We start from the raw sequence: 57,671 nt of genomic DNA on the forward strand, positions 1-57,671 counted from the left end.
TTACTTGATATGTTGTTAAAGAGCAGTGCATCTTTCGATGCTGCCGTTAGACGCTTGGTCTCGGCTTAGGGCTGCGTATTCTACGCATTCCGTTGGTTGCGTCAAGCAGTTTTTGAAAACTTTTTGACGCTGCACTTTTCAGTGCTAATCCGCGTGTTTCATCATGAAGATTTAACCTTGGATTACTGACTCAGTTGTCGCTCTCAGTGAGCCGCGCTTTGCCGTGTCAGTGGATGCGCATTATAGGGAGATCTGATTTCGGCGCAAGTAGTTTTCATCGAAAATTGGCACTTTTTGCGATCTTTGTAGATAGCCACACACTACACACCATTTACCCCCAAACTTATCCACAAGATTAACGACTTAGGTTAAAATTCGACCTTATTCCTGCAGCTGTCATCCAAAAATATAAGCAACTCTACTTTGCGATTGGCTATTGGCTATTGGCTATTGAGTAAGGGAAGATCGAAAAAGCCATTCCGAGGAATGGCTTTTTTATTATGGTGACAAGCGGTAATTAACTTATCTTGCCGTGGCACTGTTTATATTTACGGCCTGAACCACAAGGGCAAGGATCGTTTCGACCCACTTTTTCGCCCTCACGTACGATAGGCTGTGTCGATGCCAGCGCTTGTGCTTCTTCAGCGCCCACTATGGCTTCAGCCTGTGCGTGTTGATAGTCACGGCGGATCTTCGCCTCTTCCTGACGGCGACGCTCTTCCATCTGCTCAACATCTGACTGTGCCTGCACCTGAACTTTGGACAATACGCTGATCACATCGTGCTTTAATGTCTCCAGCATCTGCTGGAACAGCTCAAAGGACTCGCGCTTATATTCCTGCTTTGGATTCTTCTGTGCATAGCCGCGCAGGTGGATGCCCTGACGCAGATGATCCATAGCTGCCAAGTGCTCTTTCCACAGACCATCTAAGGTTTGCAGCATGACCGCCTTTTCGAACTGGCGCAGTACTTGCGGACCAACCATATCTTCTTTGGCTTGATACGCTTTTACCCAGATATCAACGATACGTTCACGCAGCGTCTCTTCGTGGAGATCATCTTCTTTGTCGAGCCACTCCTGAACTGGCATTTTAAGACCATATTCCTGCTCAAGTCGCACTTCTAGACCCGCTACGTCCCACAACTCTTCGACTGATTGCGGCGGAATATATTGATCGATTAGGCCATTGACCACATCTTCCTGAATATTGACGATAGTGTCTTGAATGCTTTCGGCATCCATCAGCTCGTTACGCTGAGCGTAAACCACTTGACGCTGGTCGTTAGCCACATCATCAAACTCGAGCAGCTGCTTACGAATGTCGAAGTTACGCGCTTCCACTTTACGTTGGGCGTTTTCGATAGCGCGCGACACCCAAGGATGTTCGATAGCTTCGCCGCGCTCCATTCCCAATTTCTTCATCATGGAAGAGACACGCTCTGAGGCGAAGATACGCATCAGGCTGTCTTCCATCGACAGGTAGAAGCGAGACGAACCCGCATCCCCTTGACGACCTGAACGACCACGCAGCTGGTTATCGATACGACGAGACTCGTGACGTTCTGTGCCGAGAATGTGCAGACCACCTGCAGCAACCACTTCATCGTGACGTACCTGCCAATCGGCTTTGATCTTGGCTTTCTGCTCGGCAGTTGGCGTATCTAAAGCTTCGATCTCCATGTTCCAGTTACCGCCCAAGACGATATCTGTACCACGACCAGCCATGTTGGTTGCGATAGTTACCGCCCCCGTACGACCAGCCTGAGCAACGATATCCGCTTCACGTTCGTGGAACTTGGCGTTCAGTACTTCGTGTGGGATCTTGGCTTTCTTTAATAGGCCATGCAGCAACTCAGATTGCTCGATAGACACAGTACCGACCAGCACTGGCTGGCCACGGTCACGGCAATCGACGATATCTTTGATAATGGCTTCGTATTTTTCTTCGGCGGTTAAGTAAACCAGATCGGCATTATCTTTACGCACCATAGGACGGTTTGTCGGAATCACCACAGTATCCAAGCCATAGATATGCTGGAATTCGAAGGCTTCGGTATCCGCCGTACCTGTCATACCCGCCAGTTTTTCATATTGACGGAAGAAGTTCTGGAAGGTGATAGAGGCCAACGTCTGGTTTTCATTCTGGATATGCACCCCTTCCTTGGCTTCAACAGCCTGATGCAAACCTTCGGACCAGCGACGACCCGGCATAGTACGTCCCGTATGTTCATCGACAATGATCACTTCGTTGTCTTGAACGATATAATCGACATCTTTCTCGAACAGGGTATGAGCCCGCAGCGCCGCGTTCACATGGTGCAGCAAGGAGATATTAGCGGCTGAGTAAAGTGAGTCGCCTTCGGCTAACATGCCGCGATCGGTCAATAGCTGCTCCACCTTCTCCTGGCCACGCTCTGTCATGTGAACTTGCTTAGCTTTCTCATCGACTGAGTAATCACCCTCACCGATCTCCTCCTCTGTATCCTCTTTCTCCTGACGGATAAGATGAGGGATAAGAGTGTTGATCTTGATATAGAGCTCTGAGCTATCTTCGGCGGCGCCCGAGATGATAAGCGGTGTACGCGCCTCATCGATTAGAATCGAGTCGACCTCATCGATCAGCGCATAATGCAGGGGACGCTGCACGCGATCGGCAGGTGAGAACGCCATGTTGTCACGCAGATAGTCGAAACCAAACTCGTTGTTGGTGCCGTAGGTAATATCTGAGTTGTAAGCCATTTTCTTCTCGGCTTGCCCCATACCGGCAACGTTGATGCCGACTGTCATGCCAAGAAATTCAAATAGGGGACGGTTATTTTCCGCATCGCGGCGAGCAAGGTAATCGTTCACTGTGATAACGTGAACCCCTTTGCCCGTTAAAGCGTTCAGGTAGGCGGGTAAGGTTGCGGTTAAGGTTTTACCCTCACCGGTACGCATCTCAGCGATGCGGTTGCTGTCGAGCACCATACCACCGAGCAGCTGTACATCGAAATGACGCATCTCGAACACACGCTTCGATGCTTCGCGTACTACCGCGAAAGCTTCGGGCAATACATCATCTAATGATTGCCCTGACTCGAGACGCTGCTTAAAGTCGGCGGTTTTCGCCTTTAGCTCGTCATCGGAGAACTTTTCATAATCTGCTTCAAGAGCATTAATCTTAGTGACAATCTTACCAAGTGTTTTAAGGGTGCGATCGTTACGGCTACCAAATATTTTTGTCAGTAATTTACCAAACATCCGAATCACTTATTATGTTATTGGCCCATATTCAAACGAGTTGAAAGCCTATTTTATTGTTAATCTGCCTTGCGATAGACATATTTTTGAGGATCGATTTGTTGTCCATCACGCAACACTTCATAATGCACATGAGGCCCGGTCGAACGACCTGTACTCCCCATTTTGGCAATACTCTGGCCTTTAGCGACCACATCACCTACAGCTACTGACAAAGACTTATTGTGACCATAACGAGTTCGTAGACCATTACCATGATCGATTTCAACGAGCTCGCCATAACCAAACATACTGCCTGACCAAGTCACCACACCACCTGCAGTGGCGACAACATCGGCCCCCTCTTTCCCAGCAAAGTCGATACCTTTGTGCATCGCTCGTCGGCCATTAAAGGGGTCATTACGTAAACCATAGGGGGAGGATAACCATCCTTTCTGGATGGGGCGTCCCGATATATAACGTTCTCCATCTATATGGAGATTAGATGTTACTGTTTCAAGTAGTGACAGTTGAACATTATTATTATCTATTCTGGACACTAGCCTATCCATATCCTGAATAAGCTGATCGAGCTCGATACTGCTGCCTAATTCACTTATGCCGCCAATACCAACCTCAGAGGAGAAATCGAATTGATCTTCGAGCTTATAATCTTTTGCCACCTGCTGACCAAGCGCCTCGATGCGGGCGAGTTTAGCCTGCATGCGAGCGACATGGGTCACTAACATGGCCAATTGGGACTCGGTCGCCCCTTTAAGCTCAATAAGTTGATGCTTTTGCTGTTCACGGGCAATACGCTCGTTATCTACACTCGCCTGCTGTTGCTGAAACTGCTTTGCATTGTGTTGATATAAACCTGTGCCCGCTGCGATCAATAAAACCGGCAGAAGCAGCCAACGCTTTCCAGGTTGCCAGCGCGTGACGCCATTTCGACCTTGGATAAAAACTGTTACACTCATAGCCTCATCAAGCCACTATTATTCAATTATGAAAAAGTCCCCACAGGATCTCAGTCAACTACTGCATCAGCAGGGACAACTGCCCTCTATCGCTGAAAAAGCCGAACTGCTACTTCACTTAGATCACTATGTGAAACAAGTGATTTCGGGTCCTGTCACGGAACAATTTAAAGTTGCCAATTTTCGTCAAGGCGTTCTCGTTATCGAAACGACGACTGCTGCCTGGGCTGCAAGAATTAACTTCCAAAAACCCAAAATACTACAACAGTTGCAGATCGAAATGCTCCCCATGCTGTCTGCTATCGAGGTTAAAGTCAACCCGGGCTTGAATCTACTGGATGCAAAACCCAAGCAAGCTCACAACCAGATCAGCGAAACAGCGGCGGCGCACATTCAGGCGCTGGCAGAACATACAGAAGGTTCGCTAGGCCAAAAACTAAAACGGCTGGCTGCTTTAGCCAGCCGTTCAAGGCAGTCTTAACTCTATAGTTTAGGCGAAGCTGGCACCCACGGGTACCGAGAAGCTTACTGGTGCCTCTTCTTCGTTCTCGAAACTCACCAGTTCCCAAGCCTCTTGCTGGGCTAACAGGGCCCGCACTAACTGATTGTTCAGTGCGTGACCTGTCTTAAAGGCACGAAACTCACCGATAATTGCATGGCCGGCAACATAAAGATCACCGAATGCATCGAGTATTTTGTGCTTAACAAACTCGTCCTCATAACGCAGACCATCGGGGTTGAGGACGCGGTATTCATCAAGCACAACGGCGTTTTCCATGCTGCCACCCAGCGCCAGGTTATTGGCTCGTAGGTATTCGATATCACGCATAAAACCGAAGGTTCTTGCACGGCTGATATCACGAATAAAGGCCGACGATGAAAAATCCATCACCATATGCTGCTGACTTCTGGCGATCTCAGGATGATTAAAATCGATAGCAAAATCGACTTTAAATCCTTTGTAGGGACGTAACTCCGCCCATTTATCCCCATCTTCAACGCGCACAGGTTGCTTGATTCTTAGATATTTTTTCGGGGCCGTTTGCTCTTGCACGCCAACTGACTGCAACAGGAATACCCAAGGACTGGCACTGCCATCCATAATAGGGATCTCAGGGGCGTCGACTGAAATTTCAGCATTGTCGATCCCTAAACCTGCTAAGGCCGCAAACAGATGTTCAATCGTTGAAATACGAACACCATCTTCATTGACAAGTGCCGTACACATGGTCGTCTCATTGACTTGATCTGCCTTAGCCGCGATTGCAACATTAGGCGTTAAGTCCGTACGAACCAATACGATCCCTGTATTAACTGGTGCGGGCTTGATCGTCAAAGTCACCTTATTGCCGGAATGCAATCCGACACCTGTGGTCTTAACCATTTCTTTAACAGTTCTTTGAAAAATCATTTGTTTAACCCGTTCTATCTCAACAAAAGCCGTTCATTTTGGCATAGCAAATCGCCACATAAATGCGCGGCAGGTCGGACATCTTAGCATACCTTTAGTCATTCGCAAAAATTTACTGCGCTGATGCACCGTAAACTCCTGCTGTAACCCTGGCCGCCACAGTCAAAACCACTCAAAAAGCGACTCGGTTAATCCGCCTGCTTACGCAAAAATGCGGGAATATCTAAGTAATCAAGGTCACTCTTTGGCGCCGGAGCGGCTGCAGGTTGAGCCGCAGAAACCACATTACCAGCCCCCATAGCATGCTGCATTTTATCTTCGATCGGCAATTCGATCTTCACCTCTTGTGGTGCTGGAGTGACTACTGGCGCTGGCTTAGCCACCAACTGGATATCTGGACGCTTTTCGGCGCCAATCCCGGTTGCCACAACAGTCACTCTGAGCTCATCGCTCATTTCAGGATCGATCACCGCGCCCACAACCACAGTGGCGTTGTCTGAAGCATAGGCTTTAACATGGTTACCCACAGTCTCAAACTCTTCGATACTCATATCCATACCGGCTGTTATGTTGACCAACACGCCACGGGCACCGGCGAGATCGATATCTTCCAGTAATGGGCTGGCAACCGCCGCTTCAGCCGCTTCTTCGGCTCTGTCTTCACCGCTAGCAACGCCGGTTCCCATCATGGCATTACCCATCTCTGACATTACCGTCTTCACGTCCGCGAAGTCGACGTTGATCAGACCCGGACGGGTGATCAGCTCAGCAATCCCTTGAACTGCGCCGAGTAATACGTTGTTGGCCGCGGCAAAGGCGTCCAGTAACGAAGTACCACGACCTAGCACTTTAAGCAGTTTTTCGTTAGGGATAGTGATCAAAGAATCCACATGCTTAGCCAGCATTTCGATCCCCTGATCGGCGTAAGCCATACGCTTCTTGCCTTCAAATGGGAAAGGCTTAGTCACCACGGCAACGGTCAAAATTCCCTCTTCACGGGCAACCTCGGCCACCACAGGCGCTGCACCCGTACCTGTACCACCACCCATACCGGCGGCGATAAAGATCATGTCTGAGCCTTTAATCGCGTTACGGATATTCTCTCTGTCTTCTTCAGCCGCAAGACGACCTATCTCAGGGTTGGCACCTGCGCCAAGCCCTTTAGTCACGTCGCGACCCAATTGAATTGTTGTGCCAGCCGCCGATTTACGCAGCGCCTGAGCGTCTGTATTTGTGGCCACAAACTCAACACCTTCGATGTTGTGTTTCACCATATGTTCGACGGCATTACCACCGCCACCACCGACACCGATGACCTTGATCACCGCCTCGTCTGAATGACTATCCATGATCTCAAACATGGCCTTTTCTCCGTTTAGTCTGCGTTATTAATTAAAACTCACCTTTAAACCAGCTCTGGACCCGATTCCAAAAGCTGACTACCCCTTGGCGTTCAGGGCGCTCGAACTGACGCTCGATGACCCTTCTTGCCCCGTAATGCAACAACCCGACTCCGGTGGAGTAAACAGGTTGATTGACATATTCAAACAATCCTTTCACTGGCAGCGGCTCGGCAACCCGTACCGGCATACCAAATGTGGCTTCGGCCACATCGACAGCCCCTTCGATGGAAGCTGTACCGCCGGTCAATACGATACCGGCGGCGACCTGATCTTCCAGGCCACAATCTTTTAGCTCTTTACGCACCAGCTCGAACAGCTCCTGATAGCGTGGCTCCACCACTTCGGCCAATGTATGGCGCGACATGGTCCGTGAGGGACGCCCGCCCACCGAGGGCACTTCTATGCTGTCTTCACGGCTCACCATTGAGCTTCTGGCGCTGGCGTACTGCACTTTAATCTGCTCGGCATGAGACAGAGGCGTACGGAAAATCTTGGCGATATCACTGGTCACCTGGTTGCCCGCAACCGGCACCACGGCGCAGTGACGCAGCGCCCCATTGGTGTAAATGGCAATATCTGTGGTACCACCGCCCATATCCACCAGACACACACCTAAATCTTTTTCATCATCGGTCAGCACTGAGTCTGCAGAGGCGATGGCCGAGAACACTAAGTCGTCCACCTTCAGGCCGCAACGCTCGACACTCTTAGTGATGTTCTTCGCCATATCATTGGCACAGGTGACTATATGCACCTTGGCTTCCATCCGCATGCCCGACATGCCGATAGGGCTTCTTATCCCTTCTTGCACGTCGATGGCGAACTCCTGAGGTAGCACATGTAAGATTCGACGTTCGGTTGGGATTTTTACCGACCGCGCCGTATGGATAACATTATCCACATCTTCCTGAGTCACCTCTTCGTCGTTGATCGACACCATGCCATTTTCGTTCTGGCACTGAATATGTTTGCCCGAGATCCCTAAGTAGACAGAGGCAACCTGACAATCGGCCATCAGCTCGGCCTGATCCAGCGCCCTTTGTACACTGCGTACGATAGAATCGAGATCGTTAACTCCACCTTTATCCATACCGCGGGAAGGATGATTCCCTAGGCCGACCACACTGATCTCACCATCTGGCAGCACTTCACCAATGATCACAGCAACTTTCGATGTCCCTATGTCTAATCCAACGATCAGATTTCTATCTTGATTCTTGGTCATTAATTAATGCTTCTCATTTTGTGCTTCCCCCCAACCTACGGCCAATCCGGTATCGTATCGTAAGTCTACTTTTGCCACAGGTTTGCCTTGCTTTATCAAGATGGGATACACATCGATAAAGCGTTGTACCCGCGCCATTTTATCTTCCCGTCCCAGATTCAATTCGATGCCGCTGTCTAAAAACGCTAGCCAGGCATGTCTGGGACTCAACTGCAAATCGGTTAACTTGAACCCATTAATAGTTAACAACTCATTGATCTGGCGATAATTAGTCAATACTACTTGCGCCTGATCATCTGGCCCCTCCAGATAGGGAAGTGGCGCTATCCCCTCGATGGCAGGTGCCTGAAATACCTCTCCCTGCTGATTGAGCCACTGGGTCTCATTCCAGTGCGCTACCGCCTGCTGCTCCACCAGGTAAATCTTCAATTTTGCCGGCCACTCGCGCCGGACCGAAGCGTGATAGACCCAAGGGAGCGCCTCTAAGGCCTGCTGAACCTGGTTCACATCCGCCGAAAAAAAACTCCGCTTCATCAAGTCCTGCAGGGCAAGTTGGATCTCACTATCACTGGTGAAACGTCGCTGACCTTTAATCGCCACCGCTTCGATAGGCAAGGCATCAGCATCATTTAACACCCTATGCAGCTTCCATCCCCCCATGGTTAAACCACAGAGCACCAGGAAGAGAAAAATCAAACCAAAACACAGATACCAATCTACCTGTTTCAGTCTGCCTGCCCAACGACTTCCCACTTGACTCCAGGACATTTTTATCGTCCTAAACCACTATTTTTAGTGCAAAAAACAAACAATTTGTTTTTCATCTTCTGTAAGTAACCGGCCATTATAGCGAGCTTAACTTTAGGGTCAAAAACTTCATTAAACAGCATGCTGTCACTCAAGAATCTGCCCTTTTTCACAGCAATTTAGCATCGACTAACTGACGGCTTATCGCCCCTATATTGCCCGCGCCCTGAGTCAGTAACAGATCGCCATCCTGTAATACACCCGACAATATATCCGTTAGCTGATCGGCGGACGCCACAAAAATGGGATCCAACTGACCACGCTGACGAATAGAGCGGCACAATGCACGGCTGTCCGCCCCGGGAATTGGCGCTTCACCAGCCGAATAGACATCCAGTAACAGCAGGCAATCGACCTGGGACAAGACTTCGACAAAATCTTCATAGAGATCCCGGGTACGGCTGTATCTGTGCGGCTGATAGATCATCACCAAACGCTTCTCCGGCCAGCCGGAACGCGCCGCCTTAATGGTTGCCGCCACCTCACTGGGATGGTGACCATAATCGTCCACCAGCATGGCGCTGCCCGCCTCAACAGCCAGTTCTCCCAATTGCTGGAATCGGCGACCTATGCCCTGGAACTCGGCCAGGGCTTTGATAATGGCGCTGTCTTCAATTTCATCTTCTGTGGCAACTGCAATAGCGGCCAGGGCATTAAGCACATTGTGCTGACCCGGCAAGTTAACCGTCAGCTCCAGATCCTCAATGCCGTGACGACGCACGGTAAAACGGCAGCTGTAACCCTGCTGGACAAAGTTCAGAGCCCGCACATCGGCATCTTCGCTGAAACCATAGGTCACCACCTTACGTGCCACTTGTGGGATCAGTTCCCTCACCACAGGATCATCGATACAGGCCACAGCAACACCGTAAAACGGCAGGTTATGGAGAAACTCGATAAAGGTAGATTTGAGTTTCTCAAAATCCCCTTCATAGGTATCCATGTGGTCGGCTTCGATATTGGTGACTACGCTGACCATAGGCTGCAGATGCAGGAAGCTGGCATCGCTCTCATCAGCCTCAGCAATAAGATAACGGCTCTTACCCAGGCGAGCATTGGTGCCGGCGCTGTTAAGCAGGCCGCCAATCACAAAGGTCGGATCCCGCTCCGCCTGGCCATAAACACTGGCAATCAAACTTGTGGTCGTGGTTTTACCATGGGTACCGGCAACGGCAACCCCATGACGATAACGCATCAATTCGGCCAGCATTTCGGCGCGGCGCACGATAGGAATACGCAGCTCTTTAGCCGCGACTATCTCAGGATTCGTGCGATCTATGGCGGTCGAGACTACCACCACATCGGCGCCCTGGATCTGCTCAGCTTTGTGGCCGATATAGATCTTGGCACCCAGGTTTCTTAAACGTGTCGTGACCGCATTCTCGGCAATATCTGAGCCGCTTAACTTATAACCTTCATTCACCAATACCTCGGCAATACCGCCCATACCGGCGCCGCCGATCCCGATAAAATAGATCTGCTTGACCCGACGCATCTCAGGAATGATGGTTCTTAACTGGGCGTATTTCTCGGCGTTACTCATTTGAATCCTTATTAGCCAGCGCGATACACACTTGTGCGACCCGCTCGGTTGCATCTAACACTGCGACATTCTTAGCCTGGACGCCCATCTCAATCAGAGCCTGGCGATTGGAGGCCAGCATCTCCAGCTTGCTGATTAATTTGTCGCTATCTAACACGGCCTGGGGCAATAAAAAGGCGCCGCCAGCCTGCACTAATACTTTGGCATTCTTAGTCTGATGATCGTCCACCGCATAGGGATAAGGCACCAGCAGACTGGGTAAACCCACGGCCGCCACCTCAGATACTGTCAATGCGCCGGCGCGACATAACACCAGGTCGGCCCAGCGATAGGCCGCTTCCATATCATCGATAAACTCGGCCACTTTGACATTGCCAGAATGCCCAAGCTGCTGATACTCATTCTCTACCGCCGCCAGATTGCCACGGCCCACCTGATGCCACACGGTAATCGAATGATGTTTACTCACAGCAGCCGTTGCTACCGGCATCAAGTCATTAAACACTTTCGCCCCTAGGCTGCCCCCCACGACAAGCACCCGCAGGGCATCGTCTTCAGCCTTAGGCGCATTTTGCTGCCCCAGCGCAATAAGCTCGCTGCGAATGGGATTACCCACCACTTCGGCGCCCTGGGCAAAGGTGTTTTCAAAGGCACACAACACCCTAGTTGCGATACGCGACAGCAATTTGTTGGTCATCCCGGGAATCGCATTTTGCTCATGCAGCACAAGCGGAATACCACTTAAACGTGCCGCCACTCCGCCAGGGCCGCTGGCAAAGCCGCCCATGCCCAGCACCACATGGGGCTGAAACTCGTTAATCACTTGGCGCGCCTGCATGATAGAGCGCAGTATCTTAAAGGGCGCCGCCAACTTACGTATCAGGCCATTGCCGCGAACCCCTTTGATATCGAGAAAATCGATATCGAAACCATGCTGGGGCACCAGGCGAGCCTCCATGCGCTCGGCGGTACCCAGCCAACGCACCTTCCAGCCCTGCTTGGCTAAAAATTTGGCCACGGCCAATGCCGGGAACACATGTCCTCCCGTGCCACCTGCCATGATCAAAATGCGTTTCTCTAAAGCCATTATCTCACCTTACCTTGAACCGCCTGGATCAAACTCAGGCGGCGTTCATGGTCAATTCTTATCAATAACATGGCTGCAGCCGTCATCACCCACAGACTACTGCCGCCGTAACTGATGAAGGGCAGAGTCAAACCTTTGGTGGGCAACATGCCGATACTCGCCCCCACGTTCACTACAGTCTGGAAACAGATCCAGATGCCGATGGCATAAGCCAGATAACCTTCAAATGCCCTGTCCATCGCCAGACATTGATTCCCCAGGCGAATCGCCCGCAGTGCCACAAACAGCAGCACACTGAGTACGGCTATGATACCGATAAAGCCAAGCTCCTCACCTATCACGGCGAAGATAAAATCCGTGTGGGCCTCGGGTAGGTATTCCAACTTCTGAATACTGTTGCCGAGGCCCTGACCCAGCCAGTCACCGCGGCCATAGGCCATCAGCGACTGAGTCAACTGATAACCGCTGCCGAAGGGATCCTGCCAGGGGTCGAGAAACGAAGTCACCCGGCGCATCCGGTAGGGTTCGATCAACACCAGACCCACAAATGCCCCGGCTCCGGTCAGGATCAAGGCAAAAAAGTCAAACAAACGGGCACCGGCCAAAAACAGTAAGCCAACTGTGCCGACAAACAAGACCACCACAGTCCCCAAGTCAGGTTGCAGCAGGATAAGCACGGCATAGACGGCAAATACCGCTATCGGTTTATAAAAACCCTTAGCATTTTCACGCACCTCCTGGTGACGCCTTACCAGATAACCCGCCATGTAAACCGCAAAGGCAAACTTGGCCAACTCTGCCACCTGAATACGTATCGGCCCCACAGACAACCAACGGGTCGCGCCATTCACAGTCGTTCCCACAAAGGGCACAAATAACAGCATGATACCGACAATAAGCAGCAATAACGGGCTCAGCTGCTGCCAGCGGTGCATCTCAATCTGCAGCACCACGGCGGCGATAGTCACACAACCTGCGATATAAGCCAGATGACGCCAAACAAAATGATACGGATTGCCAGTCAGCGTCATCGCCTCTGACATAGAGGCCGACATCACCATGATAAAGCCAAAGCAGATGAGTGAGATCACGGCAAACAACAGGCTTCTGTCGTAAAGCTGCATCCCAGGCGCTTCACGCTGACTAAACAGATCCGGCAGCGACCAGTTGATGCTGGTGCCGAACAGGTTTAGTTGGCGCTCATCGCTACGCATGACTCACCTCGGCATCGAGCGCCGCCACCTGAGCACGGAAATCATCTCCCCGCGCCATAAAATTACTGTACATGTCTAAGCTGGCGCAGGCTGGTGACAAGAGCACCAGATCCCCTTCACCGGCCAAAGTTGCGGCCTGCTCGACCGCCTCACTCATAGAGTCAACCTTAATCGTCCCCTCAAACAATGCCGCAATCTGATCGCCATCCTTACCTAAGGTAATAAGATGACTTACATTTTTAAGTGCCTCGGACAATTGCGAGAAATCGGCGCCTTTGCCCTCGCCCCCCGCGATTAAGATGATCTCGCCCTGATACTGCGCCAGCCCATTTAGCGCCGCTAGTGTCGCGCCTACATTGGTCGCCTTAGAATCGTTCACATAAGTCACGCCATTGCGTCTGGCCACCAGTTCACAGCGATGGGCCAGCCCGGTAAAATGGGTGGCGACCTCCACCATAGATGCCTTGTCCACATCGACGCTGTCGGCCAGCGCCATGGCCACCAACAGATTCGCGTGATTGTGGCTGCCAACCAGAGCAAGATCTGCAATCGCTACATATTCAGTATCACCATGCACTAAAATGCCATGGTTAATGCCCCAGACATCACCTTCAGGTTTGGACAGGCCAAAACTAGTCTGATTCATGGGTTCATTAGGCGCAGTTAATGGATCATCGCGATTGATCACCACCAGATTGCTCTGGTCATAGAGACGCAGCTTCGCCTGACGATACGCCTCTAAATCCGCATACCTGTCCATATGATCTTCACTGATATTCAGGCAAGTGGCGCTGATACAGTTCAAACTACTTGTGGTCTCCAGTTGGAAACTGGACAACTCAAGCACATAGATTTCATGGCCTTTATCGAGCAGATTCAATACAGGTACACCTATATTGCCGCCCACGGCACAATTAATGCCTGCGGTTTGCAGCATCTCACCTACAAGTGTGGTCACAGTCGATTTACCGTTGGAGCCGGTAATGCCAATAACACAGGGAGCTTTATCGGCAATGGCGCGAGCAAACAACTCCACATCACCCACCACATCGATTCCCATATCCACCGCAGCGCGGATCTCTGGTGTATCGAGGGGGATGCCTGGGCTAATCACAATCTGAGTCGCCTGCACCAGATGGCGACAATCGAAACCGCCGGTAAGTAAGGGAACTTCGGGAAACTCTCGACTGAGCTCCTCCTTGCCTGGAGGCAGCGCACGACTGTCCATCACCAGAGGCGTGATCCCCTGCTTTGTTAAATAACGCACCACCGAAAGCCCTGTGGCTCCCAGTCCTAATACTATGTGCGTATAACAATTAACCATAGAGTCTTACCTCAGCTTCAAGGTTGCCAGCCCCAGCAACACTAAAAACAGTGAAATAATCCAGAAACGAACTATCACGCGGGGTTCAGGCCAGCCTTTTAACTCATAATGATGATGGATAGGTGCCATCCTGAAAATCCGCTGTCCACGCAGTTTGTAAGAACCCACCTGCAGAATCACAGACACGGTTTCCATCACGAATACACCGCCCATGATCACCAGCAGGATCTCCTGACGCACCAGCACAGCGATAGTGCCGAGCGCCGCGCCCAGTGATAAGGATCCCACATCGCCCATAAAGACCTGAGCCGGATAGGTGTTAAACCAGAGGAAACCCAGCCCCGCACCCACCATGGCGGTACAGACGATCACCAACTCGCCAGCACCGGGCAGATAGGGAATATGCAGGTAGTTAGCAAACTGCACGTGGCCGGACAGATAAGCGATCAGAGCAAAAGCCGCAGCCACCATGACGGTGGGCATGATAGCCAGGCCATCCAGACCATCGGTCAGGTTCACCGCATTGCTGGCACCCACAATGGTGAAATAAGCCAGGACGATAAACACGACACCCAGCTGCGGCATCACATCCTTAAAGAAAGGCACAACCAGCTGAGTCTCGCCCGGATCCTGAGCTGAGGCGTAAAGGTAAAAGGCGATAGCCAACGCCGCTAGCGACTGCAAAATATATTTCCATCGTGCAATCAAGCCCTGAGTGTCTTTACGCACCACCTTGCGGTAATCGTCGATAAAGCCAATCAAACCGAAGGCGCCAATCACAAACAGCATCACCCACACATAGCGGCTACCCAGATCGCCCCACAGCAGGACACTGATAAAGATCCCGACCAGAATGAGTAAACCACCCATGGTGGGGGTGCCACGTTTACTGAAATGGGATTCGGGGCCATCATTGCGCACAACCTGACCTATCTGCAGCAACTGCAGACGCTCTATCATCTTAGGCCCCCACCAGAGACTGAACAGCAGAGCCGTCATCAGTCCCAGAATGGCTCTGAAAGTCACATAAGAAAATACGTTAAACCCAGAGTAAAACTGGGTTAAATACTCAGCCAGATAAACCAGCATTAGCATAACTCCTTGCGCTCAAAAGCGGCTATTAAGGCCTCAACAACACGTTCCATGCGCGCACTGCGAGAACCTTTAACTAACACAGTTACATTTCCTGATAACTGGTTAATAAATTCAATTAAATCGACAATTAACTCATCGAAATCATCATGATGCTGGCCTGAAAACCCCTCACTACTGTGACGGCTTAAGGTACCCAATGAAAATAAGGCGTCGATCCCCTGCAGCCTGGCCTTCTCGCCCAGCTGCCGATGTAAAAGGGACGCATTGTCACCTAATTCGCCCAAATCGCCCAGCACTAAACAGCGATTTCCTTTAATTTCTTGAAGCCAATCAATTGCCGCCCCAACCGAGGCGGGATTGGCATTGTAACTGTCATCGATAAGCAGGATGCGGCCTAACTCAGTCGGCAGCATTCGCCCCTTTACCGGCGTGAGTTTATGCAGACCTGCAACTATCTCCTCCAGGGTTAGACCCAGCGCCAGACAGATAGTGCTGGCCGCTAAGGCATTACTCACCTGATGACGCCCCGCCAGTGGCAGTTGCACAGTAAAATCCTGTCCTTGATAACTGAGAGTGAATCGATAACGCCCGACCAGATCCGCGCTTAATTCGCTGGCAGTCACGTCGGCAGTCTGGCCATTAGCAGAGAAACTCAGCTGCTTATGCGGAGCGGCAGCCGACTGCATCACACTGGCAAAATCATCATCGAGATTAATGACGGCCACCCCCTCAGTGCTCAGGTGATTGAAAATCTCCGACTTGGCCTTGGCGACGCCAGCTAGGGAACCAAAACCCTCCAGATGCGCCGATGCGACATTATTGACCATGGCCACATCGGGCTTAACCAGTGATGAGGTGTAATCAATTTCGCCCATGTGGTTCGCGCCCAGCTCAAATACACCAAACTCATGCTGAGATTCCAGACGCAGCAGAGTTAAAGGCACGCCAATCTCGTTATTAAAATTCCCTGCGGTATAGAGCACTCGATGGGATTGAGACAAGATAGTCGCCACCATCTCTTTTACGCTGGTCTTACCGTTAGAGCCGGTTAATGCCACTGACTTAGGCGCGACCTGACGCTTAACGTAGGCACCAATTGCGCCCATGGCTTTTTGAGTGTGAGAGACAATCAGCTGTGGCAATGGCAGGTCAAGCTGACGCTCCACCAAGAGCGCACTCGCACCGTTCGCCAGCGCCTGCTCGGCAAAATCATGGCCGTCGAATCGCTCGCCCTTTAGGGCCACAAACAAGGCGCCGCTCCCCAATTGACGGGTATCGCTGGATAGCGCATTGATCACATTATCTTCGCCAATCAGCTCAGCCTTAAGCCCTGCGGCATTTAACTCGGCTGCCAGTACACTCAGCTGCACAGGGATCATAAAGACCTCCCGGCAATCTCAAGTGCCAGGGCACGCTCATCATAATCGAGGCGCTCACCGGCTATCTCTAAATAGGTTTCATGGCCCTTACCGGCCAGTAGGATCAGATCCCCCGGTTTTGCAATCGACACTAAATGCTCAATCGCTTCGCGGCGATCCACTTTGGTTAATGCCGCCTGAGGATGTTCCAGTCCCTGTAATACATCATTGATGATCGCCACTGGATCTTCGCTGCGAGGATTATCACTGGTGATCATTACGCCATCGGCATTGGCCTCGGCCGCCTTGGCCATCAGGGGACGCTTGCCCTTATCACGATCGCCGCCACAACCAAACAGACACCAGAGTTTGCCCTCACAGTGACCGCGCAGCGCCTTGAGCGCCTGCTCTATAGCATCCGGCGTGTGGGCGTAATCCACCACTAAGGTCACCCCATTTTGCGTGGTAAAACGCTCCATCCGCCCGGCCACAGGCTGCAGTGTCGGCACATGCTCAAGCAGCGCAGTCATAGAGAAACCGCAGTGATAAAGGGCGCCGAGTGTGGCGACTAAATTCGACAGATTAAAAATGCCGAGCAGAGGCGAGTCTATCTGAGCCTCACCCTCAGGCCATACGAGCGTGGCGCTGACGCCATTGGCGTGCTGCTGCACCGCCTTGCAGTAGATGGCAGCTTGCGGATTATTCTTGATGCTAAAGCCTTCGACGGCCTGATAATGGTTATCCTCCAGCCACTGCTTACCGGTCGGATCGTCGATATTGAGCATACCGCTGGAGAGCGAGCTGAATTTAAACAAACGCTGCTTGGCCGCGCTGTAAGCATCCATGGTGCCGTGATAATCGAGATGATCGCGGCTTAAGTTGGTAAATACAGCCACATCAAAAGGTACAGCATCGACCCTACCCTGAACCAGGCCGTGGCTTGACACCTCCATGGCGCAGACCTTGACGCCTTGGCGGTCAAATGCCTGCAGCTGGCGCATCACGGTAATAGGGTCGGCAGTGGTATTGCCACTGTCGGTCAGCTGTCCCCAGAGGCCGTTACCCAGAGTGCCCATTACGGCGCTTTTGATCTTCATGGCGTGACAGAGCTGAGCGATCAATTGAGTCACTGAGGTCTTGCCGTTGGTGCCCGTCACCCCGATTAACTTAGTGCGTTCCACGCCTAGGTGATAAATCTGTGAGGCTAAGGCCGAGAGCTGACGAGAAAGCTGGAAGAAATGGATCTGCAGCCCTCTGTCATAATTGACCTTGCCATGAAGCTCAGGATCATCTGTGTGACACAGCACGGCCACGGCGTCTTGCTTGAAGGCGGTGTCGATAAATTCACGGCCATCGACCTTATGGCCTGGCACGGCAACAAATACCGACTCAGGGCCAACCTGGCGGCTGTCTAAGGTAAGATGGGTCGCCGACTCGGGGCCTGCATAATGGAACCATGGCGCGAGCAGATCGCTTAGCAACATTATTCGCCCCTCCTTGAATTATCCGCCAACTGTATTTTTTCACGGGCGCTGATGGGTTCGACGTTCAGCATCTGCAGCGCACCGGACATCACCTTGGCAAACACAGGCGCCGCCACATCACCGCCATAGTAACGATCCCCCTTGGGTTCGTTGACCACCACGACCATAGCCAAGCGTGGATTATGAATTGGCGCAACACCGGCAAACAGGGCAACATAGTCCTCACCATAGCCCCCAGCTACAGCCTTACGGGCAGTACCTGTTTTACCCGCAACTGGGTAGCCCTCGATATGTGCCTTCTTCGCTGTGCCGCCTTTCTCTGTCACACCCACCAGCATCTCCATCACGCTTTGAGCCACATGAGGGGAGATCACCTGCTGGCCTTCCGGCTGATGTTTAAGCTTTAAAATGGAGGAGGGATAGAGCATGCCGCCGTTGCCTAACATGGCATACATACGGGCGATCTGCAGCGGAGTGACCGTTAAGGCGTAGCCAAATGAGAGGGTCGCCCGCTCGAAATCGGACCAACGGCGGCGATCCTGGATCAAGCCAGCGCTCTCACCAGGCAGATTAATGCCGGAATAACTTCCCAGCCCCATAGCTTGGTAATAACCCAATAACTCCTGCACAGGCATAGAGAGGGCTATCTGTGTCATCCCCACGTTACTGGAGTGCACTAAAACTTGATCCAGCGTCATATCGCCGTAGTTACGGCCATCGCGCACTATTTTACCGCCGATACGCACCCGGCCTGGGCTGGTCTTAAAGATCTGATTTTCTTTAATTGTGCCCGCCTCTAGCGCCGCCGCTACCACCAAAGGCTTGATGGTTGAACCAGGCTCATAGGCATCGGTCAGGGCACGATTACGCATGCGATAGCTTTGCAGATTATCGCGGGAATTGGGGTTATAGGAGGGTGTATTCGCCATGGCCAGCACTTCACCCGTGTGCACATCAAGCACCACTATGGATGCCGATGTCGCCTGGTTGATCTCGGTAGCGCGCTTTATCTCTCGATAGGCCAGCTGCTGGATGCGCTGATCGATACTGAGCACCAGATCGTTAGAATTTTCCCCTGTCTGCACTGTGTCTAAGCGCTCGACCACATGGCCATCGCGGGACTTACGCACTTTCTGTTTGGTCGGGGTACCTGTCAGCCACTCATTATAGGTGCTCTCTATCCCTTCTATGCCCACATCATCGATATTGGTCAGCCCCACCAGCTGAGCTGTGATCTCACTTGTTGGATAGTAACGGCGCGACTCATTTTTAAGATAGACACCGGGCAGCTTCAGCTGCTTGATATAATCGGCAACCGCTGGAGTCACCTGACGCTTGAGGTAGGTAAAGCGTTTCTTAGGATTGGATTGAACTCGCTCGAGGATCTCCTCTTTCGGTTCGTGTAACACATCGGCCAGCGCCTGCCAGCGACGCATATCGGCGAAACCGTTCTTATCGTGCACCACTTTTGGATCGGCATACACCGCCTTTACCGGCACACTCACCGCCAGCATCTCGCCGTTACGATCTGTGATCAGTCCACGGTGTACCTCGCTGCTCGTGGTACGCAGGGTACGCATATCACTCTCGTGGCGCAGCTTTTCCGGCTCGATGATCTGAATATAGGCCGCGCGGCCAACCAGGCTGCTAAACAGCAAACACACGAACGCCACCACTACGTATAAACGCCAGTGGATCAGCTGTGGTTTCTGTTTACGCTTCGCCTGTTTATTCACTGTACTCTTACCACCACTTCTTCATTGGGCAGCGGTCTGCTCATGTTTAACTCTTTGGTCGCAATACGCGTCACACGGCTATGCTCAGATTGCGACTGCTCTTCTAACAACAAATTTCGCCACTCGATATCGAGTCGATCTCGCTGTTGCAGCAACTGATCCCATTGGGAGGTGTACTGGCGGCTGGCATAGGTGGTTTGCACCACAAGCACTGCATTTGCCAATACGACCAATCCCAGCAATAACATCCACTTGTGATGCCATAGATCCAGCACTATGATTCGGGTCAGATTAAGTTGTGATTTGCTCATATCCCCTCCTCAGCGTGATGGGTTGCCATGATTAATAATCTAATCGCTCAGCGACCCGCAGAACCGAGCTGCGCGCCCTAGCATTGCGTGCTATCTCTTCATCGGAGGGCTTAATCGCCTTGCCCACCGCCTTTAATAATCTAGTCTTGTTGATCTCAGCCTCAGTGATAGGTAAACCGTGTGGCACAGATTCACCCTGGCTATGGCGACGAATAAAACGCTTCACCATACGATCTTCCAGTGAGTGGAAGCTGATCACAGATAGACGCCCCTGGGGAGCTAACACGCCAACAGCCCCTTCTAAGGCCTGATCTATCTGTTCCAATTCGCTGTTGATATAGATGCGGATAGCCTGAAACACCCGGGTGGCCGGATGCTTGTTACGCTCCTTGCTCTTACTCACCCGGGCGATAAGGTCCGCCAACTCTTTTGTACGCAAAAAAGGAGTCTTATCCCTGTCGGCGGCAATACAACGGGCAATGTGCCGGGCATTTTTCTCTTCGCCATAGGTCTTAAATACCCAGGCCATATCTTCTACTTCGGCGCGGGCGAGCCACTGGGCGGCGGTTTCTCCCTGGGAGTTGTCCATGCGCATATCCAGCGGGCCGTCACGCAGAAAACTAAAGCCGCGCTCGGCATCATCGAGCTGGGGTGAAGAGACGCCAAAATCAAACAAGATTCCGTCTATCTTGCCCCGCAATCCCAAATCGTCCACATAGCTGGCCAGTTGTCCAAAGCCGCCATGCACTATGGAAAAGCGCTTATCATCTTTAAACTGCTCTGCGGCGGCAATGGCCTGAGGATCGCGATCTATGGCGATCAAACGGCCATTTTCCCCCAATTGCTTGAGCACTTGCCGCGAATGCCCACCGCGCCCGAACGTGCCATCGATATAGATGCCATCAGGCTTGATATTGAGTCCTGCAACGGTTTCCGTTAACAGTACCGATAAGTGTGCAAATTCTTGGGTCATCGCTCTCTTCTATTGGTTAATGCTGCTTGTTATAAAGTGAAATTCGCCAATCGTTCGTTGTCAGCAAATGCCTCACTCTGGATCGCTTCACGGCTGAGCTCGACTTGCTGCTGCCACTGGGCGTCATCCCAGAGTTCAAATTTATTTAATTGGCCAACCAACATGGCATGTTTATCCAGCTTGGCATGAGTGCGTAGTGGAGGGGTCAATAGCAAACGTCCATTGCCATCGAGCTCACACTCGTGTGCATAACCAAGCATCATGCGTTTCATCGCACGCTGTAGGGGATCAACATCGGATAAAGCCATCAACTTTGGCTCGAGTGCTTGCCATTCTTGAAGTGGATAAAGCAACAAACAAGGAGATTGGACATCTATGGTGATCACCATCTGACTGTGAAATTCGTCGTGCAGAGTTTCGCGGTATCGCTTGGGAATAGCGATCCGGCCTTTGGTATCAAGGTTGATGGCACTCGCACCACGAAACACGTTAGTCAGTCCTTATTTGCATTGTTAGATCCACAAATATCCACAATTTCCCACAAATGCTAAGTTTAGAGATAGTTTGCAACTAATGTCAAGGAGGTAGCCTATTTATAAATCCAGTATTCAAGCGGCTTCACGGCGGGTTTGTTATTTTTTGATAACAATGTCATCAATGGGTAAAAAGTGGGAAATGAGCTGTTAAAATGTTGAAAAAACAGCCAGAAATAACGGCCTTTATCGAGCTTAAGTGGAGCGAGGAGATCCTTTAGTGGATCGCTGACCCAATTTTGACTCGCCGATTATCGAGTTTGACCCATTAGCAGCAACTCAGAGCGCTTGCCCCGGCTTTAAAGGGAAAACGCAAATCACTAAAAATTCCGAGAAATTGGCGCTGACTTACTAGCAGATTGGCAAAATAGTCTAAAATTCAAGCATAAACTGCCGATAACAAAATATAAGCCAGCGATTAAGGGGAGAAAAGGTGATCAGTTTAGACAGTATCTATGCCATGCTGGCCCGTCCCATTAACCGAGTCGAACCACCTAAACGTGTGGTACAGCAAACCAGCCATACAGGCGAGCTTGAGGCCGACAGTCATGAATCACCTCAATCCCAGTTACCACCTCATCTAGAACGTCGCCGCGGTGGCGATCGCCGAGCAAGCTTTCGTGGCGAACGTCGAGGTCAGCACAGTGCCGGGCCAGACAATCCTAAACCAGTGGATGACACATCCCAGCCTCATATCGATATTGAAGTTTAATCCTGAGAAAAGCCAATACTGAGAAAGGCTAGCATTAGCAACTACCAATATTGGCAACTATAGGTCCGTCACTTGAGCAACCGCTCGCTGCCACCCCGAATACAGACTCTGGCGCTGCTCTTCAGTCAACTTAGGCTTAAAACAACTCTCTATCCCCGCCTTATGTTTAAGCTCGGCAGTGGATTGCCAGAAACCAACGGCAAGTCCCGCAAGAAAGGCCGCGCCCATGGCGGTCGTTTCAGTGACTTTAGGGCGCAGCACCTCAACATTGGTAATATCGGCCTGAAACTGCATCAGAAAATCATTACCGACCGCGCCGCCATCGACCTTGATCTGCTTGAGTGTGACGCCACTGTCTTTCATCATGGCATCGAGTAGATCCCGGCTCTGGTAGGCAATCGCCTCTAATGCGGCACGAATAATATGGTTACGATTAGCGCCGCGGGAGAGCCCCACTATGGCGCCGCGAGCATTGGCATCCCAATAGGGTGCGCCGAGCCCCACGAAAGCGGGCACCAAATAGACACCATTAGTATCGGCCACCTTTAAAGCAAAATACTCTGTGTCCTGAGCATCGCGGATCAGCCCCAGCTCATCGCGCAGCCACTGCACCGTCGCGCCCCCCATAAATACAGAGCCTTCAAGGGCATAGTTAACCTCCCCGCCTGGGCCGACCGCGATAGTAGTCAGCAGTCCATGGTGAGAAGTCACGGCCTTCTGCCCAGTATTCATCAGCAGAAAACAACCTGTGCCATAGGTATTTTTCGCCATCCCCTCGTCGATACATAACTGGCCAAACAGGGCAGCCTGCTGATCGCCAGCCATACCGGCAACCGGGATCTCGCCTCCGGCGATACGGGTCTGACCATAAACCTCACAGGAGGAACACACCTTAGGCAGCATGGAGCGGGGAATATCTAACTCCCGTAACAGGGTTTCATCCCACTCCTGCTTATGAATATTAAACAACATGGTACGCGAGGCGTTGGTGGGATCGGTAACATGCACCTGCCCTTCGGTGAGCTTCCACACCAGCCAGGTATCGACTGTGCCAAACAGCAGTTTGCCGGCCTCGGCCAGTTCTCTAGCACCTTCTATGTTATCAAGGATCCAGCGGATCTTAGTTGCCGAAAAATAGGGGTCTAACACCAGTCCTGTGGTCTGTTGAATATAATTTTCCAGGCCACGCTCCTTGAGCTCCTCACACAGAGGTTGACTGCGACGGCACTGCCAGACAATGGCATTACAAACAGGCTTACCCGTCTCTTTATGCCAGACGATAGTGGTTTCTCTCTGATTCGTGATACCTATGCTGGCCACTTCATCACTGCGGATCCCGGCTCTAGCGAGGGCCTCTATCAGAGTAGAACTCTGGGATGACCAGATCTCCATAGGATCGTGCTCAACCCAACCCGCCTTTGGGAAAAATTGAGTGAACTCCCTCTGCGCCATGGCCACGATATTGGCATCATGGTCAAAGATAAGGGCACGGGAACTGGTGGTTCCCTGATCTAATGCCACCACAAATTTTTTAGCCACAGTTATCTCCTCTACCCAGGCCGATCTCACGGGATGAGCTATCTCACTTGAGATGATAGGAGCAACAGCAATCGGAGATTACCCACTGCCAGCGCCACTCGCCCATCAAGACACAGAATATGAATATTTGTATCAACTTTAGCCCTACCCAGTAACAATCCTAAGATAGTTAAAACCTCTTTGTATGATAGTAAGTTATACCTCTGCAGGTGCAATGTTACGCTTCACTTATACTGTAAAGCCTGCGCCCCTTAGGTTTGCTGAATTTCTTGCCATACTTGCCACTTTTTTACTTTCATCAGCAAACTTTTTTTTACACCTTCAACATGCTTGATTGTACAATTTTGTAACATTTCCCTGTTTACACCTACCAGGATGTGTGACATTTTGTATTCGCTATACAACAAAATCTATACAAATAAGCAATAAAATCACAACAATAAAGATAAAAGGGAGATCCTCTATGATAACTCAGCGACGTCTAGCTGATGCTATTCGCTTTTCTTTGTTTGCGGCCGGTAGCATGGCTGCCCTATCCATGACCACGTCTGCGATAGCTGCCGAACAAGCCCAGGAAGAGGCAAAAATTGAAAAAATCGAAGTCACAGGTTCACGTATCTATCGTGAAGGTGCTATCGCCCCAAGCCCAGTGACAGTGATCAGTGGTGAAGAGCTTACCAACAGCGGCGCCACCAACATAGGTGAAGCGCTTAACGAACTACCCGCCCTAGCCAGTACCTATTCACTCTCTAACCAGTCCTCCTCTATCGGTACTGCGGGTCTTAACCTGCTGGATCTCCGCGGTATGGGTGCCTCAAGAACCTTGGTACTGGTTGATGGCAAACGCCATGTATCGAGCAGTCCAGGTTCAGCTTCTCTGGATGTCAACACCATTCCAACAGATTGGGTAGAAAGCGTAGAGATTATCACAGGTGGCGCCTCGGCCATTTATGGTGCGGATGCGGTTACCGGCGTTGTGAACTTCAAGATGAAACAGCGTATTGATGGCCTGAATGTCAATGCAATTGCGGGTGCCGGTGAAGAAGGTGGCTTTAACAATCAAAAATTCAACATCAGTTTTGGTAGTGACTACGCAGATGGCCGCGGTAACGCCGCCATATCGGTGGAATATGCACAGCAAAACAGCCTAGATGTGTTAGATCGTGAGCAAACAGCAACCTCTTGGGCTAACTTGGATAACCCAACTGGTGAAACAATCAAAGTATTAACACCAAATGCAGGTTATTTTGCCATCAGTAACGCTGGTACCGTAGGTTTCTTCGGCGGTACACCAGGCCTTTATACCTTCTTGCCCGATGGCACTCCAGTTCCAGTCGGCACAGGTACAATTCAAAGTGGCGGCGTCCTGTGTGGCGGACAAGACTGTGACTATATCAACCTGAACCAATGGTCACAGCTGCAACCAGAATTTGACCGTACAACGGTTAACTTCAAGACTAACTATGACTTTACCGATAACCTAACGGGTTATTTCGAAGCCAAGTGGAGCCAGACTAACGCAACCACTAACTTCCAACCAGCCTTCTTCTTCTTTGACCCAACGACCTTGGTTACACGTGATAACCCCTACATTCATGCAGATCTTGGCGCTCTGATGGATCAAGCTGGTCTGGGTTATGTCGTGGTTAACCGCTTTATGACAGATTTGGGACCACGTATCGAAGATAACGAACGTACCACACAACGCTATGTTGCAGGGCTGCAAGGCGTAGTGATGGAAGAGTGGGACTTGGATGCCTATGCCATTTACGGTCAGACAAAGCAGACACGTGCTAACAGTAACAACTTGATCACTGACAACTTTGCCAAATCTGTTGATGCTATCCGCAACGCTAACGGCGATATCGTCTGTCGTGACACTGCCGCACAGGCTGCTGGCTGTGTGCCAGTCAACCTGTTCGGTGACGGCGCAGTAACGGCAGAAGCTGCTGACTGGTTCAGCACAACCTCTGTTGGTACTGCGACTATTAAACAAACTGTACTTGGCGCTTCACTGTCAAACTCAGGCCTGTTTGAACTACCTGCCGGTATGGTCGGTTTTGCCGCTGGTATGGAATACCGTAAAGAAGAGAGTCAAACCAAGGAAGATCCCTTTGCAGCTAGTGGGGCAACCTTCTTTAACGCCATCCAGGATGAAGGCGGTGAGTTCGACGTAACAGAAGTGTTCGCCGAAACCTCTATACCTCTGCTTGAAGATCTGCCAGGCATTAAAAACCTGACCTTCGATGCGGCTATCCGCTATGCGGATTACTCAACCATTGGAGATGCCACCAGCTGGAAACTGGGTCTGGACTGGAGCATTGTTGACTCATTGCGTTTACGTTCAACCCTATCAACGGCACTGCGTGCGCCAAATATTGGCGAGTACTATGGTGCACAATCGCAGAACTTCTTCCGCGTAACAGACAGCTGTAAAGCGAGCAACCTGGCTAACTTAACACCAGAGCAGTTCGCTACACGTTCGGCAAACTGTGCGGCCTTAGGTATCCCAACGACCTTCGACTCAAGCTATGACAGTGCAACACTGGCAGGCACTTCAGGCGGTAACGATCAACTAAAACCAGAAGAGTCAGACAGCTACACTGTAGGTTTTGTATTCCAACCTTCTTACCTAGAAGGCTTCACTATGACAGTGGACTACTGGAATATTGAGATCACCGAAGCGATCGCCAATATCTCGGCTCAGGACATTGTCAATCGTTGTGTGGATTCATCGACCGGTATCAACAACCAGTACTGTGCGCTAATCACCCGTGATCCAACTAGCTTTGAGATCACCGACATCGAACAGACGGTGCAAAACGTGGCCAAGCAAGAAGCTTCAGGTGTGGACTTCGAGCTAGGTTACAACTTCCCTCTGATGGGTGGCGACCTACACACCAGCCTGCTCGGTACCTATCTGATAGAGCGTAACGAATATCCATTCCAGGATGATGCGAGCGACTATGAAGAATATGCCGGTACTACAGGTGAAGCGCAGTGGCAAGGACAGTTAAGCCTTAACTACACCATTGATGCCTGGGGCGTAAACTGGAAGACACGTTATCTGGATTCTGTGGATCTGTACACTAAACAGTTCAACGACAACTACAACGTGCCTTACTCAACCGTGATGACCTATGATGCTTATACTATCTCTGATATGTCGGCGTCTTACACCATGGACAATGGTCTAAAGTTTGGTCTTGGGGTGAATAACCTGTTTGATGCTGAACTGCCAACCGGCAGCACAGGTACAGGTGCTGGTAGCGCCAGCTATGACAACATCGGCCGCTTCTACTACCTGAGCATCAGCTATCAGATGTAATGCTTAGCGGTTAAACGATACTAAAAGCCCCGGTTAACCGGGGCTTTTTCATTAGGGAGCAAGATGCTAAAGATAAGGCTAAAGATAAAGTACGCAAGATTTCATCGCTTCAATCACTCAGCTATACAATTCAACTCAAGCAAATCGGGCCTATCTAAACAGCCTTACTGCTCTGATTCTAATTTCGCCTCGGCGTCTGTATCACAACTATGGGCGGGCAGATACCAAAACTCGGCAATTTTGCCATCCTGGATCCTGAAATTGCCTATGCTGCACTGGCTCAAATGCTCACCATCTGCTTGCCATTTTACCCGCTCAACTATGCTGACATAGGCGTCTGAGGCGATCATCTCTATGATATCTGCCTGAGGTTGCTCTAAGGTGGCAAAGTAATCTGTCATCGCCGCGCCAAACTGCGCCTTACCCGAGGTTTCCACCTCGACCTTATCGCCATTGATATGCATCCAGCGCACATCCTCGGTCAGGTTTTGCAGCATGGCCTCTACACTGTGCTGGTTATAGTCCGCGATAAATTGCCTGACCACACTTGATGACTGTGATTCGGCCTGGGCCGATAATGAAAATAGCGCCATGGCGCCAGCGAGTAGCAGGGGTTTCATAATGACCTCTTATTTGAGAAGTTCACCTAACAGCAAACGGACAGATAAGCATACTATCGAGAGTTAATAGGCTAATAGGGTTGATCAGATTGATAAAAAATACCTTGGTAATTAGAGGAATATAATCCGCTTAAGTTCAGAACTCCATCTATAAATCACTAAAAATAAGCCCTGCATCATGCAGGGCTCAATAAAATTTTATTCACACAGCTTGGGTCAGGCTAAACCATTACATCTTATAACTGAGCTGAGCACCCACTAACCAGACATCGCCTCGGGTCTCACCATTAAAGCTGACCTGCGCCATATTCAGCAGAGTCATCTCCTCATTAATCGGTGCTTCGCCAACGGCCTTAATATAGGTTACCCCCATATCTAGCAACAGAGTGGGAGCAAGCTGATACCCTGTTCCCACACTAAGCCATAATCTATCTGAGTCAGGAATGGTGATAGTGCGATGCTCATCATCCACGGCCGTCTTATCCAGGGCGACACCGGCACGTAGACTCCAAGTATTACTCAGCCAATAGCTGCTACCCAGAGCAAAACGCCAGCTGTCTTTAAAGTTTTCCTCTTTTACCAAGTCTGAGGCTATATCACCCACAGGCTTCTGCTGGCCGGGGAAATAGGCCACCAGCTGCTTAAACACATGCCACTGAGTCCAGTTCACACTGGCATGCAAAGCCCAGTTGTCGGTTAATTGGTGGTAAGATGCCAGCTCAGTAAATGCTGGTAACTCTAACGGCACATAACCTTCAATCTGCCAATCCTGCCCCCCATCGTACACCACTCCGCCAGCATAACCGTCGAGCTCAAGTTTTACGCCGCTATGGTAGGCAAGCCCCAAGCGGTGAGCCGGGTTAATTTGCCAACTGGCGCCCAGTTTCCACCCTAGGGCAATATCATCACCCTCCATGGTTTTAAGGCTCGAACCTGCAGGCGGCAATGCCACTGTAATGGCAACCGGCACACCTGGGATCGCCTTAATAGTGTCTATCCAGGCTGGCGCCGAAGCCGAAATTTTTCCATCGCCATAAACCAAGCGTAATCCGGCTCCCACCGACAGATCTTCTGTCAACTGATACGCCAAATTGGGATTAAACTCCACGGTTGTGACCGCCGTTTCATTACCGAAAATAGCCGTGGCATGGGTATCTGCGACCCCGGTCGCTAATCCATAATGAGAATTGACTGCCAACCCCAAATACCATTGTTCACTAAGCTGTTGTGAATAGTAAAAATTAGGCACAAGCGCATTGTCAGCGACATCATTAGCATCGCCCGCTATTGTGATCGTCTGCCCACCGAGCAGGGGAGATGCTAAGTTCACTTCTCCTTCAATATCCACATTGGGCATCACATAAATGCCACCAAAGGAAAACTGCTGTCCCTGCAGCTGAGTTAAGAGGGCGGGGTTTCGTCCCTGAGCCGAAGCGTTGTCGGCCATTGCGGCCTCGCCCGCGAATGCACGACCTAAACCGGTTGCCGAATACTCAGCGAGCTGAAAACCCGCCGCGTGAAGGTGGAATACAGGGGCGTATATCGCCGCCGTAAGGGCGAGGGAAACAATCTTTTTTTTCATCTTGACTCACTTAAGGTAAAACAACTAGCAAAAGCTAGAGCATTAACTCCATTTAATAGTGAGCGCAGTCTACTGATACAGAATATCTTTACAAGACAAGAAATAAATTAAGCGGATTTATCTATACAATTACAAAATAAAAACATTTAAAACTACCCAATTACTCTTTCAAACAGAAATTAGAGCCAAAATAAAGACACACTATTCGCTAATAGATGATTTTACAGATTAATAAATAAAACAAATATCAATTAAAATTAACTTGTTAAAATAAAAATCACGCATCACACCTGTGCTGCTTTACCATGAAAAAAGCCCAGCATAAATCACTAGATAACCTACAGCCGGCTGTCATAGCCATAAAAAATGTATCTATAACATTGAAATAAATGAAATTATCTTCGTTAGATTAGTTTATTGCAGGGATTTAAAACAAAGCCAGCTGACCCTATTGGTCAACTGGCTTTATTGGCTAAATTTGCTTAGTACAAGTGTTCGCTAAATTCAAACAAGCAAAATACCTAACTTCGCCAAGCGGGGATCTGCGCTTCATACTGGGTGATCTTATCGTCATAGCCTAGGCTGATCCCTATGGCGTCCAGGCCGTGGAGCAAATTATGCCGAGCAGATTCTGCTATCTGAAAATCAAAGCAAGCGCCTGAGGGAGAAGTGACAGTCAGCGCCTTTAAATCGACTGTGATCTGCGCGCCATACTGGGCGCTTACCTCATCCATCAGCTGCTGCACCTCTAACTCGGTTAATCTGACTGGCAAGAGGCCATTATTAATGGCATTGCCATAGAAGATATCGGCAAAACTCGGCGCAATGATCACACGCAAGCCAAAATCGGCTAACGCCCAGGGCGCATGCTCCCGACTGGAACCACAACCAAAGTTCTCCTTTGCCAAGAGGATGGAGGCGCCAACATAGCGCGGCTGATTCAGACTGAACTCGGGATTAGGATTATCGCCTGCATCATCAAGATAGCGCCAGTCGTGAAACAGGTGCACACCAAAGCCATCCCGGGTCACCTTAGATAAAAACTGCTTGGGGATGATCTGATCCGTATCTATGTTGGCACTATCTATGATGGCGGCCAAACCTGTATGGGTAGTAAATGCTTGCATCATGGCTCCTAGTAATCTTTACGAATATCGACAAAGTGTCCCGCCACCGCAGCGGCCGCGGCCATTGCCGGACTCACCAGGTGAGTGCGACTGCCGCGTCCCTGACGCCCTTCAAAATTGCGGTTACTGGTAGAGGCGCAGCGATCACCAGCCTCCAGCCTGTCATCGTTCATCGCCAGACACATGGAGCAGCCTGGCAAACGCCACTCGAAGCCCGCCTCGATAAAGATCTTATCCAGACCTTCCGCCTCGGCCTGCGCCTTCACCAGACCCGAACCGGGCACCACAATGGCCGTGACCCCCTCGGCCACCTTACGTCCTTTGGCTTGCAAAGCCGCCGAGCGCAGATCTTCGATGCGCGAATTGGTACAGGAGCCGATAAACACCTTATTAATGCTCACGTCTGTCATAAGAGTGCCGGGTTTAAGGGCGATATATTCCAGCGCCTTTTCGATACTCGTGCGCGCCGTGGGATTGCTGGCATCCAGAGGGTTCGGCACTGCCTGATCGATAGCCACGACCTGCCCGGGGTTAGTGCCCCAGGTCAGCTGCGGCGCGATATCGCTGCCATTTAAGATCACATGGGCATCAAACTGAGCATCCTCATCACTTTTAAGAGTTTTCCAATAACTCACTGCGGCATCCCACTCGCTGCCTTTAGGGGCAAATTCGCGCCCCTCAAGATAGGCGATTGTGGTCTCGTCCGGCGCTATCATCCCCGCCTTGGCGCCCATTTCGATGGCCATATTACAAACCGTCATCCGCCCCTCCATGGAGAGGCTGCGAATAGCTTCGCCGCAGAACTCAACCACGAAACCCGTGCCGCCATCCATGCCTATCTTGCCGATGATCGCAAGCACAATATCTTTGGCCGTGATCCCCTCACTCACCCGCCCTTTCACCTCAATTTTCATCGTCCTTGCTTTGAGCTGACGCAGAGTTTGGGTGGCCATCACATGCTCAACTTCCGAGGTGCCTATGCCAAAGGCCAGCGCGCCAAAGGCGCCGTGGGTCGCGGTATGGGAATCGCCGCAGACGATCACAGTGCCGGGCAGAGTGATCCCAAGCTCTGGACCCATCACATGGACGATTCCCTGATTTTTATGGTGAATATCATAGAGGCGCACCCCAAACTCTTTACAGTTTTGCGCCAGGGTTTCTACCTGGGTGCGTGCCATTGGACTCAGGGCATCGAGACTGGCGCTCTTGGTGGAGGTATTGTGATCCATGGTCGCGAAGGTTTTGTGTGGCGCACGCAGTTTGCGTCCCGCCACTTTTAAACCGCTAAAGGCCTGAGGTGAAGTCACCTCATGTACTAGGTGCCTGTCCACATAGATAAGCGGCGCCTCTCCCTCTGGCTCGGCAACCAGATGACTCTGCCATACCTTTTCATAAAGTGTCTTCGCCATTTATTTTGCCTCTCTGATCGCCTGCGCGATGTAATCGCCCATCTCTTTAGTGGTTTTACGCTGCCCCTGCTCACTGGCGGGTAACAGCTCTGAAGTTAGATAGCCGTTGCTCAACGCCTTGGCCACCGCCATCTCTATCGCCTGAGCGGGCGCCTCCAGTTTCAGACTATGGCGCAGCAACAAAGCGGCCGATAAAATTTGTGCAATGGGATTGGCTATTCCTTGCCCGGCAATATCCGGCGCGCTGCCTCCGGCCGGTTCATAGAGACCAAACCCCTGACTGTTTAGACTGACAGAAGAAAGCAGGCCCATGGAACCTGTCAGCATGGCAATCTCATCTGAGATAATGTCGCCAAACAGGTTAGAGCAGAGCATCACGTCGAAATCGAAAGGACGGCGCAGCAGCTGCATGGTGGCATTGTCGATATAGATGTGCTCTAAGGTGACATCGGGATAGTCCTTGGCCACCTCTTCGACCACCTCACGCCAGAGCACAGAGCAGGCCAGCACATTGGCCTTGTCCACCGAGGTGACTTTGCCACGTCTTCCCTGAGCTGCCTCGAAGGCTATCTTGGCAATTCTTCTGATCTCCCTGCGGCTATAGCGCATGGTATCGAAGGCTTCTTCCGCTTCGCCCTCGCCCTGACGCCCCTTAGGTTTACCAAAGTAGATCCCGCCGGTTAACTCGCGCACACAAAGCACATCAAAACCTTGGACTGAGATATCGGCCCGCAGCGGCGACATGTGCTCTAGGCCATTGTGTAACTTGGCCGGTCGCATATTGCAAAACAGTTCAAAATGACCACGCAGCGGCAGCAAGGCACCCCGCTCCGGCTGGTCGTTGGGCGGCAGGTGTTCCCATTTGGGGCCGCCAACCGAGCCAAACAGAATCGCATCGGCCGCCTCACATCCTTTTAGGGTCGCTTCTGGTAAGGGGCAGCCATGCTTGTCGATCGCGGCGCCGCCTACTTCATATTCACTGTACTCAATATTAAGATCGAAACGCTCCTCGACTGCCCCTAACACTTTACGCGCTTCTGCCATCACCTCTGGCCCGATGCCATCGCCGGCAAGAACTGCTATTTGATAACTCATAGAACACATTACTCCCTGTTTAATCTCACTTAAATCTGCTGCTTATGCTTATACACCGCCAAGGGCTGTGCGTTTCTGTTGGATGCGATTTTTACTCTCTGCGACCTGATCCGCCCTGTGGGTCAGGTTCATCACATGGATCAGCGCCTGCGCCGAGGCCTCGACCACATCGGTCGCCAGCCCAAGACCATGGAAATTCTGACCAAGATAATTAGCGGTAATGTCCACCTGTCCTAGGGCATCTTGACCTTCGCCCTTGGCACTTAATTTGTAGCTAGAGAGATTAATCTTGCAGCCGCTGGCGCGGGTGATGGCGTTATAGGCCGCATCGACAGGGCCATTACCAGTGGCTGCTTCGGTCACTATGCTGTCACCCACCTGCAGACTGACTGTGGCCGTGGCCTGCCCCTGAGTCGAGTCGGCATGCACTACCAGCTGCGGCAACACATAGTGGTTTTCCTCCACCGCCTGAGCATTCATAAACACTAAGGCTTCTAGGTCATAATCGAATACCTGCCCCTTCTTGTCGGCCAGGTTTAAAAATGCCTCGTAAAGCTGATCCAGATCGTAATCCTGCTCGCCGTAGCCCATCTCCTGCATGCGATGCTTAATCACATGGCGACCGGAGCGTGAGGTCATATTCAGTGTGTTTCGATTCAGGCCAATGCTTTCCGGCGTCATGATTTCATAAGTATTTTTTGCCTTTAACATGCCGTCCTGATGTATGCCCGATGAGTGAGTAAAGGCATTGGCGCCCACTATCGCTTTGTTCGCCTGGATAGGCATATTACAAAGCTGACTGACCAAACTTGAGGTGCGGTGGATCTCTTTAGCCCGTATGCCTGTCTCTAATCCCAACATATCTTTACGGGTTGCGATGATCATGGCGATCTCTTCCAAAGAACAGTTACCGGCGCGCTCACCTATGCCATTGATTGTACATTCGATCTGCCGCGCACCTTGCTGCACCGCACTGATAGAGTTGGCAACAGATAAGCCCAAATCGTCATGGCAATGGACTGAAATCACCGCCTGATCGATATTGGGCACACGATTAAACAGGGTCTGGATAATACCGCCAAATTCGCTCGGCACTGTGTAACCCACAGTGTCGGGAATATTGATTGTCTTTGCCCCAGCGTTAATGGCCGCTTCAACCATACGGCACAGGTTATCTATCGGGGTGCGCCCCGCATCTTCACAGGAAAACTCCACATCATCGGTGAAACGGCGGGCATATTTGACCGCGCCGACCGCCATCTCCAATACCTGATCGAACGAACGCTTTAATTTACTCTGCACATGAATATCGGAGGTGGAGATAAAGGTGTGGATACGGAACTGCTCCGCCACAGACAAGGCTTGCGCTGCGGCATCGATATCTTTTTCCAGGGCCCGAGATAACCCACAGACTCGGCTGTTCTTGACTGTGCGGGCTATGGTTTGCACCGATTCAAAGTCTCCCGGCGAAGAGACAGGAAAGCCCACTTCCATCACATCGACACCCAGACGTTCGAGTGACAATGCGATCTGTAATTTCTCCTTTACCGATAGGCTGGCGGCTAACGCCTGCTCACCATCTCTTAGGGTCGTATCAAATATTATCACTCGGTTAGACATCTACTTTCTCCATCAAGATTGAGTCGCTATCTGACTTTCCATTGCCCCACAAACAAAAAACCCCGCGATGTTAGGCGCGGGGTTTATGAATGCTGGGTGTGTTATTAAGCGTGCAGCACTACATTCTCCGCGCAGGATCTGCGAGAGTGAGAATGAGGAGGCTGAGTTGTGCACGGTTAATTGTCATAGCTTGAATTTCAGTTTTACTTTCACAAACGTTAATTAATGATTCACTTTTTCCTTTGAACGTTTAATTTTTAACTGCTGTTGTTTTAATAGTCAACCTTAATTTTCGGCAACAGCCCAATTTGCGCCGCAAAGCTTATTATTCACTGGCATCTTACGCCCTCCCCGCTTGCAGATAACGAATGTGCAGTCACATACTAGGGACGGCGATTTACTCTGCCCTAAACGATATATTTTTTATGCAATTACCTACAAATTATAGGTATAATCCCGCGAGTAATGGCTTACTTGGCAATTGGTTTTGGAGTTTTATAAAATGGATTTTCGTTGCATAGTGCTCTTGCTTAGCCTCTGGCTGGCACCGGCGTGGGCCGACACTATGACTGAGCTGAATGATTTAGCTGACAAAGTATATCAATATCCCAGCGACACCCTGTCAGGACTGAGCCGATTAGAACATGACGATGAGCTGCAAAAATCATCAGCAGCAGCGCAATTCAGAGCGGCATTATTGAAGTGTGAGGCCTATGTTCAGCTCGGTGAAAATGAAGCTGCAATCAATTTGGCACGCTTAAATAATGCCAAAGCCAGATCAGACAATATCCCGCAGGCGGGGCCCTATTTCTTAAACTGCATGGCCGCAGCTTATATCAATTATGGCGACCTAGGTCAGGCCCTGACCTTAGTCGATACTGCCATTTTTCAATCCCGTGAGTTGCAACAAGCCGCGTCCCTGGTCAATGGTCTCCTGCTCAGAGCGCGCATCAGTATCCAGATGAGTGACAAGGATAACGCCTTGGAAGATCTGCGTCTGGCCCAAGATATCTACCTGGATGCAGAGCGGCAGGTCGACTGGATAGTCCCGCCCCAAGCCTATATTCAACTCACAATGGCACAACTGTTACTGTTAAAGGGCGAACTGAATCCAGCTTTTTTTCTTGCTAAACACGCCCTGAAACATCCACAAGTTACAGGAAAGGTTAAATTAGCCGCCTTGCTAGATCTGGCCAAAATTGCCCATCTTAATCAAGAGTTCAGCATCCGGGATGAAACCCTCTTAGCGGCCAAAACCTTAACGCCTGAGCTGGCCAGTGCCACTGAGCTGGCCGAATATTACACTCAGCTGGCCGAGGTTGAGTTTCTGCGTGATAACCATAAAACCGCCCTGCAAATGCTCAACATCGCACTCAACACCTTTAAAGAGCAGAAGAAGATTCATTATACCCAGCGGGCGAGTCGCCTATTGGCTCAAATTTATCTGGCCGACAATGAGGTAGAATCCGGCTTAAGTGTGATGCAACAGGTGATTGATAACGCTCGGCGCAGCAATCAATATGATGAGCTGGTCGCCTGCTATCAGATATTGAGCGACTATTTTGTCGCCGCTGGCGATTTTCAGCAGGCCTATCGCTACCAGCTGGAACGTTTTAATGCCGCGAAAAAAAGAGACGAGCAACTTAAACGTACTCGGCAGGAACAAGTGAAGACACAACTGAGCCATTATCAGCAAAGGCTGCAAAACACAGCGTCACAATCAGGCTCGTTAACCAACACTCTGAACTACAACACGCTTCTTCTTATCGGCTTATTACTGCTGTTGCTCATCATCCTTATCCTGTTCATTTCGCGCCCGGGCGCTAAGGCGAAACTGCCGTTGCGTGAGGCCCAGCTTACCTTAAGCGAGAAAATGGACGTATTGCTTTCGACGGCCAAACAGCTGGCGTTTCCCCTGACGCTACTACAAATCAATGTTGCGGCAATACCACAGGACGATATCGCCCAGTTAATTACCGATCTGCAGAGCAAGCTGCGCCGGCAGGATATCTTGCTCCATAACCGCGGGGCAAACATACTTATCATGCTGCCATTTACCTCCGAAAACGGTGCAACAGGACTGATTAATCAGCTCGAAGAGATGCTAGTGCCCCTGCAACTGAGTAGAAAACTTGCCATCGGCATGGCCTCGATGCAACAACATGACAGCCTGAATTCACTGATAAAACGGGCGAATATGGATCAGCTCAGCCGCTATAACGAAAGGCGTATAACGGGTTAAAGGCTGGACTTGCCCTCGGTGAGATAGTCATTAATCTCATCGAGGAACTCGCCGCCAAAGCGGTTGAGTTTGGTTTCTCCCACACCATTAACCGCCAGCATCTCGCCTGGGCTTGTGGGTAACATGGCGGCCATCTCCGCTAAGGTGGCATCGTTAAATACCAGATAGGGTGGCACATCCAGCTCTTCAGCGAGGGTGCGGCGCAGGAGTTTTAAGCGCGCAAATAGCTTCCTGTCGTAACTCAGTGGTGCCCGACTGCTGGAGCGGCGCTTGATCGGATTCGTTAAGATGATCCTCGGCTCGGCCAGCTGCAGCGGGATCTCGCCTTTGAGTACGGCTCTCGCCTGAGGATTAAGTTTGATCGACGAGCCTCGGGTAATATCCTGACTGGCAAAACCTAAGTGGATTAACTGACGGGTAATACTCAGCCAAAACTCATGGCTCTTCTCTTTGCCTATGCCCCAGGTGGATAACTTGTCATGGCCTCTGTCCACCACGCTGGCAGCTCTAGACCCCCTCAATACCTCGATAAGGTGATTGATACCGAAGGTCTGCTGTAACCTGAAGATACAAGAGAGCACCTTCTGCGCATCCTCCACGCCATCATAACGCTTAGGCGGGTCGAGACAGATATCGCAGTTACCGCAGGGCTCTGAGGCACTCTCATCGAAATAGTGCAGCAGCACCTGTCGCCGACAGGTTTGCGCCTCAGCAAAGGCCGCCATGGTATGCAGTTTATGGAACTCGACTTGCTGCTGCGGCCCTGGCTCAAGCTGCTCGATAAGATGGCGCACCCGGCCGATATCGGCGGGGTCAAACAGCATTAACGCCTCGGCGTCCAGACCATCACGCCCGGCGCGTCCTGTCTCCTGATAATAGGCTTCTATGCTCTTGGGGATATCGTAATGCACCACAAAACGCACATTGGACTTATTAATCCCCATGCCAAAGGCAACCGTTGCCACCACAATTTCCAGCTGATCTTTTAAAAAGCGATCCTGAATATCGGCGCGCTCTTCTTGCTTCTTGCCCGCGTGATAACCATCGGCTTTATACCCCTGCAGGCGCAGACGCTCGGCCACCTCATCGACCCGGCGGCGACTGCTGCAATAGATGATGCCACTGTTACCATTTTGCGCCTGAATAAACTGCCGTAGCTGATTGGCCGCATTGAGTTTTTCTGCCACCGTATAGCGGATGTTGGGACGGTCGAAACTGGTGAGCAGCACATAGGGAGCAATGCCTAAACGCTGACAGATATCTTCACGGGTCGCCTGATCGGCCGTGGCCGTCAGCGCCATCACAGGCACGGCGGGGAAAAGCTGTTTCAGTTGGCCTAGGGCGGCATATTCGGGCCTGAAATCGTGACCCCATTGGGAGATGCAGTGGGCCTCATCGATGGCAAACAGCGAGAGGGGAAGGTGTTTAAGCCGCTCAATAAAACTGGGCATCAGCAGACGTTCGGGAGAAACATAAAGCAGCTTAAGCTCACCACTGTGTAAGCGAGAAAACAGCTGCTGCGCCTCTTCCCTTGGCAAGGATGAATTCAGATAGCCTGCGGCCACCCCCATCTGTTTTAGGCTGTCGACCTGATCTTTCATCAATGAGATAAGCGGCGATACCACGACTGTCAGACCCGGCATCAGCAGCGCCGGTAGCTGATAGCACAGGCTCTTGCCGCCACCCGTCGGCATAATGACCAAGGTGTCCTGACCTAGAAAAGCCTGATCCATCACCTCACGCTGGCCCTCTCTGAAGGTGCGATAGCCAAACACCGCCTGCAAAGTCGTTGCAAGCGGATCCATATCTTCAACTCTCGGGGCTATGGTGCTGACGCTGGCGTCCATCTCATCTCATTTTTAGTAATAAGGCCGCCTATTCTAATCAAGCGGGGCGGTCTTGTCTCGGCTAGCGGCAGATTTACTGTCACTTTTCTTATCCCCTAAGCACTGGCGACCACTTAGACGGAATACCTGTTTAAAAAAGCGACAAGCCGCTGTTATTTGTACACAATTAGCGATAGGTTATTAAGCAAATACAGGGAGTAATTAGCATGACTCAAGCGAGTATCACCCAAGTTCAACAAGAGATGATCACGACAGTTGCCGACATTTTCAGCCACAAGATGCCCTTTAATAATCTGCTGGGGCTCGAGATCTTGCGTTACGACATAACGGCGACCGAAGTCAGCTTTAAGATGCAAGACAGCTTAATCGGCAATATCCACCATAAAATCTTACATGGCGGCGTCACCGCAACTGTGCTGGATGTGGTTGGCGGAATGACGGCGTTTGCAGGCCTAGTAGCCAGCCGCAATGATTGGCAACTGGATGAACTGATAGCCCGGCTGCAAACGTTAAGCACAATCGACCTGCGCATCGATTTCCTGCGCCCAGGACGCGGACACCTTTTTACCGGCACAGGCACAGTGATCCGTGCCGGCAACCGGGTATCTGTGTGTCGCATGGAGCTGCATAACGAACTAGGCGATCATATCGCCTTCGGTACCGGCACCTATATGGTGGGGTAACTGCAGATGGGCAGCAACTGACGATGTAAACAGAACGGGACTCGGCTGGCAGATAAATACTACGCTAGCTTGGCCCCTTTAGTCACGCTATCCCTTGAGTCCTATCTCATTGCCACCTACAATGCCCTCCCCCAAGCTAAGATCACAAGATGAATCACAAGACCATGGCTGACACCGAACATCGTAAAGGCATAATGCTGGCAATTTGCGCCTACTGTCTTTGGGGCGTTGCTCCTATCTACTTTAAACTCTTGAATGAGATTTCAGCTACCGAGATCTTAGTCCATCGGGTGATCTGGTCATTTGTCTTTATGGTGATCCTGATGCAGTTCATCGGCGGATTTGGCAAACTCAGGCAGCTGTTTAAGCAGCCGAAACAGCTGGGGATTTTAAGCATCACCTCGGCGCTAATCGCCGGTAACTGGCTGCTGTTTATCTGGGCTGTGAATAATGATCATATGCTGGATGCCAGCCTGGGATACTTTATCAACCCGCTGTTTAATGTGTTGCTGGGTATGCTGTTCTTAAGTGAAAGGCTACGCAAACTACAATGGTTTGCTGTGACACTTGCCTTTATCGGTGTGATGGTGCAGCTGATCTCTTTCGGTTCGATCCCGCTGGTCTCACTAGCCTTAGCCGGCTCATTTGGATTTTATGGATTACTGCGCAAGAAAGTGAAGGTCGATGCCAAGACAGGTTTATTGGTTGAAACCGCCCTCTTGATGCCAGTGGCGCTCTTCTACCTGTTTACAACCTTAGACAGTGCCAGCGCCAGCATGCTGACCAACAGCCTTGATATGAACCTGCTGCTGATGGCCGCAGGGGTGGTCACCTCTGTGCCGCTGCTCTGTTTTGCCGGGGCTGCAACCCGGATTCCCCTGTCTATGCTGGGCTTTTTTCAGTATATCGGCCCCAGCATCATGTTCATTCTGGCCATCAGCCTGTTCAATGAACAGTTCGATTTAGAAAAAGGGGTGACCTTTGTCTTTATCTGGAGTGCGCTGGTTATCTTCTCTCTGGATATGGTGTTACAAAGTCGGCGCCGACAGCGCGGCTAATAAGGCCTCAGGCTGAGTCACACTCAGGATCAACAGGTATCCCTCACTCGTTGGGATCATCAGGATATGGCGACTGCCGGTCACATTCAGCAGCGCCTTATCACTGCCAAACCGTTCATCTTTAAGCTTAAACCAGCCGAGCCTGTACTCCACCAGCGCCACACCATTACTGCGATAAAACAGCTCGGACGTATCGCTATCACCTAAATCGATTATTCGCGCCTCGGCCAGCGTCAGGCTGGCCAGCGGCAGTTGGGTTCCATAGAGCGGAATATTGAGCTCCAGCTGCCCGTCACGCACTGTGACATTGGCATTTTGAGCCTGATAATAGACCCAAGTGAGCAGACCAAGCACAAACAGCACCATGCCAAAAGAGGCGGACTTGGCCGTGGCCGGCATAGGCTTCACCTTGAGTAGCACCAGCAACAGCCCTATCCCCAGCAGCAGGGAAAGATAAGCTATCTGAGTGGATGTATCGAAAGGTAAAAAGTCAAATACCTGTGTCGCCATCTCGGCACTAACCTCTTGAAGGTAAAATGGATGCAAAGCAAGATAATCAGTTATTCTCTCCAGTGCAAGTCGCTCTAAAACCAAGCAAGCCTATAACAGAGAAACCACCCTGAGGTGGTTTCTGTGCGCTGTCATCTTTCGAGACAAAATTGTCATCATGCGAGGCTCATACAGTAAAGCAAACCCGCTGAAGCCATTTTGGTAAATCTAGTCCTGCTGAAGATCCAGCGCTAAAATCTTGGATTTACGCTGATAGTTATACAGCTGCTTTTTCTTATTGGGCAGCGCATCCACTTCCACTATCTGGAACCCATGCTCTAGGAACCAGTGAATACTGCGGGTCGTCAGGGCAAACAGACGGGAATATCCGCGTACCTTGGCCTGATTGATAATGTTCTTCAAAAGCACGCTGCCGCGATCCGCATCGCGGTATTCTGGATGCACCACCAGACAAGCAAACTCTCCGGCGTTGTCCTCCTCAAAGGGATAGAGTGCCGCGCAGCCTATCACCAAGGAGTCACGCTCAATCAGCATAAACTGCTCTATCTCCATCTCCAGCTGTTCGCGGGAACGCCTTACCAGCACACCGCTCTGTTCCAGCGGACGAATGAGATCTAAAATCCCGCCGATATCGGCAATGGTTGCCCGGCGCAGACGCTCGGCACTCTCGATCACTATCTGAGTACCAATACCATCACGGGAGAACAGCTCCTGCAACAGGGCGCCATCGTTGAGGTAACTGACAAAGTGACAACGGGAAACGCCGTTGCGACAGGCATCGATACTGGCCTGCAGGAAGGCGCGCGAGCCGATGCACCAATCGTCTTCATCGGTCAGTTCAGACAAAATTCGCTGTGCATCGGTTGGCATCAATTCTGCGATCACCTCACCGTCACTGTCGAGGATCCCCTCTTTATCGCTAAAGCCTATCATCTTATCGGCCCTGAGCTTGACGGCGATCTGAGTCGCTACCTCTTCGGCGGTAAGATTAAAGCTCTCGCCCGTCACTGAGGCCGCTACCGGGCCTAACAGCACTATGCCGTGGCTGTCGAGCTGACGCTTGAGGCCCTGCACATCGATTCGGCGCACCTTGCCACTCAGGCAATAATCGACGCCGTTATCCACCCCGAGCGGCTGAGCGATCACGAAGTTACCGCTGACCACGTTGATCTGAGTGCCCTGCATTGGGGTATTGCTCAGGCTCATCGACAGGCGCGCCGTGATATCCAGCTGCAATCCGCCGACCACCTGTTTGATCACTTTCAGGGAATCTTCATCGGTAATACGCACGCCGTTGTAATATTCCGGCTTGAGATTATGCTGCATCAGGGCTTCATCAATCTGTGGTCTAGCACCATGCACCAGCACTATCTTGATGCCAAGACTGTGCAGCAGCGCAATATCATTAATGATGGAGCGAATTTTGTTTTGTGCCAGTGCTTCGCCACCTAGCATCACTACAAATGTCTTCCCCCTATGTGCATTAACATAGGACGCGGAATGACGAAACCCTTCAACCAACTCAGTCGTGCGCACCTGTGAACCCTCTAAAGTTCAATAAATAACCAGCGAATGTGCCGCTATTGCGATAAAAACCCGATGATATTGCATTTAAATTCATTTTGAAAGCATTTGTTTTCATCGATTGCCATTTGTTTACAATGAAGAAAGCATAGTCAATTTATAGGCTTATGGCGATTATATTGTGCTGATCCCTCAAGCATTCTCACAAGGGAGATGATTGAGTATCCATGCTGAATTCAAGTCGCTGCTGTAAATCCCCACACAGTGCAGCGATCAAGCCAAATTGCGGCAATAAAAAACCCCACTTGGATGAACCGAGTGGGGTTTTGCAGAAAACTGAAAATCAGTAATTATTTGATTTTAGCTTCTTTGTACATAACGTGCTGACGAACAACAGGATCAAATTTCTTGATCTCCATCTTTTCAGGCATGTTACGCTTGTTCTTTTCTGTTGTGTAGAAGTGACCAGTGTTAGCGCTAGAAACTAACTTGATCTTCTCACGGTTACCTTTAGCTTTAGCCATGGTCTATTATACCTTCTCACCACGGGCACGAAGTTCAGCAACAACAACTTCGATACCTTTTTTATCAATAATACGCATACCTTTAGTAGATACACGTAGTTGAACGAAACGCTTTTCGTCTTCTAACCAGAAACGGTGGTTCTGTAGGTTAGGTAAAAAACGACGACGAGTCGCGTTCTTAGCATGCGAACGGTTGTTACCAACCATAGGCTTCTTGCCAGTAACTTGGCATACTCTTGACATGTCAATCTTCTCCAAAAACAATATAACGCTCGAGCATTAATGTACCTCGAATATGGCCGTCGCCCGAGGCACACAAAGAGGGCGCATTTTATACAGGATCTAAAAGTAAAGATCAAGGGATATTCAATCTATCCATCCCCTCTCTGCAAACGAAACAATCTCTCGATCCCCTACAACCATGTGGTCTAGAAGGGAAACATCAATAGTCGCCAACGCGTTTTTCAATCGCTCAGTTATTCGCCGATCAGCCTGACTTGGCTCCGCAACGCCTGATGGGTGGTTGTGGCAGACAATGACTGCAGCGGCTTTCTTCTCAAGCACTAGACCTACCACTTCGCGTGGATAAACCGAGGCTGAATCTATAGTGCCACGGAACAATTCAACGAATTGAATAACTCTGTGTTGGCTATCGAGTAACAAGATGGCAAACACTTCATAAGCACGATCCGCTAATTGTCTCATTAAATAGTCCCGAGTTAAATCAGGATCGGTTAAAATTTTGCCTCTTTGTAGATTTTCTTTCGAAATTCGCTTGCCGATCTCGATGGCGGCCTGCAATTGGGCATATTTTACCGCCCCCACACCGGCGATCGCGCACATTTCATGCTGACTGGCTGCCATTAACGGCCGCAAGCCGCCAAAGTGGCTTATCATGGTTCGGCCCAAGGCGACAGCGCTCTGTCCCGGTAAACCGTTTCGAAGCAGCACTGCAAGCAATTCGGCATCAGATAACTGCATCGCCCCGTGGCGCAGTAATTTCTCCCGCGGTCCCTCTCCCTCCGGCCAATCTTTAATTGCCATCACAACCTCCCTGTTGCTCGCCTAGCCTTCAACCTAGCCTTCAACCTAGCCTTCAACCTAGCCTTCAACCTAGCCTTCAAATTCAGGTCTCAGGCTTTTATAGAGATATTGAGTATGGCCTAGTTTTTAAAAACTTGTATGCTCTACTTAGCTGCCGGTTGTGGTATGGTTAGCCCGAAACAATCCAAGACCCAATAACGCGATTAATGATCATGATGAGTCTAACAAACAAAAACATAGTGCTGGGGATCGGCGGTGGAATTGCCGCCTATAAATCTGCCGATTTGGTCAGACGACTCAAAGAGCGCGGCGCCGATGTCAGGGTGGTGATGAGTCAAAGCGCTCAGGAGTTTATTACCCCTTTGACCCTGCAGGCACTCTCGGGCCATCCTGTGGCCACCGACCTGTTAGACCCGGCAGCCGAAGCCGCCATGGGCCATATCGAGCTGGCGCGCTGGGCCGATCTGGTGCTTATTGCGCCGGCAACCGCTAATCTTATCGCCCGTATCCATGCCGGTATGGCCGATGAACTGATCACCACCACTTGTCTTGCCACAGAGGCACCTGTGGTGCTCTGCCCGGCGATGAATCAGCAGATGTATCGCAACCAAGCCACCCAGGACAACCTGGCCGCACTGCGCCGCCGTGGACTCACCATCTGGGATCCCGCATCTGGCAGTCAGGCCTGTGGCGAAGTCGGCCCAGGGCGCATGCAGGAGCCGCTGGAGATTGCCCAGCAGGTGGAACACTTCTTTGCACCTAAGCTGCTGCAAGGCGTGTCGCTGCTGCTGACCGCCGGGCCGACCCGTGAGGCGATCGACCCCGTGCGTTATATCTCCAACCACAGCTCAGGCAAGATGGGCTTTGCCCTCGCCAAGGCCGCAGCAGAGATGGGCGCCAAGGTCACCCTGGTCAGTGGCCCTGTGAATCTGGACACCCCGGCGAACGTCAAGCGTATCGATGTGAAATCGACCCAGGAGATGCTCGATGCCGTGCTGGCCGAGGTTAATCATCAGCAAATCTTTATCGGCTGCGCCGCCGTCTGTGACTATCGCATCGCCCAGGTCGCCGACGAGAAGATCAAGAAATCCGCCGATGAGATGGCGCTGGCCTTAGTGCGTAATCCCGATATTCTCGCAACCGTCGCCAGTCACACCCCAAGGCCCTTTACCGTGGGCTTTGCCGCCGAGACTCAGGATGTGGAACATTACGCCAAAGATAAGCTCAAGCGTAAAAAGCTGGATATGATCGCCGCCAACGATGTCTCCAATCCCGAACTTGGCTTTAACAGCGACAGTAACGCCCTCAAGGTATTCTGGGCTCATGGCCAGCAGGATCTGCCGGCCTGCGATAAACACAGCCTGGCGCAACAACTCTTAACCCTTATAGCAAAACAGATGAAGTCAGCATGAAGACGCCCATTGAACTGAAAATTCTCGACTCCCGTATCGGCTCACAATTCCCGCTTCCCGCCTATGCCACACCTGGCAGTGCCGGTATGGATCTTCGTGCCATGACAGATAACACCTTAGTGATTCAACCAGGTGAGACTCAGCTGATCCCGACGGGCATAGCCGTGCATGTGGCCGATCCCGGCCTTGCCGCCGTGATCTTGCCCCGATCGGGGCTGGGCCATAAACACGGTATCGTCCTGGGCAATCTTGTCGGCCTTATCGATTCTGATTACCAAGGGCCGCTCTTGGTCTCTTGCTGGAACCGAGGCAGCGAGCCGTTCACCTTAGAGGTAGGGGATCGACTGGCACAACTGGTATTTGTGCCCATAGTACAGGCCGAATTTACACTGGTGGATGAATTTGATAATTCAGAGCGCGGCGCGGGCGGTTTTGGTCACTCAGGTACCCGCTAAGTCATTACGCTAGCAACACACTAAAAACAAAGAAAATATAATAATAACAAGCGATGGCCACACAGAGTCCATCGCAAGACTTGTAATTGAGTAAAGGAAAACCAGATGGCTGCAAGCCCGAAACCGAATCGCCGTGAACACATACTCCAATGCCTTGCGACTATGCTGGAAACCAGCCCGGGACAGCGGATCACCACTGCCAAATTAGCGGCCGAGGTGGGTGTCTCTGAGGCGGCCCTCTATCGCCACTTTCCCAGCAAAGCTAGGATGTTTGAAGGCCTGATCGATTTCATTGAAGATTCCCTGCTGTCGCGCATCAACCTCATCATGGAAGAGGAAAAGGACACGATGAAGCGCTGTCAGCTGCTGTTGCAACTGCTGCTGATCTTTGCCGAGCGTAATCCAGGGATCTCCCGCGTCCTCAACGGCGATGCCCTGCTGGGTGAACATGAACGACTGCGCAGCCGCACCGGACAGATCTTCTCCAAGGTGGAAACTCACTTAAAACAGATCCTGCGCGAAAAAACCCTGCGTGAAGGCAGAGGCTTTAATCTCGATGAGACGATTTTAGCTAACTTGCTGCTTGCGGTTGCCGAAGGCCGTATCGCCCAATTCGTGCGCAGCGACTTCAAACAGAAACCCACCAGCCATTTTAACGAGCAGTGGAACTTTATCCAGCAGCAATTGCTGCAAAGCTAACTAACACCAATAACAACAGCGACCTGAATTGTACAGGTCGCACCCTATCCAAAACAGTATTGCACCACTATCCCTATAAGAAGTTGGTGATGGACGATGAGGCTCGCGGCTTCTATCAGGATGAACATAAGGCCAAGTATTTCTGCCAGACGATGTGTTCCCTTAAAGAAAACCTGCAACTCTAACTCCCAACCAACCCAAAGCCGATTGACCCAATCGGCTTTTTTGGTATTCCCCTATCAATTCTGGGTACAAATTAGGCGCAATTCAGGGTATGCTCCGTCCCCCGTCGTTATTAGGTTTATTGGATCGGGCGGGTTATACTCTTAGGTTAAACGGCAAAATATTAAAATCATTAACTATTTTGTCTAAAAGACATAAACCACTAGGGTCTGTTGACCTTTGCTGATGATTTTTGCAGCGAATTGTTGGGGTTTTATACAAGGCAGAGCCTTTGCGGTGTAGTTGTTCTACATAAAAAGGCGATAACGCGGTAGAAAGCCCCAACAAACGCTGCCCGAAGGGTTCGGCTAAAAACGTTTTATGCTTCGTTAAGTGGTACTGACTTAGGCGACTAAGCTACATACAACTTGCCTCGCCTAAAACGCTTTTATCTCGAACAAAATTTAACCTTCAAAGGTCAACAGACCCTAGCAGATGGTGGAGGATCAGATGGCATTAAGTGAAGCAGCACAGCAGGTGCAAAGTGCATTATTAGCACGGGGACTCGAAACCCCTATGCTCCCTTGTGAGCTCAGCACAGATGAACGCAAAGACAAGATTGAGCACCACATGCGCGAAATCTTAACCTTAATGTCGCTGGATCTGCGTGATGACAGCCTGATCGAGACGCCAAAGCGGATCGCTAAGATGTACGTGGATGAGATCTTCTCCGGCCTCAATTACGAGAATTTCCCCAAGATCACCGTCATCGAAAACAAGATGGGCTTCGATGAGATGGTCAAGGTGAAAGATATCAGCCTCACCAGTACCTGCGAGCATCACTTGGTCACCATAGATGGCATGGCGACAGTGGCTTATCTGCCGCGCAAGAACATTATAGGCCTGTCGAAAATCAACCGTATCGTGCGCTTTTTTGCCCAGCGACCACAGGTGCAGGAGCGTCTGACCCAGCAGGTATTAGTCGCGCTGCAAACTCTGCTGGAAACCAAAGATGTGGCGGTGAAGATGGATGCCGTGCATTACTGCGTTAAATCCCGCGGTGTGATGGACTCTACCAGCTCGACCACAACGACGGCTCTTGGCGGGATCTTTAAATCTAACCCCGCCACCCGCGCCGAGTTTTTGAGTAACTAGCTTCGAGCTTCGAGCTTCGAGCTTCGAGCTTCGAGCTTCGAGCTTCGAGCAACAGACTGGCATAAAAAACGCTGCATGATGCAGCGTTTTTTTGTGTGCGGATTTAACGATTAAATGCCGTATTGCTCGCGGTAGGCGCTAACCTTAGCCAGCTCAGCTTCCATGCCTGGTTTCTCGGCCAGATAGCTGATCAGATCTTCAAGCTTAATAATCGAGACGATAGCACAGCCAAAGTCACGCTCAACTTCCTGAATCGCCGACAGCTCGCCCTTGCCTTTCTCCTGACGATCCAGTGCAATCAATACCCCGGCTAACTCGGCATTGTGCGCCTGAATGATCTCCATCGACTCACGAATAGCCGTACCTGCAGTGATCACATCATCCACCAGCATCACGCGGCCTTTAAGCTCGCTGCCCACCAAACTGCCACCCTCGCCGTGATCTTTCTTCTCTTTGCGGTTAAAGCAGTAAGGCAGGTCGATATCATGGTGATCGCACAGCGCAACGGCCGTTGTCGTTGCGATAGGAATGCCTTTATAGGCTGGGCCAAACAGCAGATCATATTCAATGCCTGAATCCACCAGCGCCGCCGCATAAAAACGACCTAAACGCGCCAGATCACGGCCTGTATTAAACAGGCCAGCATTGAAGAAATAGGGGCTGGTACGGCCTGACTTTAAGGTAAATTCGCCAAACCTGAGTACCTGACGTTCAAGGGCAAATTCAATAAATTCACGCTGATAGGCTTTCACAATCTTTCCTCACAATAGGGTAATGTTTGATTTGATTCTTATTCTAAAAAAAGGACCCCGCAGGGCCCTTATTAAGGCGATTAACTCAATGCCGCCTTCTGCACATCCACAATTTCACGAATGCCGTGCTTGGCCAAATCCAGCAGGCTGAGCAGCTCTTCATGGCTGAAAGGTTCACCCTCTGCCGTGCCTTGGATCTCGATGATCTTGCCTGTTTCTGTCATCACCACATTCATATCAGTTTCGGCGGCGCTGTCTTCCACGTATTCCAAATCGCAGATGGGCTCGCCCTTGTAGATCCCCACACTCACGGCCGCGATCAGGAATTTCAGCGGGTTGGTCTTGATAATGCCTTTACCGCGCGCCCAGTTCAGCGCATCGACCAGAGCCACACAGGCGCCGGTGATCGCCGCGGTGCGAGTGCCGCCATCGGCCTGGATAACGTCACAATCGATAACGATAGTGTTTTCGCCTAGGGCTTTCATATCGACACAGGCACGCAGCGCACGACCAATAAGACGTTGAATTTCTTGAGTACGACCCGACTGCTTGCCGCGCGCCGCTTCCCTGTCCATACGGCTGTGGGTCGAACGTGGCAACATGCCATATTCCGCCGTCACCCAGCCCTGGCCTTGCCCCTTGAGAAAACGTGGCACACCTTCGGTAAAACTGGCGGTACACAAGACTTTAGTATCACCAAATTCAACCAAAACAGACCCTTCTGCATGAGCGGTAAATTGACGAGTAATAGTCACTGGGCGTGATTGAGCGGGCGTTCTGTCACTTGGGCGCATAGGGAATTCCTGTATTGATTAGATAGATAAGCAGATTTGGCTGCATATTATAGGGGTTCACGGCCAGGGATGCCATGTTATTCACAAGCCGATGTCCAAAGACTAAGACTTTACTTTAACCCTCTGCCCCATCGGACTATAATCAAGCCTACTTCATCGATTTAACTAGTTGGAATACTTCATGATCCAAAGCATGACAGCCTATGCTCGCATCGAGCACAAAGCACAGTGGGGCACCGCCTCCTGGGAAATTCGCTCAGTCAACCAGCGCTACCTTGAAACCTACCTGCGTCTGCCTGAGCAACTTCGTAGCCTAGAACCTGTGCTAAGAGAACGTCTGCGTCAACGGTTAAATCGCGGTAAAGTCGAGGTCAATCTGCGCTACGACTTAGCCGACAATCAAAACAGCGAGCTTCAGCTCAATCAGGCCTTGGCAAGCCAGATCATCCAGGCCGCCAACTGGGTTAAACAGCAAGCCGGACAAGGCGAAATCAACCCTGTCGATGTGCTGCGTTGGCCCGGTGTGATGTCCGGCAGCGAACAGGACATGGATGCCATAGGAAAAGAACTGCTATCGGCTTTCGACGGCGCCATTGAGCAATTTATCCAGGCCCGTGGTCGCGAAGGCGATGCCATCAAAAGCATGCTGGAATCGCGTCTCGACGCCATAGTTGAGCAGGTCGCCATAGTCCGCGAACATATGCCCACAGTCATGCAGTGGCAGCGCGATAAGATCACTAACCGTCTGAGTGAAATTCAAGGAGAGCTGGATCCCGCCAGAATGGAGCAAGAGCTGGTGATCCTCGCCCAGAAGATGGATGTCGCCGAAGAGATGGATAGACTCGACGCCCACGTCGCCGAAACCCGCCGCATCCTTAAGAAAGGCGGCGCCCAGGGCCGACGCCTAGATTTTATGATGCAAGAGTTCAACCGCGAGTCCAACACCCTCGCCTCAAAATCCATCAGCTCAGAAGTCACCGCCGCCGCAGTAGAACTTAAAGTCCTTATCGAGCAGATGCGAGAGCAGATCCAAAACGTAGAATAACGTTTTTAACTGTTCTAAATAGTTCAAAAATCAATGCCAAACCCTCTATTTAAGAGGGTTTTTTATTTTCCACTGTTTTATAGTTGTTCATCACGGTTAAGATGTTTGTGGTTACTAAAACGGTTACTAATGAAGTTAGTAACCATAAAATCACCAATAAAATCCAACATTAGTAACCATTTTAGGTGTAACTGCATGAATGACAAACAGATTAAGGCTATTATTAAATCAGGTGGATTGCTCAGAAAGCCAGTTGGGGATGGGCTGTATATCCGTATACAGACCGCGGGGAAAGCATCATGGGAAGTGCGCTATACCATTCATGGTAAACGTAAATTCTATGCGCTCGGCCAGTATCCACAAGTGAGCCTAGCAGATGCGAAATTCGAAGCGCAGGTCAATGCAGCACAAACACGGGTCAACAATCTCACCCAGTCGATACTCGCTAAAGCCTTCAGAGGCGAACTCACCGCCGATTGGCGCGCCGCTAACCCTGAACTCATTAGCGGCGAAAACAGCACACAGGCTTTGCTTGAGCGTATTAAAGCCGAACGGGAAGCGCTTGCATTAGCAGCCAAATTAGCAAAGAGGAAAACAGCTAAAAAACCAACACTAATAAGTAATCACGTAAGTGGTGATTGTTAGTTTGCCATATTTAAAAATTTAAAATATTAAATTCATGGGGTCGTAATGAGCATCTGGAAAACATATTTCTGCAGAATTATTAATTTAATTCGCAAACAAAGTAAAAAAAATGACTTGGCTGAAAGTTGTGCACTACGGGACGAGTTGCTTTGGGGGGACAAGAACACCAATGAGGATACATTACAATGCAATGCGGATCGTCTTCCTAGCTCTAACCTTGATAACGGGTTAAATACGAATATTGAGGAATGGAAAGATACACGTCCCTCTAACAAAACACGAGCTCAACTTAATAATATACCGACAAAAATTGAGTTGGAACACGCTAGCGAGACAAATAATATACAGAGAAAAGATGACAATGCTGAAAAAATTGAAATTTTTCAGACCGAAGCATCACATGATATCAACAATACTATAGAGAAACCTATCAACCCTAAACTTGATAGGCAATTTTGGCTTGATATATTAGAAAAGAGTGGAAAGGCTAATACTAGCCGCTATTACAAGCTATCAGATGGTTTACCTATAAAGAAGCAGGTTACTGAAAAAACTCAACCTGCTAGCTTTAAACCTAAAAAATCCCAAAATGATGAAATACTGAATGAACCCTCAAAGTGCTGGATAGGTCACGGGGGGATGCTATACAGTTCAACAGGTAATGGAGGAAAAGGACTTGGCGGTGGTACCTGAATCTTGTGCTTAAACTCTATAAGGTTTTAGCTAAATTAATTTAACAAAAGAAACGGGTTGCAAATAGTTATTATGATTGACGTTATTAACCAGATTACAGCTAAGAATGCGCATTTAGGCAAAGGCATTTTGTTTGCCGCTACCCACATGCGTGAAGACCCAGCTATTTCATTAAGTAAATGCCGTGCGTTATTAGAAGACATTGTTAACAGCGTAAAGCAGGCCGAAGGTTATGGCCTTAATGACCGCATTGCCTCACTTAACGGTCAGGTGTCTGACACTATAGTGACCCAAATGCACTTTATTCGTAAGATGGGCAATATTGGAACTCATGCTGCGTCTGACGCCAACAAACAAAGCTGTGCACAGTGCATTACTTGTTTAATTGCCGTGGCTTGCTGGCGTTACGATATTGAAAACACCTTACCAACTTTTAAGTTAGTTGAACCGAAGTTAGTTTCAGCCCCCCCAAAAGTAACTTTACAAGCCCGTTATTTTATTGCCGATGCAATTCACAGAACATGGTCTAAGGTGGCTGTACTGACTTCTGACGGCGTACTTTATAGTGAATACTTGCACTATATGAATCTACGGGTATTTAAACGTGATGGCGTTGATTTTACGACGTTTAAAGCCTCTGATTTTCGCTTTGGTGCCGATGAGCATGGTCATGGTTATCAGCCATTACGAGAAGTCACACGAGAACAAGCGCAAGCTTTCCAATTGACTAGCCAAAGCAATTGGGTGGCTGGTTATTTAGCCAAAATCGGTATTCGTTAAGTAATTTTTTGGCATTTAATTGGGCTAGTCAAAACCAATAGTACAAGTAATACTTTTTAGAGGTTGAAGGATAAAGCAACCATTGCACTTTGAAGGGATGCTATGGAACAAAGGAATGACGGCCAATGACTGAAGTAACATGCAGCAAAAAAGCTAAGTTTATAGTCTGATTTTCTGAAGCTAAGTAAATGTCTCGTTTCTTATAATAGAAAGACCAAGCAATCAATCCTAGTACTCTACAATTCGGTTACTAAAAAGGTTACTAATCGAAAAAAAATAACAATGCAAACACAAAGCACTGTTTTATAAGGATTCATTTAACATATACAACAAGCAGATCCAGAACGTGGAATAGTATTCCCACTGCTACAAAAAAGCCTCATTTCTGAGGCTTTTCGTTATTTAGCTCATGGAGACTACACGGTCAATCCCCAAACATCGAAGGCTTCCTGAGCGAGCTGCTCTCGAAAATCTGGATGGGCGATGTCGATGAGGGCACGGGCGCGTTCGCGCAGGGATTTGCCACGCAGGTTAGCGATGCCGTATTCCGTCACTATGTAATGTACGTGGGCGCGGGTGGTCACCACCCCTGCACCGGGGGAGAGCACTGTGCTTATACGCGAGACCTTGCCACTGGCTGCGGTACTTGGCAGGGCGATCACAGAGCGGCCGCCTTCTGACAGGCCGGCGCCGCGGATAAAGTCCATTTGACCGCCCACACCTGAGTAGATTTTAGTGCCGAGTGAGTCGGCGCAGATCTGCCCCGAGATATCCACCTGCAGGGCCGAGTTAATCGCCATCACGTTAGGGTTCTTACGGATAATGGAGGTGTCATTGACCTGCTCAATATCCATAAACACCACGGATGGGTTGTCATCGACATAGTCGTATAAGCGCTGACTGCCCAAGGCAAAGCCGGTGACTGTCTTGCCTGTGTGTACTTTCTTGCGCTTGTTATTAATCACCCCAAGCTCGACCAGATTAAGCACGCCATCGGAGAACAACTCGGTATGTACCCCAAGATCTTTATGCTCTGTCAGGCAAGATAATACCGCATCGGGAATGGCGCCTATGCCCATCTGCAGACAGTCGCCGTCACGTACCAGTTTTGCCACGTTTTGCCCTATGGCCACACTGGTTGGATCGCTGGCCGCCAGCGGATGCTGAGGTAAGGGTTCGCTCTGGGTATAAACGGCGGCAAATTTATCGTAATGGATAAAGCCGTCGCCATGAGTTCGCGGCATAAGCGGGTTAATGTGAGCGATAATTTTTCCCGCCACCTGACAAGCAGCCAAGCTGGCCTCAACCGAGATCCCTAATGAGCAGATCCCGTGTTTATCCGGCGGTGACACTTGGACAATGGCGGTGTCGATACGCTGCTCGCCAGAGCGAAACAGCTTGGGCACTTCAGAAAGGAAAATCGGTACATAATCCGCATCCCCTTGTTGCAGCAGCTCACGTGTGGGTAAACCGCCAAAGAAGCAACGATGGCGCAGGTGGCCTTTAAGCTCTGGCGCACTGAGGGATTCGGCGCACTCTGTGTGCAGTTGCAGCAGGGTTAAATCTTCTCTTGTCAGTGCGTGCTGTGCCAATGCATCGAGCAAGACTTTCGGGGTTGCGCCCATCGAATGGGTCCAGAGCGTCTCGCCACTTTCAATAATTGAGACCGCTTCTAACGCTGTGTTACAAACTTTTGGTGCCATTATTTTCTTCCGCATCGATAAATCTGGGTGCAGTGTATGGCGTAAGCGCTTGCATTTACAGCGCTGAATAGAAGGAAATGGGGTTAAGTTGATCTCAAGCAATAAAAGCGGAAATGGTCGGATCTCCCATTTCCGCATTTTTCCTGAGTCAGGTCATCTTATTCGAAATAGGTAAGTAAGCTATCTTGCTGACTTAACAGGCTTAAATACAGGGTAAACTGATTGGCTGCCCGCTGTAGATTGTGATCCTCATGATGGATATGGAAATAGACATCACCATTGAGATGGTCGGTCAAAAAGCGCACTCCTATCATAAGGCAGATGACCCGGGCGCCGAGCCAGAGACTCTGCTTTTCTGCATGGCTAAGCACCTGATCGAGTTCGCTCAAGTATCCCTGGCAGATAGCGGCAAATATCGACTCACGCACAGTGACGTTTTCAAGATTGGTCGAGTCTTCCGCTTCCGGTGAGGTGAAGGTACGCACCATATCGCCAAAGTCATACATCAAATGACCTTTCATGCAGGTATCGAGATCGATAATCGCCAGACTGCTCATGTCACGCTTATCGTAAAGCATATTGTTGATTTTAGTGTCGTTATGACAGATCCGCAGCGGCAGGCTATCACTCAGCTGCGCTAATTCATCCAGCAGACTCTGCTGCGACAGGGCCAAATCCACCCACTGCTGGCAAGCGGATAAGCGGCCAACACTGTCCTTTTGCGCGGCGACTTTAAGCTGCTCGATGCGATTCGGCAAATGATGAAAATGGGGGATCACGTCTTCAATCCCGGCGGCATCCAGACTACTCAGGGCGCGGGAAAAATGGCCAAACGCCTGGGCGGCAGAGTAAGCCTGCTGTTCATCGCTCACGACTTCGATGCTATGGCTATGGGGCAGATAATTGATCGCCCGCCAGAAACCAGCATCGCCTAATTCGAGAAAGAGTTGCGATTCTTTCGTGGGCAGAGGCTCAACTACCTTAAGCCTATATTCCCCGGCCTGCACCTGGCGATGCAGATGCTGGGCAATTTTATCGGCATTGTTAACCACGGCCTGAGGCAGGGTAAATACTTGAGTATTAATGCGTTGCAGTACCATCTCACCGGATTGCCATCGCACCAGAAAAGTATCATTGATATGGCCATTTCCAAGTGGGGCAACTTTGGCATCCATTGCAATACCAAAGTGTGGCAGCACCTGCTGCCGAATAAGTTCGATCAACCCATTAACTCCAATAATTTTTGTTTCACCCACACGCTATCCTCTGGATAGGTCACACCTAGCCATGTCTCATCGGTTGTGTTGACATAAACTTGCCTGGCAATCGCTGCGCCGTCATCTTGAGGAATGCACGGCTGTGACACTAAACACGCCTGCACGACAGCGGGGAGATAGCATTCACTGGCGGCTTGCAGACCAGATACCTTAACAAATTCACTTAAGGAATGCGCTAACTGGGTAAATATTTGCGCAGTAAATCCCCAGCAGGTCATAGAAACCAAACTCATAGGCGCTAACTCGGCCAGCCTATCTTGATGTCGTCCTAGCAATTTTCCCTGTTGCCAGCGGATATCGAGCCACTCTTCAACCGAGATCAGATAACCACCCTCTGTCATGCAAATGCCGCGATTCACGCCGCCGTTTTCGGACAGGGTTTCAGATAAAGAGTAAGCCACCATCTGCCACTGCTCGGGATCGCGCGCAAAGCCTTGTACCATCAAGGCAAACGCCTTCTCGCCATAGAAGTCATCAGCGTTGATCACCACCATAGGGCCGTGGACTAAGTGACGGGCACTCCAGAGTGCATGAGCCGTCCCCCAGGGCTTAGTGCGATAACGCCCATCACCCACAATGGCAAGACACTCACTGGGCAAGTCCAGCAGCCGCTGCTCACAAAAGTGCAGCGCAAAGCCTTCAGGCAGATCGGCTAATAAGGCTTGCAGAGGAGAGATGAGTTCGGCGCGAGTCACTATCACAGCTGCGCCAAATCCGGCTTTAACGGCCCTGACAATGGAGAGCTCCAGCATGGTTTCCCCATTGGGGCCGAGCCGTGCCAGCTGCTTGTCACCACCGAAACGACTACCAAGCCCTGCAGCCATCACCACTAAGGTGAGTGATGATGTCGTTGAAACAGTATCGTTATCAGAAGATAAATCTGTGGTTAGCATAATTGACCAAACAAACCGAGCATCAAAGGCGCCAATTTAAGTGTGAACGCCTAGTCTAATCGGTTCGAATGGAGAACACCAGCAAGGGATAGTCTCGTCTCGACTCGATTTTATCAGTTCTGCCTATAGATAGGGCCTGAAGGCCGCTTCCTTGGCTAATGCCGCCTGACTCCCCTTAAGACTGAACTGATAGCCACAGAGTTTCAGACTGCCACGCATGGCAATATCTTTTATTATCGCCTGGGTATCCAATGGCGAGAAACGCGCCACTGTCGAGGTATTGGCCAACAAATTTACCTCGATGGGACGATATTGAGTGCCATCGTTAAAGGTCAGCGCCTGACAGCTGCGATCCCCTTTGGCGGTGGCCAGCGACCAGATAAGCCCGGGCTCTCCCCGCTCGCCCAGCCAGCTCAGTGCCAACGCATCCCCCTCAAGCAGCACACTAAAGCCATCGGGCATGGTGGCGGTTTTCACCAGCGCATTTTCCTGAGACTGAGCCATAGTCTGGGGCGAAGGTTGTGACTGCGCCGTCTGCACCTCGCTATTGTCGCCGCTGGGGTAGATTAGCCAAGCCGACGTAAACAGTACCAGAGCCACACAGGTGACTATCGCGGCTTTCGGGTAGGTTTTCAGATAGAGAAGAATATCACTTACCAGCCTAGCAAGTAGGCCGCCCCAAGTGCTGAGCAGTTCAGATAAAGACCCCGACTGAGAAGGCTCGTGATAGCGGTTATAGCCCCTGTCACCAGCCTCTTCATTCTCATCCGCAGCATTGTGAATAGCACCGCCTTGAACAGCAGCGCCGTGAACAGCATCAGTGTTACCTGCGCCAGTTAAGGGCGCATCATCGAACACGTACCTGGCATGCTCGCTTGGTGCCTGCTCATTTGGTGTCGCGACAGTGAAATCGTCAGCAACAAAAGAGGCAGTATCGACAGCCTCATCATAGGCGAATCTGGGTTCGACCCGGCGACGCTGACCTGTGGCGCGTAGATTCGATGCTGTCATTCTTGGGCCACGATAACCCAAGCCGTC

Annotated in this window: 50 protein-coding genes (1 of these 50 running past the window's edge); 14 read left to right on the forward strand and 36 right to left on the reverse strand. The window is 50.6% G+C overall.

Going from position 1 to position 57,671, the window contains the following annotated elements; translation table 11 throughout:
• Window positions 1–517: 517 nt before the first annotated feature.
• Window positions 518–3,241 (reverse strand): preprotein translocase subunit SecA, encoded by a 2,724-nt coding sequence (secA, locus tag LZP69_RS14095; RefSeq protein WP_234201358.1) that lies wholly within the window; start codon window positions 3,239–3,241, stop codon window positions 518–520.
• A gap of 59 nt (window positions 3,242–3,300) precedes the next feature.
• Entirely contained in the window at window positions 3,301–4,200 is a 900-nt protein-coding gene (locus LZP69_RS14100) for a M23 family metallopeptidase (RefSeq protein WP_234201359.1), read from the reverse strand.
• A 28-nt stretch (window positions 4,201–4,228) separates the two neighbouring features.
• On the opposite strand from LZP69_RS14100, the gene LZP69_RS14105 reads away from it, so the two are divergent.
• Window positions 4,229–4,681 (forward strand): DUF721 domain-containing protein, encoded by a 453-nt coding sequence (locus LZP69_RS14105; RefSeq protein ID WP_234201360.1) that lies wholly within the window; start codon window positions 4,229–4,231, stop codon window positions 4,679–4,681.
• A 9-nt stretch (window positions 4,682–4,690) separates the two neighbouring features.
• On the opposite strand, the gene lpxC is transcribed toward LZP69_RS14105, so the two are convergent.
• The 15 genes from lpxC to mraZ all read right to left on the reverse strand — a co-directional run bounded on the left by lpxC (window position 4,691) and on the right by mraZ (window position 21,659).
• Window positions 4,691–5,611 carry a UDP-3-O-acyl-N-acetylglucosamine deacetylase gene (lpxC, locus tag LZP69_RS14110; protein WP_234201361.1) on the reverse strand — a complete coding sequence of 307 codons (921 nt, stop codon included), beginning with the start codon at window positions 5,609–5,611 and terminating at the stop codon, window positions 4,691–4,693.
• A 188-nt stretch (window positions 5,612–5,799) separates the two neighbouring features.
• The gene (ftsZ, locus tag LZP69_RS14115; protein WP_234201362.1) at window positions 5,800–6,972 is read right to left on the reverse strand and encodes a cell division protein FtsZ; all 1,173 of its coding nucleotides are present in this window, start codon (window positions 6,970–6,972) and stop codon (window positions 5,800–5,802) included.
• Between the two features lie 31 nt (window positions 6,973–7,003).
• Entirely contained in the window at window positions 7,004–8,239 is a 1,236-nt protein-coding gene (ftsA, locus tag LZP69_RS14120) for a cell division protein FtsA (protein ID WP_234201363.1), read from the reverse strand.
• 3 nt (window positions 8,240–8,242) lie between these two features.
• On the reverse strand, window positions 8,243–9,007 hold the full coding sequence (locus LZP69_RS14125) for a cell division protein FtsQ/DivIB (protein ID WP_234201364.1): 765 nt from the start codon (window positions 9,005–9,007) through the stop codon (window positions 8,243–8,245).
• 148 nt (window positions 9,008–9,155) lie between these two features.
• Window positions 9,156–10,589, reverse strand: a complete 1,434-nt coding sequence (murC, locus tag LZP69_RS14130) for a UDP-N-acetylmuramate--L-alanine ligase (protein ID WP_234201365.1) — start codon at window positions 10,587–10,589, stop codon at window positions 9,156–9,158.
• Window positions 10,582–11,676: an undecaprenyldiphospho-muramoylpentapeptide beta-N-acetylglucosaminyltransferase gene (gene murG, locus LZP69_RS14135; protein ID WP_234201366.1), complete on the reverse strand. Its 1,095-nt coding sequence runs from the start codon at window positions 11,674–11,676 to the stop codon at window positions 10,582–10,584. Before murG ends, murC begins: the two co-directional genes overlap by 8 nt.
• On the reverse strand, window positions 11,676–12,890 hold the full coding sequence (gene ftsW / locus LZP69_RS14140) for a cell division protein FtsW (protein WP_234201367.1): 1,215 nt from the start codon (window positions 12,888–12,890) through the stop codon (window positions 11,676–11,678). The genes murG and ftsW overlap by 1 nt, the downstream gene beginning before the upstream one ends.
• Window positions 12,883–14,214, reverse strand: a complete 1,332-nt coding sequence (gene murD / locus LZP69_RS14145; protein ID WP_234201368.1) for a UDP-N-acetylmuramoyl-L-alanine--D-glutamate ligase — start codon at window positions 14,212–14,214, stop codon at window positions 12,883–12,885. The genes ftsW and murD overlap by 8 nt, the downstream gene beginning before the upstream one ends.
• 6 nt (window positions 14,215–14,220) lie before the next feature.
• A complete protein-coding gene (gene mraY, locus LZP69_RS14150) occupies window positions 14,221–15,303 on the reverse strand; it encodes a phospho-N-acetylmuramoyl-pentapeptide-transferase (protein ID WP_234201369.1) in 1,083 nt (360 codons plus the stop codon).
• The gene (locus tag LZP69_RS14155) at window positions 15,303–16,688 is read right to left on the reverse strand and encodes a UDP-N-acetylmuramoyl-tripeptide--D-alanyl-D-alanine ligase (RefSeq protein WP_234201370.1); all 1,386 of its coding nucleotides are present in this window, start codon (window positions 16,686–16,688) and stop codon (window positions 15,303–15,305) included. Before LZP69_RS14155 ends, mraY begins: the two co-directional genes overlap by 1 nt.
• Complete coding sequence (gene murE / locus LZP69_RS14160) at window positions 16,685–18,154, reverse strand: UDP-N-acetylmuramoyl-L-alanyl-D-glutamate--2,6-diaminopimelate ligase (protein ID WP_234201438.1); 1,470 nt, start codon at window positions 18,152–18,154, stop codon at window positions 16,685–16,687. Before murE ends, LZP69_RS14155 begins: the two co-directional genes overlap by 4 nt.
• Complete coding sequence (locus LZP69_RS14165) at window positions 18,151–19,887, reverse strand: peptidoglycan D,D-transpeptidase FtsI family protein (protein ID WP_234201371.1); 1,737 nt, start codon at window positions 19,885–19,887, stop codon at window positions 18,151–18,153. Before LZP69_RS14165 ends, murE begins: the two co-directional genes overlap by 4 nt.
• The gene (gene ftsL, locus LZP69_RS14170; RefSeq protein WP_234201372.1) at window positions 19,884–20,198 is read right to left on the reverse strand and encodes a cell division protein FtsL; all 315 of its coding nucleotides are present in this window, start codon (window positions 20,196–20,198) and stop codon (window positions 19,884–19,886) included. Before ftsL ends, LZP69_RS14165 begins: the two co-directional genes overlap by 4 nt.
• Before the next feature lie 31 nt (window positions 20,199–20,229).
• On the reverse strand, window positions 20,230–21,171 hold the full coding sequence (gene rsmH / locus LZP69_RS14175; protein ID WP_234201373.1) for a 16S rRNA (cytosine(1402)-N(4))-methyltransferase RsmH: 942 nt from the start codon (window positions 21,169–21,171) through the stop codon (window positions 20,230–20,232).
• Window positions 21,172–21,200: 29 nt separating this feature from the next.
• The gene (gene mraZ, locus LZP69_RS14180) at window positions 21,201–21,659 is read right to left on the reverse strand and encodes a division/cell wall cluster transcriptional repressor MraZ (protein WP_234201374.1); all 459 of its coding nucleotides are present in this window, start codon (window positions 21,657–21,659) and stop codon (window positions 21,201–21,203) included.
• Between the two features lie 478 nt (window positions 21,660–22,137).
• Here mraZ and LZP69_RS14185 point away from each other — a divergent pair, with 478 nt between their 5' ends.
• Window positions 22,138–22,416 (forward strand): hypothetical protein, encoded by a 279-nt coding sequence (locus LZP69_RS14185; RefSeq protein ID WP_234201375.1) that lies wholly within the window; start codon window positions 22,138–22,140, stop codon window positions 22,414–22,416.
• 57 nt (window positions 22,417–22,473) lie between these two features.
• Here LZP69_RS14185 and glpK read toward each other — a convergent pair whose 3' ends face one another.
• Window positions 22,474–23,955, reverse strand: coding sequence for a glycerol kinase GlpK (gene glpK / locus LZP69_RS14190; protein WP_234201376.1), 1,482 nt, complete (start codon window positions 23,953–23,955; stop codon window positions 22,474–22,476).
• A gap of 463 nt (window positions 23,956–24,418) precedes the next feature.
• Here glpK and LZP69_RS14195 point away from each other — a divergent pair, with 463 nt between their 5' ends.
• Window positions 24,419–27,283, forward strand: a complete 2,865-nt coding sequence (locus tag LZP69_RS14195; protein WP_234201377.1) for a TonB-dependent receptor domain-containing protein — start codon at window positions 24,419–24,421, stop codon at window positions 27,281–27,283.
• A gap of 164 nt (window positions 27,284–27,447) precedes the next feature.
• Here the strand turns inward: LZP69_RS14195 and LZP69_RS14200 are convergent, their stop codons facing one another.
• The 6 genes from LZP69_RS14200 to leuA all read right to left on the reverse strand — a co-directional run bounded on the left by LZP69_RS14200 (window position 27,448) and on the right by leuA (window position 34,736).
• Complete coding sequence (locus LZP69_RS14200) at window positions 27,448–27,903, reverse strand: nuclear transport factor 2 family protein (RefSeq protein WP_234201378.1); 456 nt, start codon at window positions 27,901–27,903, stop codon at window positions 27,448–27,450.
• Between the two features lie 229 nt (window positions 27,904–28,132).
• Window positions 28,133–29,485: an outer membrane protein transport protein gene (locus tag LZP69_RS14205; RefSeq protein ID WP_234201379.1), complete on the reverse strand. Its 1,353-nt coding sequence runs from the start codon at window positions 29,483–29,485 to the stop codon at window positions 28,133–28,135.
• A 521-nt stretch (window positions 29,486–30,006) separates the two neighbouring features.
• Window positions 30,007–30,612, reverse strand: coding sequence for a 3-isopropylmalate dehydratase small subunit (gene leuD / locus LZP69_RS14210; protein WP_234201380.1), 606 nt, complete (start codon window positions 30,610–30,612; stop codon window positions 30,007–30,009).
• Window positions 30,613–30,620: 8 nt separating this feature from the next.
• Window positions 30,621–32,021: a 3-isopropylmalate dehydratase large subunit gene (gene leuC, locus LZP69_RS14215; RefSeq protein WP_234201381.1), complete on the reverse strand. Its 1,401-nt coding sequence runs from the start codon at window positions 32,019–32,021 to the stop codon at window positions 30,621–30,623.
• Window positions 32,022–33,116, reverse strand: coding sequence for a 3-isopropylmalate dehydrogenase (gene leuB / locus LZP69_RS14220; protein ID WP_234201382.1), 1,095 nt, complete (start codon window positions 33,114–33,116; stop codon window positions 32,022–32,024).
• A 48-nt stretch (window positions 33,117–33,164) separates the two neighbouring features.
• Window positions 33,165–34,736 (reverse strand): 2-isopropylmalate synthase, encoded by a 1,572-nt coding sequence (gene leuA, locus LZP69_RS14225; protein ID WP_234201383.1) that lies wholly within the window; start codon window positions 34,734–34,736, stop codon window positions 33,165–33,167.
• A gap of 502 nt (window positions 34,737–35,238) precedes the next feature.
• On the opposite strand from leuA, the gene LZP69_RS14230 reads away from it, so the two are divergent.
• A complete protein-coding gene (locus LZP69_RS14230; protein WP_234201384.1) occupies window positions 35,239–36,978 on the forward strand; it encodes a tetratricopeptide repeat protein in 1,740 nt (579 codons plus the stop codon).
• On the opposite strand, the gene recQ is transcribed toward LZP69_RS14230, so the two are convergent.
• Window positions 36,975–38,825, reverse strand: a complete 1,851-nt coding sequence (gene recQ / locus LZP69_RS14235) for a DNA helicase RecQ (protein WP_234201385.1) — start codon at window positions 38,823–38,825, stop codon at window positions 36,975–36,977. The two genes, LZP69_RS14230 and recQ, sit on opposite strands and share 4 nt — an antisense overlap.
• Window positions 38,826–39,031: 206 nt before the next feature.
• On the opposite strand from recQ, the gene LZP69_RS14240 reads away from it, so the two are divergent.
• Together LZP69_RS14240 and rarD are read left to right on the forward strand one after the other, a co-directional pair.
• On the forward strand, window positions 39,032–39,508 hold the full coding sequence (locus LZP69_RS14240) for a thioesterase family protein (protein WP_234201386.1): 477 nt from the start codon (window positions 39,032–39,034) through the stop codon (window positions 39,506–39,508).
• A 164-nt stretch (window positions 39,509–39,672) separates the two neighbouring features.
• Entirely contained in the window at window positions 39,673–40,566 is an 894-nt protein-coding gene (gene rarD, locus LZP69_RS14245) for an EamA family transporter RarD (RefSeq protein WP_234201439.1), read from the forward strand.
• Here rarD and LZP69_RS14250 read toward each other — a convergent pair.
• The 5 genes from LZP69_RS14250 to radC form a co-directional block, all read right to left on the reverse strand.
• Window positions 40,537–41,076, reverse strand: coding sequence for a hypothetical protein (locus tag LZP69_RS14250; RefSeq protein ID WP_234201387.1), 540 nt, complete (start codon window positions 41,074–41,076; stop codon window positions 40,537–40,539). The genes rarD and LZP69_RS14250 overlap by 30 nt on opposite strands.
• Window positions 41,077–41,283: 207 nt before the next feature.
• Window positions 41,284–42,612, reverse strand: a complete 1,329-nt coding sequence (gene argA / locus LZP69_RS14255; RefSeq protein WP_234201388.1) for an amino-acid N-acetyltransferase — start codon at window positions 42,610–42,612, stop codon at window positions 41,284–41,286.
• A 338-nt stretch (window positions 42,613–42,950) separates the two neighbouring features.
• On the reverse strand, window positions 42,951–43,124 hold the full coding sequence (gene rpmG, locus LZP69_RS14260; protein WP_012275560.1) for a 50S ribosomal protein L33: 174 nt from the start codon (window positions 43,122–43,124) through the stop codon (window positions 42,951–42,953).
• Between the two features lie 6 nt (window positions 43,125–43,130).
• Entirely contained in the window at window positions 43,131–43,367 is a 237-nt protein-coding gene (rpmB, locus tag LZP69_RS14265) for a 50S ribosomal protein L28 (protein ID WP_011867275.1), read from the reverse strand.
• A gap of 123 nt (window positions 43,368–43,490) precedes the next feature.
• A complete protein-coding gene (gene radC, locus LZP69_RS14270) occupies window positions 43,491–44,168 on the reverse strand; it encodes a RadC family protein (protein ID WP_234201389.1) in 678 nt (225 codons plus the stop codon).
• Between the two features lie 206 nt (window positions 44,169–44,374).
• On the opposite strand from radC, the gene coaBC reads away from it, so the two are divergent.
• The 4 genes from coaBC (at window position 44,375) to folE (ending at window position 48,051) form a co-directional block, all read left to right on the forward strand.
• Window positions 44,375–45,580 (forward strand): bifunctional phosphopantothenoylcysteine decarboxylase/phosphopantothenate--cysteine ligase CoaBC, encoded by a 1,206-nt coding sequence (gene coaBC, locus LZP69_RS14275; protein ID WP_234201390.1) that lies wholly within the window; start codon window positions 44,375–44,377, stop codon window positions 45,578–45,580.
• Window positions 45,577–46,035 (forward strand): dUTP diphosphatase, encoded by a 459-nt coding sequence (gene dut / locus LZP69_RS14280; protein WP_234201391.1) that lies wholly within the window; start codon window positions 45,577–45,579, stop codon window positions 46,033–46,035. Before coaBC ends, dut begins: the two co-directional genes overlap by 4 nt.
• A gap of 105 nt (window positions 46,036–46,140) precedes the next feature.
• Window positions 46,141–46,734 carry a nucleoid occlusion factor SlmA gene (gene slmA, locus LZP69_RS14285; RefSeq protein ID WP_234201392.1) on the forward strand — a complete coding sequence of 198 codons (594 nt, stop codon included), beginning with the start codon at window positions 46,141–46,143 and terminating at the stop codon, window positions 46,732–46,734.
• Between the two features lie 672 nt (window positions 46,735–47,406).
• Window positions 47,407–48,051: a GTP cyclohydrolase I FolE gene (folE, locus tag LZP69_RS14295; protein WP_234201393.1), complete on the forward strand. Its 645-nt coding sequence runs from the start codon at window positions 47,407–47,409 to the stop codon at window positions 48,049–48,051.
• Window positions 48,052–48,161: 110 nt separating this feature from the next.
• On the opposite strand, the gene pyrE is transcribed toward folE, so the two are convergent.
• Together pyrE and rph are read right to left on the reverse strand one after the other, a co-directional pair.
• Window positions 48,162–48,803, reverse strand: coding sequence for an orotate phosphoribosyltransferase (gene pyrE, locus LZP69_RS14300; RefSeq protein ID WP_234201394.1), 642 nt, complete (start codon window positions 48,801–48,803; stop codon window positions 48,162–48,164).
• An 80-nt stretch (window positions 48,804–48,883) separates the two neighbouring features.
• The gene (gene rph, locus LZP69_RS14305; RefSeq protein WP_234201395.1) at window positions 48,884–49,597 is read right to left on the reverse strand and encodes a ribonuclease PH; all 714 of its coding nucleotides are present in this window, start codon (window positions 49,595–49,597) and stop codon (window positions 48,884–48,886) included.
• A 181-nt stretch (window positions 49,598–49,778) separates the two neighbouring features.
• Between rph and LZP69_RS14310 the strand changes: the two genes are divergently transcribed.
• The 4 genes from LZP69_RS14310 (at window position 49,779) to LZP69_RS14325 (ending at window position 52,760) form a co-directional block, all read left to right on the forward strand.
• Window positions 49,779–50,642, forward strand: coding sequence for a YicC/YloC family endoribonuclease (locus LZP69_RS14310; RefSeq protein ID WP_234201396.1), 864 nt, complete (start codon window positions 49,779–49,781; stop codon window positions 50,640–50,642).
• A gap of 195 nt (window positions 50,643–50,837) precedes the next feature.
• On the forward strand, window positions 50,838–51,287 hold the full coding sequence (locus LZP69_RS14315; RefSeq protein WP_234201397.1) for an Arm DNA-binding domain-containing protein: 450 nt from the start codon (window positions 50,838–50,840) through the stop codon (window positions 51,285–51,287).
• 45 nt (window positions 51,288–51,332) lie between these two features.
• On the forward strand, window positions 51,333–51,980 hold the full coding sequence (locus LZP69_RS14320) for a hypothetical protein (RefSeq protein ID WP_234201398.1): 648 nt from the start codon (window positions 51,333–51,335) through the stop codon (window positions 51,978–51,980).
• A gap of 57 nt (window positions 51,981–52,037) precedes the next feature.
• A complete protein-coding gene (locus LZP69_RS14325) occupies window positions 52,038–52,760 on the forward strand; it encodes a DUF4145 domain-containing protein (RefSeq protein WP_234201399.1) in 723 nt (240 codons plus the stop codon).
• Window positions 52,761–53,176: 416 nt separating this feature from the next.
• Here the strand turns inward: LZP69_RS14325 and LZP69_RS14330 are convergent, their stop codons facing one another.
• The 4 genes from LZP69_RS14330 to LZP69_RS14345 form a co-directional block, all read right to left on the reverse strand.
• Window positions 53,177–54,463 (reverse strand): acetyl-CoA hydrolase/transferase family protein, encoded by a 1,287-nt coding sequence (locus LZP69_RS14330; protein WP_234201400.1) that lies wholly within the window; start codon window positions 54,461–54,463, stop codon window positions 53,177–53,179.
• Window positions 54,464–54,621: 158 nt separating this feature from the next.
• The gene (locus LZP69_RS14335) at window positions 54,622–55,686 is read right to left on the reverse strand and encodes a phosphotransferase enzyme family protein (RefSeq protein ID WP_234201440.1); all 1,065 of its coding nucleotides are present in this window, start codon (window positions 55,684–55,686) and stop codon (window positions 54,622–54,624) included.
• A complete protein-coding gene (locus tag LZP69_RS14340) occupies window positions 55,683–56,633 on the reverse strand; it encodes an NTP transferase domain-containing protein (RefSeq protein WP_234201401.1) in 951 nt (316 codons plus the stop codon). The genes LZP69_RS14335 and LZP69_RS14340 overlap by 4 nt, the downstream gene beginning before the upstream one ends.
• Window positions 56,634–56,756: 123 nt before the next feature.
• Window positions 56,757–57,671, reverse strand: partial view of a hypothetical protein gene (locus LZP69_RS14345; protein ID WP_234201402.1) — the 3' portion only. 351 nt of this gene lie beyond the right edge of the window; 915 of the gene's 1,266 nt are visible here — the last part of the coding sequence; its start codon lies off the right edge, out of view; the stop codon is at window positions 56,757–56,759.

Source organism: Shewanella sp. AS1 (assembly GCF_021412565.1).
Taxonomy (GTDB): Bacteria; Pseudomonadota; Gammaproteobacteria; order Enterobacterales; family Shewanellaceae; genus Shewanella.

What these genes read in the sequence shown, in the direction of transcription:
- secA (WP_234201358.1), bottom strand. Translation starts at nt 3,241, where the DNA reads ATGTTTGGTAAATTACTGACAAAAATATTTGGTAGCCGTAACGATCGC.
- LZP69_RS14100 (WP_234201359.1), bottom strand. Translation starts at nt 4,200, where the DNA reads ATGAGTGTAACAGTTTTTATCCAAGGTCGAAATGGCGTCACGCGCTGG.
- LZP69_RS14105 (WP_234201360.1), top strand. Translation starts at nt 4,229, where the DNA reads ATGAAAAAGTCCCCACAGGATCTCAGTCAACTACTGCATCAGCAGGGA.
- lpxC (WP_234201361.1), bottom strand. Translation starts at nt 5,611, where the DNA reads ATGATTTTTCAAAGAACTGTTAAAGAAATGGTTAAGACCACAGGTGTC.
- ftsZ (WP_234201362.1), bottom strand. Translation starts at nt 6,972, where the DNA reads ATGTTTGAGATCATGGATAGTCATTCAGACGAGGCGGTGATCAAGGTC.
- ftsA (WP_234201363.1), bottom strand. Translation starts at nt 8,239, where the DNA reads ATGACCAAGAATCAAGATAGAAATCTGATCGTTGGATTAGACATAGGG.
- LZP69_RS14125 (WP_234201364.1), bottom strand. Translation starts at nt 9,007, where the DNA reads ATGTCCTGGAGTCAAGTGGGAAGTCGTTGGGCAGGCAGACTGAAACAG.
- murC (WP_234201365.1), bottom strand. Translation starts at nt 10,589, where the DNA reads ATGAGTAACGCCGAGAAATACGCCCAGTTAAGAACCATCATTCCTGAG.
- murG (WP_234201366.1), bottom strand. Translation starts at nt 11,676, where the DNA reads ATGGCTTTAGAGAAACGCATTTTGATCATGGCAGGTGGCACGGGAGGA.
- ftsW (WP_234201367.1), bottom strand. Translation starts at nt 12,890, where the DNA reads ATGCGTAGCGATGAGCGCCAACTAAACCTGTTCGGCACCAGCATCAAC.
- murD (WP_234201368.1), bottom strand. Translation starts at nt 14,214, where the DNA reads ATGGTTAATTGTTATACGCACATAGTATTAGGACTGGGAGCCACAGGG.
- mraY (WP_234201369.1), bottom strand. Translation starts at nt 15,303, where the DNA reads ATGCTGGTTTATCTGGCTGAGTATTTAACCCAGTTTTACTCTGGGTTT.
- LZP69_RS14155 (WP_234201370.1), bottom strand. Translation starts at nt 16,688, where the DNA reads ATGATCCCTGTGCAGCTGAGTGTACTGGCAGCCGAGTTAAATGCCGCA.
- ftsL (WP_234201372.1), bottom strand. Translation starts at nt 20,198, where the DNA reads ATGAGCAAATCACAACTTAATCTGACCCGAATCATAGTGCTGGATCTA.
- rsmH (WP_234201373.1), bottom strand. Translation starts at nt 21,171, where the DNA reads ATGACCCAAGAATTTGCACACTTATCGGTACTGTTAACGGAAACCGTT.
- LZP69_RS14195 (WP_234201377.1), top strand. Translation starts at nt 24,419, where the DNA reads ATGATAACTCAGCGACGTCTAGCTGATGCTATTCGCTTTTCTTTGTTT.
- LZP69_RS14200 (WP_234201378.1), bottom strand. Translation starts at nt 27,903, where the DNA reads ATGAAACCCCTGCTACTCGCTGGCGCCATGGCGCTATTTTCATTATCG.
- LZP69_RS14205 (WP_234201379.1), bottom strand. Translation starts at nt 29,485, where the DNA reads ATGAAAAAAAAGATTGTTTCCCTCGCCCTTACGGCGGCGATATACGCC.
- leuD (WP_234201380.1), bottom strand. Translation starts at nt 30,612, where the DNA reads ATGCAAGCATTTACTACCCATACAGGTTTGGCCGCCATCATAGATAGT.
- leuC (WP_234201381.1), bottom strand. Translation starts at nt 32,021, where the DNA reads ATGGCGAAGACACTTTATGAAAAGGTATGGCAGAGTCATCTGGTTGCC.
- leuB (WP_234201382.1), bottom strand. Translation starts at nt 33,116, where the DNA reads ATGAGTTATCAAATAGCAGTTCTTGCCGGCGATGGCATCGGGCCAGAG.
- leuA (WP_234201383.1), bottom strand. Translation starts at nt 34,736, where the DNA reads ATGTCTAACCGAGTGATAATATTTGATACGACCCTAAGAGATGGTGAG.
- LZP69_RS14230 (WP_234201384.1), top strand. Translation starts at nt 35,239, where the DNA reads ATGGATTTTCGTTGCATAGTGCTCTTGCTTAGCCTCTGGCTGGCACCG.
- recQ (WP_234201385.1), bottom strand. Translation starts at nt 38,825, where the DNA reads ATGGACGCCAGCGTCAGCACCATAGCCCCGAGAGTTGAAGATATGGAT.
- LZP69_RS14240 (WP_234201386.1), top strand. Translation starts at nt 39,032, where the DNA reads ATGACTCAAGCGAGTATCACCCAAGTTCAACAAGAGATGATCACGACA.
- rarD (WP_234201439.1), top strand. Translation starts at nt 39,673, where the DNA reads ATGGCTGACACCGAACATCGTAAAGGCATAATGCTGGCAATTTGCGCC.
- LZP69_RS14250 (WP_234201387.1), bottom strand. Translation starts at nt 41,076, where the DNA reads ATGGCGACACAGGTATTTGACTTTTTACCTTTCGATACATCCACTCAG.
- rpmG (WP_012275560.1), bottom strand. Translation starts at nt 43,124, where the DNA reads ATGGCTAAAGCTAAAGGTAACCGTGAGAAGATCAAGTTAGTTTCTAGC.
- rpmB (WP_011867275.1), bottom strand. Translation starts at nt 43,367, where the DNA reads ATGTCAAGAGTATGCCAAGTTACTGGCAAGAAGCCTATGGTTGGTAAC.
- radC (WP_234201389.1), bottom strand. Translation starts at nt 44,168, where the DNA reads ATGGCAATTAAAGATTGGCCGGAGGGAGAGGGACCGCGGGAGAAATTA.
- coaBC (WP_234201390.1), top strand. Translation starts at nt 44,375, where the DNA reads ATGATCATGATGAGTCTAACAAACAAAAACATAGTGCTGGGGATCGGC.
- dut (WP_234201391.1), top strand. Translation starts at nt 45,577, where the DNA reads ATGAAGACGCCCATTGAACTGAAAATTCTCGACTCCCGTATCGGCTCA.
- slmA (WP_234201392.1), top strand. Translation starts at nt 46,141, where the DNA reads ATGGCTGCAAGCCCGAAACCGAATCGCCGTGAACACATACTCCAATGC.
- folE (WP_234201393.1), top strand. Translation starts at nt 47,407, where the DNA reads ATGGCATTAAGTGAAGCAGCACAGCAGGTGCAAAGTGCATTATTAGCA.
- rph (WP_234201395.1), bottom strand. Translation starts at nt 49,597, where the DNA reads ATGCGCCCAAGTGACAGAACGCCCGCTCAATCACGCCCAGTGACTATT.
- LZP69_RS14310 (WP_234201396.1), top strand. Translation starts at nt 49,779, where the DNA reads ATGATCCAAAGCATGACAGCCTATGCTCGCATCGAGCACAAAGCACAG.
- LZP69_RS14315 (WP_234201397.1), top strand. Translation starts at nt 50,838, where the DNA reads ATGAATGACAAACAGATTAAGGCTATTATTAAATCAGGTGGATTGCTC.
- LZP69_RS14320 (WP_234201398.1), top strand. Translation starts at nt 51,333, where the DNA reads ATGAGCATCTGGAAAACATATTTCTGCAGAATTATTAATTTAATTCGC.
- LZP69_RS14330 (WP_234201400.1), bottom strand. Translation starts at nt 54,463, where the DNA reads ATGGCACCAAAAGTTTGTAACACAGCGTTAGAAGCGGTCTCAATTATT.
- LZP69_RS14340 (WP_234201401.1), bottom strand. Translation starts at nt 56,633, where the DNA reads ATGCTAACCACAGATTTATCTTCTGATAACGATACTGTTTCAACGACA.